The 57,671-nt window shown below is 71.9% G+C and carries 26 protein-coding genes (1 of these 26 running past the window's edge); 14 read left to right on the forward strand and 12 right to left on the reverse strand.

Annotation, left to right across the window (positions count from 1 at the left end):
- Positions 1 to 30: 30 nt before the first annotated feature.
- From ABZU99_RS29990 to ABZU99_RS30015, 6 genes are all read left to right on the forward strand, one after another.
- Positions 31 to 14,625, forward strand: a complete 14,595-nt coding sequence (locus ABZU99_RS29990; RefSeq protein ID WP_356048866.1) for an amino acid adenylation domain-containing protein — start codon at positions 31 to 33, stop codon at positions 14,623 to 14,625.
- A complete protein-coding gene (locus ABZU99_RS29995; protein WP_356048868.1) occupies positions 14,625 to 21,863 on the forward strand; it encodes an amino acid adenylation domain-containing protein in 7,239 nt (2,412 codons plus the stop codon). The genes ABZU99_RS29990 and ABZU99_RS29995 overlap by 1 nt, the downstream gene beginning before the upstream one ends.
- A gap of 158 nt (positions 21,864 to 22,021) precedes the next feature.
- Positions 22,022 to 23,272 carry a cytochrome P450 gene (locus ABZU99_RS30000; protein WP_356048870.1) on the forward strand — a complete coding sequence of 417 codons (1,251 nt, stop codon included), beginning with the start codon at positions 22,022 to 22,024 and terminating at the stop codon, positions 23,270 to 23,272.
- A gap of 75 nt (positions 23,273 to 23,347) precedes the next feature.
- The gene (locus tag ABZU99_RS30005; RefSeq protein WP_355952817.1) at positions 23,348 to 23,575 is read left to right on the forward strand and encodes an MbtH family protein; all 228 of its coding nucleotides are present in this window, start codon (positions 23,348 to 23,350) and stop codon (positions 23,573 to 23,575) included.
- 65 nt (positions 23,576 to 23,640) lie between these two features.
- On the forward strand, positions 23,641 to 26,220 hold the full coding sequence (locus ABZU99_RS30010; protein ID WP_356048872.1) for a penicillin acylase family protein: 2,580 nt from the start codon (positions 23,641 to 23,643) through the stop codon (positions 26,218 to 26,220).
- Positions 26,221 to 26,227: 7 nt separating this feature from the next.
- Positions 26,228 to 27,031, forward strand: a complete 804-nt coding sequence (locus ABZU99_RS30015; RefSeq protein WP_355952823.1) for an alpha/beta hydrolase — start codon at positions 26,228 to 26,230, stop codon at positions 27,029 to 27,031.
- A gap of 85 nt (positions 27,032 to 27,116) precedes the next feature.
- Here the strand turns inward: ABZU99_RS30015 and ABZU99_RS30020 are convergent, their stop codons facing one another.
- The 5 genes from ABZU99_RS30020 to ABZU99_RS30040 all read right to left on the reverse strand — a co-directional run bounded on the left by ABZU99_RS30020 (position 27,117) and on the right by ABZU99_RS30040 (position 35,359).
- A complete protein-coding gene (locus ABZU99_RS30020; RefSeq protein WP_355952826.1) occupies positions 27,117 to 29,249 on the reverse strand; it encodes an aminotransferase class I/II-fold pyridoxal phosphate-dependent enzyme in 2,133 nt (710 codons plus the stop codon).
- A gap of 55 nt (positions 29,250 to 29,304) precedes the next feature.
- Positions 29,305 to 32,055, reverse strand: a complete 2,751-nt coding sequence (locus tag ABZU99_RS30025) for a ferritin-like protein (protein WP_356228064.1) — start codon at positions 32,053 to 32,055, stop codon at positions 29,305 to 29,307.
- Between the two features lie 32 nt (positions 32,056 to 32,087).
- Positions 32,088 to 33,230 carry a cytochrome P450 gene (locus ABZU99_RS30030; RefSeq protein ID WP_355952832.1) on the reverse strand — a complete coding sequence of 381 codons (1,143 nt, stop codon included), beginning with the start codon at positions 33,228 to 33,230 and terminating at the stop codon, positions 32,088 to 32,090.
- A gap of 302 nt (positions 33,231 to 33,532) precedes the next feature.
- Positions 33,533 to 34,252 (reverse strand): hypothetical protein, encoded by a 720-nt coding sequence (locus ABZU99_RS30035; protein ID WP_355952835.1) that lies wholly within the window; start codon positions 34,250 to 34,252, stop codon positions 33,533 to 33,535.
- Positions 34,253 to 34,420: 168 nt separating this feature from the next.
- Positions 34,421 to 35,359, reverse strand: coding sequence for an ABC transporter ATP-binding protein (locus ABZU99_RS30040; protein ID WP_355952838.1), 939 nt, complete (start codon positions 35,357 to 35,359; stop codon positions 34,421 to 34,423).
- Positions 35,360 to 35,910: 551 nt separating this feature from the next.
- Here ABZU99_RS30040 and ABZU99_RS30045 point away from each other — a divergent pair.
- Entirely contained in the window at positions 35,911 to 37,779 is a 1,869-nt protein-coding gene (locus tag ABZU99_RS30045; RefSeq protein WP_355952841.1) for a glycoside hydrolase family 95-like protein, read from the forward strand.
- A gap of 149 nt (positions 37,780 to 37,928) precedes the next feature.
- Here ABZU99_RS30045 and ABZU99_RS30050 read toward each other — a convergent pair whose 3' ends face one another.
- Positions 37,929 to 40,442: an ABC transporter permease gene (locus tag ABZU99_RS30050; protein ID WP_355952843.1), complete on the reverse strand. Its 2,514-nt coding sequence runs from the start codon at positions 40,440 to 40,442 to the stop codon at positions 37,929 to 37,931.
- Positions 40,442 to 41,185: an ABC transporter ATP-binding protein gene (locus tag ABZU99_RS30055; protein WP_355952846.1), complete on the reverse strand. Its 744-nt coding sequence runs from the start codon at positions 41,183 to 41,185 to the stop codon at positions 40,442 to 40,444. Before ABZU99_RS30055 ends, ABZU99_RS30050 begins: the two co-directional genes overlap by 1 nt.
- A 154-nt stretch (positions 41,186 to 41,339) precedes the next feature.
- On the opposite strand from ABZU99_RS30055, the gene ABZU99_RS30060 reads away from it, so the two are divergent.
- Both ABZU99_RS30060 and ABZU99_RS30065 read left to right on the forward strand, forming a co-directional pair.
- Entirely contained in the window at positions 41,340 to 42,566 is a 1,227-nt protein-coding gene (locus ABZU99_RS30060; protein WP_355952849.1) for a histidine kinase, read from the forward strand.
- Positions 42,563 to 43,228 carry a response regulator transcription factor gene (locus ABZU99_RS30065; RefSeq protein WP_355952852.1) on the forward strand — a complete coding sequence of 222 codons (666 nt, stop codon included), beginning with the start codon at positions 42,563 to 42,565 and terminating at the stop codon, positions 43,226 to 43,228. The genes ABZU99_RS30060 and ABZU99_RS30065 overlap by 4 nt, the downstream gene beginning before the upstream one ends.
- 67 nt (positions 43,229 to 43,295) lie before the next feature.
- Here ABZU99_RS30065 and ABZU99_RS30070 read toward each other — a convergent pair whose 3' ends face one another.
- Both ABZU99_RS30070 and ABZU99_RS30075 read right to left on the reverse strand, forming a co-directional pair.
- Entirely contained in the window at positions 43,296 to 45,746 is a 2,451-nt protein-coding gene (locus tag ABZU99_RS30070; protein ID WP_355952855.1) for an ABC transporter permease, read from the reverse strand.
- Positions 45,740 to 46,477 carry an ABC transporter ATP-binding protein gene (locus ABZU99_RS30075; protein ID WP_355952858.1) on the reverse strand — a complete coding sequence of 246 codons (738 nt, stop codon included), beginning with the start codon at positions 46,475 to 46,477 and terminating at the stop codon, positions 45,740 to 45,742. Before ABZU99_RS30075 ends, ABZU99_RS30070 begins: the two co-directional genes overlap by 7 nt.
- 132 nt (positions 46,478 to 46,609) lie before the next feature.
- On the opposite strand from ABZU99_RS30075, the gene ABZU99_RS30080 reads away from it, so the two are divergent.
- From ABZU99_RS30080 to ABZU99_RS30100, 5 genes are all read left to right on the forward strand, one after another.
- Positions 46,610 to 47,905, forward strand: coding sequence for a sensor domain-containing protein (locus tag ABZU99_RS30080; protein ID WP_355952861.1), 1,296 nt, complete (start codon positions 46,610 to 46,612; stop codon positions 47,903 to 47,905).
- Positions 47,905 to 48,537: a response regulator transcription factor gene (locus ABZU99_RS30085; protein WP_355952863.1), complete on the forward strand. Its 633-nt coding sequence runs from the start codon at positions 47,905 to 47,907 to the stop codon at positions 48,535 to 48,537. Before ABZU99_RS30080 ends, ABZU99_RS30085 begins: the two co-directional genes overlap by 1 nt.
- 116 nt (positions 48,538 to 48,653) lie before the next feature.
- Positions 48,654 to 49,022 (forward strand): hypothetical protein, encoded by a 369-nt coding sequence (locus ABZU99_RS30090; protein WP_355952866.1) that lies wholly within the window; start codon positions 48,654 to 48,656, stop codon positions 49,020 to 49,022.
- Between the two features lie 115 nt (positions 49,023 to 49,137).
- Positions 49,138 to 49,317 (forward strand): hypothetical protein, encoded by a 180-nt coding sequence (locus ABZU99_RS30095; RefSeq protein ID WP_355952868.1) that lies wholly within the window; start codon positions 49,138 to 49,140, stop codon positions 49,315 to 49,317.
- Between the two features lie 125 nt (positions 49,318 to 49,442).
- Complete coding sequence (locus ABZU99_RS30100; protein ID WP_356048881.1) at positions 49,443 to 51,299, forward strand: HEXXH motif domain-containing protein; 1,857 nt, start codon at positions 49,443 to 49,445, stop codon at positions 51,297 to 51,299.
- 30 nt (positions 51,300 to 51,329) lie between these two features.
- On the opposite strand, the gene fxsT is transcribed toward ABZU99_RS30100, so the two are convergent.
- The 3 genes in view from fxsT to ABZU99_RS30115 are tightly spaced (at most 38 nt apart) and all read right to left on the reverse strand, a layout consistent with a single transcriptional unit that may run on beyond the window.
- On the reverse strand, positions 51,330 to 55,847 hold the full coding sequence (gene fxsT / locus ABZU99_RS30105) for an FxSxx-COOH system tetratricopeptide repeat protein (protein WP_356048883.1): 4,518 nt from the start codon (positions 55,845 to 55,847) through the stop codon (positions 51,330 to 51,332).
- Positions 55,840 to 56,946 carry a MoxR family ATPase gene (locus ABZU99_RS30110; RefSeq protein WP_355952877.1) on the reverse strand — a complete coding sequence of 369 codons (1,107 nt, stop codon included), beginning with the start codon at positions 56,944 to 56,946 and terminating at the stop codon, positions 55,840 to 55,842. The genes fxsT and ABZU99_RS30110 overlap by 8 nt, the downstream gene beginning before the upstream one ends.
- Before the next feature lie 38 nt (positions 56,947 to 56,984).
- On the reverse strand, positions 56,985 to 57,671 hold the final stretch of the coding sequence (locus ABZU99_RS30115; protein WP_355952880.1) for a hypothetical protein. 939 nt of this gene lie beyond the right edge of the window; only the last 687 of its 1,626 coding nucleotides appear in the window; the start codon falls outside the window, past its right edge; the stop codon is at positions 56,985 to 56,987.

Consider the following 57,671-nt stretch of genomic DNA (forward strand, 5'->3'; position numbering starts at 1 on the left):
CGTACGCCGCGGGAGGAGATTTTGTGCGGGTTGTTCGCTGAGGTCCTGGGGGTGGAGCGGGTCGGGATCGATGACAGCTTCTTCGAGCTCGGCGGCCATTCCCTCCTCGCCACCCGCCTCGCAAGCCGCATCCGGTCCGTCCTCGGGGCGGAATTCGCCATCCGGCAGGTGTTCGAGTCGCCGACCGTCGCCGCCCTGTCCGCGCTGCTCGACGGCGTCGACGGCATGGCATCCGCTCGTACGCCCGTCACCCGCGCCGACCCGCTCCCCAACCGTGTGCCCCTCTCCCTCGCCCAGCAGCGCCTGTGGTTCCTGCATGGCTTCGAGGGCCCCAGCGCGACGTACAACATCCCCATGGCGCTCCGCCTGACGGGGACGCTCGATCAAGAGGCGCTGCGCGCCGCGCTCGCCGATGTCGTCGGCCGCCATGAGCCCCTGCGCACCCGCTTCGCCGAGGACGCGGACGGCGCGTACCAAGTGGTGCAGCCCCCTGCCGGGCCCGAGTTGGAGATCGTCGAGACGACCGAGGACGCGGTGACGGAACGGCTCGCCGAGGCCGCCCGGTACCACTTCGACCTCACCGCCCACGTGCCGTGCCGCTCCTGGCTGTTCACCTTGGCGCCGGACCAGCACGTCCTGCTGCTCCTCGTCCATCACATCGCCGCCGACGGCTGGTCGGCCCGTGTGCTCGCCGAAGACCTCGCCACCGCCTATGCCGCTCGGTGTGCGGGTGGCGGCGCACCCCAGTGGGCGCCACTGCCCGTGCGGTACGCCGACTACGCGCTGTGGCAGCGTACTGCCCTCGGCTCCGAGAACGACCCGGACAGTCTTCTCGCGCGCCAGCTCGCCTACTGGACGGAGGCGCTGCGCGATCTGCCCGAGGAGCTGGCGCTGCCCACCGACCGGCCGCGACCGGCCGTCGCCTCGCACCGGGGCGAGCAGCTCGGGTTCGAGGTGTCCGCCGAACTCCACGCCGGGGTCACCGAGCTCGCCCGTACCCACCGGGCCAGCGTCTTCATGGTCGCGCAGGCCGCTCTCGCCGCCCTGCTGTCCCGGCTCGGCGGCGACAGCGGAGAGGGAATCATCCCGATCGGCACGCCCATCGCCGGCCGCACCGACGACGCCGTGGAACACCTCGCCGGGCTCTTCGTCAACACCCTGGTGCTGCGCACCGACACCTCCGGCAACCCCGCCTTCGCCGATCTGCTGGCCCGGGTACGCGAGACCGACCTGGCGGCGTACGCCCACCAGGACCTGCCGTTCGAGCGCCTCGTCGAGGCCATCAACCCCGAACGGTCCCTCTCCCGGCATCCCCTCTTCCAGGTCATGCTGGCCTCTGCCCACGAGCGGTCGCGGGCGCTGACCCGGCTGCCGGGGCTGACGGCCGAGCCGTTGCGGATCGGTACCCGGACCGCCCAGTTCGACCTTTACCTCACCCTTCAGGAGCGGCATGCCGAGGACGGCACGCCCCAAGGCATCGGCTGGACACTGGAGTTCAGCACCGACCTCTTCGGCCGCTCGACCGCGCGGCGGCTCGCCGAGCGGTTCGTACGTGTCCTCGAGGCGGCGGTCGCCGCCCCCGACACGGCCGTCCAGGACCTCGACCTGCTGGCCCCCGCCGAACGCGAAACCGCCCTGCTGACCTGGAACGACACCGCCGTCGAGCCGCCCAGCGCCTCCGTGGTCCAGCAGTTCGAGCGGCAGGCCGTGGCAACTCCGCACGCGACCGCCGTCGAGTACGACGGGAGGAGTCTGTGCTACGCCGAGCTGAACGCGGCCGCCGGGCGGCTGGCCGGCCTTCTGCACGCCCGTGGCTGCGGCGCCGAACGGTTCGTCGCGCTCGCCCTGCCGCGCACCGAACAGCTCGTCGTCGCGCTGCTCGCCGTCCTCAAGTCCGGTGCGGCCTACCTGCCCGTCGACCTCGACTACCCGGCCGACCGGATCGCGTTGATGCTGGAGGAGGCCGACCCCGTCCTCGTCCTGACCACGACCGAAGCGTCCGCCGCCCTACCCGCGGGCATGCCGGACGACCGGATGGTCCTCCTCGACGGACTCGACGGACTCGACGGAGCCGACTGGCTCGACGGACCCGACGGACCCGACGGACCCGACCGACTCGGCGAGTCCGACGCCCCGGACCCGGCCGTCGGCCAGGAGCGGAGCCCCGATCACGACCCGGCCCACCCGGCGTACGTCATCTACACCTCCGGCTCCACCGGGCGCCCCAAGGGCGTCGTCGTGCCCCATCGCGGCCTGGCCAACTTCCTCGCCGACATGGGTGAGCGCACCGCGCTCACCCCGGACGACCGGCTGCTCGCCGTGACCACCATCGGCTTCGACATCGCCGGGCTCGAGATCCTCGCCCCGCTGCTGCGCGGCGCCACCGTCGTACTCGCGGGCCGCGACACCGTGCGCGACCCCGCCGCGCTGTCGGCCCTCGCCGCCGCCCGTGGTGTCACGGTCCTGCAGGCCACGCCCAGTCTGTGGCACGCGCTGGTCACCGACGGCGATCCGGCCGCCCTGCGTGGCGTCCGCGCCCTGACCGGTGGCGAGCCGCTGCCGGCGGAGCTCGCCCGCACCCTGCGCGCGCACACCGCCTCGGTGACCAACCTCTACGGGCCGACCGAGACCACCATCTGGTCCACGGCCGCCGAGGTGGACGCCGCCACCGTGGACGCGCCCGTCATCGGCCGCCCCCTGGCCAACACCCGCACCTACGTCCTCGACCGCGCCCTGCGCCCGGTCCCCGTCGGTGTCGCGGGGGAGCTGTACATCGCGGGCGCGGGGGTCGTGCGCGGCTACCTCGGGCGGCAGGAGCTGACGGCTGAGCGGTTCGTCGCCGACCCGTACGGCGCGGCGCACGGCGACGCCGGAGGGCGCATGTACCGCACCGGCGACGTGGTGAGCTGGACCGAGGACGGTGATCTGCGGTTCGTGGGCCGCGCTGACGGACAGGTCAAGCTGCGCGGTTTCCGCATCGAACTCGGCGAGATCGAGGCCGTGCTCGCCACCCACCCCGACGTACGGCGGGCCGCCGTCGTGGTCCGCGAGGACCGGCCCGGCGACCGGCGCCTGGTCGCCTACACCGTCATCGGCGAGGGCCGCACCGCTCCGTCCCCGGCACAGCTGCGCGACCACGTGGCCGCCGCGCTGCCCGGGTACATGGTGCCCGCCGCGTTCATGGCCCTGGACGCCCTGCCGCACACCCCCAACGGCAAGCTGGACCGCAAGGCGCTGCCCGCGCCCGAGTACGCCGCCGAGAGCGGCGGCCGCGGCCCGCGCGACGCGCGCGAGGCGGTGCTGTGCGAGCTGTTCGCCGAGGTCCTCGGCGTGCGGCCGGTCACCGTCGACGACGACTTCTTCGCCCTCGGCGGGCACTCCCTGCTCGCCACCCGGCTCGTCGCCGCCATTCGCACCGCCCTCGGCGTCGAACTCGCCATCCGCACCCTGTTCGAGGCGCCCACCGTGGCCGGCCTCTCCGCGCGGCTCGACGGCGCGGCCCGCGCCCGCCGCGGGGTGGGCGCGGGCCCGCGGCCGGAGCGGTTGCCGCTGTCGTACGCGCAGGCGCGGCTGTGGTTCCTGAACCGCTACGAAGGCCCCTCCGCCACCTACAACATGCCGCTGGCGCTGCGTCTGACGGGCCGGCTGGACCGCGCCGTGCTCGCTGCCGCGCTGGCCGACCTCGTCGCCCGCCACGAGCCGTTGCGTACCGTCTTCGCCGAGGACGCCGACGGGCCGTACCAGGTGGTGTGGGAGGCGGCGGCGTCCGCCGGGCTCGCCGAGCCGGAGATCGTGCGGGTCACGTCCGACCAGCTCGACGCGCGGCTGGCCGAGGCCGCCCGGCACGGCTTCGACCTGTCCGCCGAACCGCCCCTGCGCACCTGGCTCTTCACGCTCCCCGAGCCTGAGGACCCGGCCGACCAGGAGCATGTCCTCCTCGTCCTGGTGCATCACATCGCGGCGGACGGACAGTCGCTGCCCGTCCTGGCCCGCGACCTGAGCACCGCCTACGCGGCCCGCCGTGCCGGATCGCGCCCCGACTGGGCGCCGCTGCCCGTGGCGTACGCCGACTACGCCCTGTGGCAGCACGAGATGCTCGGCTCCGACGACGACCCCGCATCGCCGCTGGCCGCCCAGCTCGACTACTGGCGCGGGGCCCTCGCCGGGCTGCCCGAGGAGATCGCCCTGCCCGCCGACCGGCCGCGCCCCGCGGCCCCCTCGTACCGCGGCGACCGCGTCGGCCTCACGGTCCCCGCCGCGCTGCACTCCGCCCTCGCCGAGCTGGCGCGCGCCACCGGCACCAGCCTGTTCATGGTGGTCCAGGCCGCCGTGGCCACGCTGCTCTCCCGGCTGGGCGCCGGTACGGACATCCCGCTGGGCAGTCCGGTCGTCGGCCGCGACGACGAGGCCGTCGAGAACCTCGTGGGCGTCTTCGTCAACACCCTGGTACTGCGCACCGATCTGTCCGGCGACCCCACCTTCACCGAACTGCTGCGGCGGGTACGGGAGACGAACCTGGCCGCCTACGGTCACCAGGACGTGCCGTTCGAGCGGCTGGTCGAGGGGCTCAACCCGGAGCGGTCGCCGGCCCGGCACCCCCTGTTCCAGGTGCTGCTCGTCCACAACAACGCGGTGCCGGACGCCGGTCCGCGCACGCTGCCCGGCCTCACGGCCGCCCCCTACCGCGTGGACACCGGCGTCTCCCGCTTCGACCTGCTGCTGTCCTTCACCGAGCGGCGCGACGAGCGCGGCGCGCCCGCGGGCCTGGAGACGACGCTGGAATTCAGCGCCGACCTGTTCGACCGGGCGACCGCGGACGCGCTGGCCGGCCGGCTGCTGCGGCTCCTGGAGACCGTGACCGACGCCCCGGACCAGCCCGTCCACGCCATCGATCTGCTGCGGTCCGCAGAGCGCGACCAGGTCCTGCGGGAGTGGAACGACACCGCCCGGCCCGTGCCCGGCACCACCCTGCCCGGCCTCTTCGAGCGGCAGGCCGCGCTCGCCCCGGACGCCCCCGCCGTCATCGGCGCGCACACCCTGTCGTACGGGCAGCTCAACGCCCGCGCCAACCGGCTGGCCCGCCGCCTGATCGCCGGGGGCGCCGGCCCCGAACGGTGTGTGGCCATCGCCATGCCGCGCTCCGAACTCTGGCCCGTGGCTCTGCTCGCCGTCCTCAAGACGGGCGCCGCCTGGCTGCCCGTGGACCCGCGGCAGCCCGCCGACCGCGTCGCGTTCATGTTGTCCGACGCCCGCCCCGCGCTCGTCCTCACCGGCGACGAACCCGAACTGGCCGAGCCCGTGAGCCCCGCCGGAGAGCCGGGCCCCGGGAACGTCACCGACGACGAGCGCACCACGCCGCTGCGCCCCGACCACCCGGCGTACGTCATCTACACCTCGGGCTCCACCGGCCGGCCCAAGGCCGTCGTCATGCCGGCCCGCGCCGTACTCAACCTCCTTGCCTGGCACCACAGCGTGCTGCCCGGCGCGGCGGGCACGGTCACCGCGCAGTTCACGGCCGTCAGCTTCGACGTGTCCGCTCAGGAGATGCTGTCCGCGCTGCTCTACGGCAAGACCCTCGCGATCTGCCCCGAGGACACCCGCCGCGACCCCGACGCCCTCGCCGCCTGGCTCGACCACCACGCCGTCCAGGAGCTGTACGCGCCGAACCTCGTCGTGGACGCCGTCTGCCGGGCCGCCGACGACGCGGGGCTGCCGCTCGCCGCCCTCGCTGACATCGCCCAGGCCGGTGAGGCGCTCACCCCGCGCGGCGCCGTGCAGCGGTACCACGCCGCGCGCCCCGGCCACCGGCTGCACAACCACTACGGCCCCACCGAGACCCACGTGGTCACCGCGCACACCCTCCCCCCGCACCCCGAGGAGTGGCCCCAGGCCGCGCCCATCGGCCGGCCGGTCGCCAATATGAGCGCCTACGTGCTCGATGCCCGGCTGCGGCCCGTGCCGCCCGGGGTGCCCGGCGAGCTGTACTTCGCGGGAGCCGGGCTGGCCCGCGGCTACTGGGACCGGCCGCGGCTCACCGCGGAACGGTTCGTGGCCTGCCCGTTCGGGGCGCCGGGCGAGCGGATGTACCGCACCGGCGACCTGGCCCGCTGGAGCACGGACGGCGACCTGCACTACCTGGGCCGCGTCGACGACCAGGTCAAGATCCGCGGCTTCCGCGTCGAACTGGGCGAGGTAGAGGCCGCCGTACGGCAGCACCCCGGCGTCGCCCGCGCCGCCGTCGTCGTCCGCGAGGACAGCCCCGGCGACAAGCGGCTCGTGGCCTACGCCGTCCCCCGGGACGGGCACCGCCTCGACGCCGCCGCCGTGCGCGCACACGCCGCGACCGCGCTGCCGGACTACATGGTGCCCGCCGCCGTGGTCGCCCTCGATGCCCTGCCGCTGACCCTCAACGGCAAGCTCGACCGCCGCGCCCTGCCGGCCCCGGACTACGGCGCCGGCCTCGGCGGCGGCCCCGGCCGCGCCCCGCGCTCCCCACGTGAGGAGATCCTCTGCGCCCTCTTCGCCGAGGTCCTCGACCTGCCGGCGGTCACCGTCGACGACGACTTCTTCGCCCTCGGCGGCCACTCGCTGCTGGCGACCCGGCTCGTCGGCCGCGTCCGCTCGACGCTGTCCGCCGAGATCGCCGTCCGCCAGGTCTTCGAGTCACCGACCGTCGCCGAGTTGTCCGCCGCCCTCGACAGCGCGGAGCGCGCCCGTACCCCGGTCACCGCCGTCACCCCGCGCCCCGAGCGGCTGCCGCTTTCCTTCGCACAGGCGCGCCTGTGGTTCCTGGAGCGGCTGCACGGCCCCAGCGCCACCTACAACATCTCCGCCGGGATCCGGATCACCGGCGCGCTGGACGTCGACGCGCTGCGCGCCGCGCTCGCCGACACCGCCGCCCGCCACGAGACGCTGCGCACGGTCTACGCCGAGGACGCCGACGGCCCGTACCAGGTGCCGCTCGGCGACGGCCCGGCCCCCGAACTGACCGTCACCGAAACCACCGAGGACGAGCTGGCCGGGCAGGTGGCCGGGGCCGCGCGGCGCCCCTTCGACCTCTCCGCCGACCTGCCGCTGCGCGCCCACCTGTTCGACCTCGGCGCCGAGGCGTACGTCCTGGTGCTGGTGATGCATCACATCGCCGGCGACGGCTGGTCCCTGCCGATCCTCGGACGCGACCTCGGCACGGCCTACGCGGCGCGCCGGGCGGGCCACGCACCCGAACAGCCCGCGCCCGCCGTGACCTACACCGACCACACGCTGTGGCAGCGCACGGTCCTCGGCGACGACAGCGACCCGGACAGCCCCCTCGCCCGCCAGCTCGACCACTGGCGCCAGGCCCTCGACGGCCTGCCCGAAGAGCTGCCGCTGCCCACCGACCGGCCCCGCCCGGCGCGCACCGCGCACCGCGGAGACCTCGTCGGCTTCGAGCTGCCCGCCGAGCTGTACGCGCGGCTGCGGGAGGTGGCCCGGCAGACCCGGTCCAGCCTCTTCATGGTCCTCCAAGCGGGGCTCGCCGCCCTGCTGTCCCGGCTCGGCGCGGGCACGGACATTCCCCTCGGCGCTCCCGTCGCGGGCCGTACCGACGACGCGGTGGGCGAGGTCGTCGGCCTCTTCGTCAACACCCTGGTGCTGCGCACCGACACCTCCGGCGACCCCACCTTCGCCGAACTCATCGCCCGCGTCCGGGAGACGGACCTGGCCGCCTACGCGCACCAGGACATCCCCTTCGAGCGGCTTGTCGAGGCGCTCGCGCCCGAGCGGTCCCTCACCCGCCACCCGCTGTTCCAGGTCGCGCTGGCGCTCAACAACACGGCGCAGTCCGCCGCGGCCGGCGCCCTGACCCTGCCGGGCGCGACCACCGCGCCGTACCCGGTCGGCACCTCCACCGCCAAGGTCGACCTGGCCTTCGCCCTGCACGAGCGGCGCGAGCCGGGCCGCGAAGGGCTGACCGGCGTCCTGGAGTTCAGCACCGACCTCTTCGACCGCGCCACCGCCCAGCGCCTCGCGGATCGCCTCGTCATGCTGCTGGACCAGGCCTCCGCCGACCCGGGGCGGAGGCTCGGCCGGGCCGAGATCCTGGATGCGGCCGAACGGCGCCGGGTCCTCACGGAGTGGAACGAGACCGGGCCGGGCCGGCCGCCGCGCACCCTGCCGTTGATGATCGAGGAGCAGGCGGCCCGCCGCCCCGGGCACACCGCCGTCGAGGGCGACGGCGAGGCGCTGACCTACGGAGAGCTGAACGCGGCCGCCAACAGGCTCGCCCGCTACCTGATCTCCCGGGGGGCGGGACCAGAGCGGTTCGTGGCGCTGGTCCTGCCGCGCTCCACCCGGTGGGTCGTGGCGATGCTCGCGGTGCTGAAGTCCGGTGCCGCCTGGGTGCCGGTCGACCCCGGCTATCCCACCGACCGCATCGCGTACATGCTCACCGACGCCGACCCGGTGCTCGTGCTGACCGACGCGGACACCCGCCCCCTCGTCGCGGAGACCGCCGGTGACCGGGCCGTCGACCTGGACGATCCCGCCGTACGGGAGCGGCCGGCCGGCCTCCCCGACAGTGATCCGGCCGACGCCGAGCGCGGCGCCGCCCCGCACACCGCGAACCCCGCGTACGTCATCTACACCTCGGGCTCCACGGGCCGCCCCAAGGGCGTGGCCGTCTCCCACCACGGCCTCAACTCCCTCCTCTTCAGCCACATCGAGAACCTGGCGATGGACCACACCAGCCGCGCGCTGCAGATCATGTCGCTGAGCTTCGACGCCGCCGTGGCCGATGTGACCCAGGCGCTGGTGGCCGGGGCCACACTGGTGCTCGGCCCGGCCGACGGCCGGCTCGCCGGCGAGGACCTCGCCGAGCTGATCACCGCCCGCGCCGCCACCCATGTGCTGCTCCCCCCGCCGGTGCTGGCGACCGTCCCCGAGGACCGGGTGCCGACCCTGCGGGCCGTTATGACCGGCGGCGAGGCGTTCGACGCCGCGCTGGCCCGTCGCTGGACCCGCGGCGGACGGCGCGTTATCGACGCCTACGGGCCGACCGAGGCCACTGTCACCGCCACCATGAGCCGGCCCCTCGCCGAGGGCGAGGCGCCGCACATCGGCCGACCCGTCGCGGGCGTCCGGGCCTACGTCCTGGACGCCGGCCTGCGGCCGGTCGCGCCGGGCGTCGGTGGCGAGCTGTACCTGGCGGGCGGCGGACTCGCGCGCGGCTATGTGCGCCGCGCCGCGCTGACCGCCGAACGGTTCGTGGCCTGCCCGTTCGGCGCGCCGGGCGACCGGATGTACCGCACCGGCGACCTGGTGCGCTGGAACGCGGACGGCCACCTGCAGTTCCTCGGCCGCTCCGACGACCAGGTCAAGCTGCGCGGTTTCCGCATCGAGCTCGGCGAGGTACGGGCGGCCGTCGCCGCCCTGCCCGGCGTGGACCGGGCCGAGGTGCTGGTGCGCGAGGACCGCCCCGGCGACCGCCGCCTCGTCGCCTACGTGGTGCCCGCGGACGGCGCGACCCTCACCCCCCAAGCGCTGCGCGAGGGTCTCGCCGAAACCCTCCCCGGCCACCTGGTGCCCTCGGCCCTCGTGCCGCTCGACGCGCTGCCGCTCACCCCGCACGGCAAGCTCGACCGCAGGGCGCTGCCCGCCCCCGACTACGCCGCGTCCGGCCCCGGCACCGGCCGCGCGCCGCGCACCCCGCACGAGGAGATCCTGTGCGGGCTGTTCGCCGAGATCCTCGGCCTGCCCGAGGTCACCGTCGACGACAGCTTCTTCGATCTCGGCGGCCATTCGCTGCTGGCCACCCGGCTGGTCAGCCGGATCCGCTCCGTCCTCGGCGCGGAGCTCGGCATCCGCACCCTCTTCGAGACGCCCACCGTCGCGGGCCTGGCCACCGCCCTCGGCGGCGGCACCCGGATCCGTGCCCGCCTCACGCCCCGGCCGCGCCCGGCGCGCACCCCGCTGTCGTACGGACAGCGCAGGCTGTGGTTCCTCAACCGCTTCGAAGGACCGAGCGCCGGCTACAACATGCCCCTGTCGCTGCGGCTGACCGGCCCCCTGGACCGCGCCGCCCTCGCCGCCGCGCTCGCCGACGTCGTGGCCCGGCACGAACCCCTGCGGACCGTGTTCGCGGAGGACGCCGACGGCCCGTACCAGCAGGTGCTCGCGCCCGAGGACACCCCCGTCGAACTGCGTGTGGTGCCCGTCACCACCGCCAACCTCGACGAACGGCTCACCGAGGCGGCCGGGCACGCCTTCGACCTGTCCCGTGAACTGCCGCTGCGCGCCCACCTCTTCGCGCTCGCTGACGACGACCACGCCCTGCTGCTGCTGATGCACCACATCACGGCCGACGGCTGGTCCATCCCGCTGCTCGCCCGCGACCTGACGCGCGCCTATACCGCCCGGCGGGCCGGCCAGGCCCCCGACTTCGCCCCGCTGCCCGTCAGCTACACCGACTACACCCTGTGGCAGCGGGACCTGCTCGGCTCCGAGGACGAGGCCGACAGCGAGATCAGCGCACAGCTCGCCTACTGGACCCAGGCCCTCGACGGGCTGCCGGAGGAGCTGGCCCTGCCCACCGACCGGCCCCGTCCCGCCGCCCCGTCGTACCGCGGCGGACGCTTCGACATCGAGGTGCCCGCGGCCCTGCACGGCCGGCTGCGCGAGGTGGCCGACGCGCACGGCGCCAGCGTCTTCATGGTGCTCCAGGCGGCGCTCGCCACGCTGCTGCACCGCATGGGCGCGGGCGACGACATCCCACTCGGCTCACCGGTCGCCGGGCGCACCGACGACGCGGTCGACGACCTCGTGGGCTTCTTCGTCAACACCCTCGTGCTGCGCACCGACGTGTCCGGCAACCCCACGTTCGCCGAACTGCTCGGCCGGGTCCGCGAGACGGTGCTGACCGCCTACGACCACCAGGACGTGCCGTTCGAGCGGCTGGTGGACACCCTCAGCCCCGCCCGCACCCTGGCCCGGCACCCGCTGTTCCAGGTGATGCTATCGCTCAACAACACCGACCGCGCGGTGACCGCCGCTACCGGCGGCAGCCACGGGCTGCGGGTCACGGGCCGGCCCGTCGGGACCGGCACCGCCTCCTTCGACCTGCTCTTCGGATTCGGCGAACTGCCCGCCGGGGCCGGGGGCGCGCCGGGCGGCATGTACTGCTCCGTCGAATACAGTGCCGACCTCTTCGACCGTGCGACCGCCGAAGCCATCGCCGACCGGTACCTCCGGCTGCTCCAGGCCGTCACCGCCGACCCGCCGCGCCGGGTGGACCTCATCGACGTCCTCGCCCCCGCCGAGCGCGACCGCGTCCTCGGCGAGTGGAACGCGACCGGGCACGAACTGCCCCGGCAGACCTGGCCGCGGCTGTTCGAAGCGCAGACCGGGCGCACACCGCACGCCACCGCCGTCGACTTCCAGGGCACGGCCGTCTCGTACGCGGAGCTCAACGAGCGGGCCAACCGGCTCGCACACCACCTCATCGCCGCGGGCGTCGGCCCCGAGCAGTTCGTCGCCGTGGCCCTGCCGCGCACCGACGAGCTCATCGTGGCGCTGGTCGCGCTGCTCAAGGCGGGCGCCGCCTACCTGCCCATCGACCCCAACTACCCGGCCGACCGGATCGCGTTCATGCTCGGCCAGGCCAGGCCCGCGCTGCTGATCACCACGGCCGGGCAGGCGCCGGCCCTGCCGGACTGCGACGCGCCCCGGCTGCTGCTCGACGACCACGCCGTACGGGATGCCGTCGCGGCCCGGCCCGGGCACAACCCGACCGAGCGGGACCGCACCGCGCCGCTGCGGCTCACCAGCGCGGCGTACGCCATCTACACCTCGGGCTCCACCGGGCGGCCCAAGGGCGTCGTCGTGCCGCACACCGGCATCGCCGCGCTCGCCGCCGCACACGCCCACAGCCTCGCCCTGGACGCCGACAGCCGCGTCCTGCAGCTGGTCTCGCCCAACTTCGACGCGGCCATCGGCGACTTCGTGATGACGCTGCTGACCGGGGCGACGATGGTCCTCGGACCGGTCACCGGCCATGTCGGCGGCGATGAACTGGCCGAGCTGGTCACCGGCGACCGGGTGACCCACATGGCGCTGCCGCCCACGCTGCTGGCCACCCTCGACCCGGACCGTGCCCCCACCCTGCGCGGCGTCCTGATGGGCGGCGAGTCCTTCTCCGCCGAACTGGCCGCGCGCTGGTCGCAGGCGGGGGTGCGGGTCATCAACGTGTACGGGGCCACCGAGTCGACCGTCCTGACGACCATGAGCGCTCCGCTGCGCGGCGACGGCGTGCCGGACGCCGGCGGGCCCATACCGGGCGACCGGCTCTACGTCCTGGACGCCGCCCTCCATCCGGTCCCGCCGGGTGTCACCGGCGAGGCCTACCTCGCGGGCGAAGGTGTCGCCCGCGGCTATCTGGGCCGCCCGGGGCTGAGCGCGGAGAGGTTCGTCGCCGACCCGTTCGGCGCGCCGGGGGAGCGCATGTACCGCACCGGCGACCTGGTGCGCTGGACCACCGACGGCCGCCTCGTCTTCGCGGGCCGGGCCGACGAACAGGTCAAGATCCGAGGCTTCCGCGTCGAGCTCGGCGAGATCGAGGCCGTCCTGGCGCGGCACGCCGCCGTCTCCCAGGGCATGGTGATGGTCCGTGAGGACCGCCCCGGCGACCGCCGCCTGGTCGCCTACCTCGTCGGCGCCGGCGGGGCGGCCGAGCGGGAGGACGTACGGGCGCACCTGGCGCGCAACCTGCCCGACTACATGGTCCCGGCAGCCCTCGTGGACCTGCCGGAGTTCCCGCTCACCCCCAACGGCAAGATCGACCGCAAGGCCCTGCCCGCGCCCGACTTCGGTGCCGCACCCCAGGGGCGCGGCCCGCGCGACGAGCGCGAACGCGTCCTGTGCGGCCTCTTCGCCGAGGTCCTCGGGCTCGAACAGGTCGGCACCGAGGACGAGTTCTTCGCCCTCGGAGGCGACAGCATCATGTCCATCCAGCTCGCGAGCCGCGCCCGCCGGCAAGGGCTGGTGATCTCGGCGAAGGACGTCTTCGAGCACAAGACGGTCGCGGCCCTGGCCCGCGTGGCCACCGACGCCGTCGACGCCGTGGCCGAGGAGGAGGGCGCGAACCTCGGCGAGGTGCCGCTCACCCCGATCGTGCACTGGTTCGCCGAACTCGGCGGCCCCGTCGACCGGCTCCACCAGTGGCGGGTGCTGCAGGCCCCGGCCGGCTGCGACCGGGAGCGGCTGGTGGCGACCGTCCAGGCACTGCTCGACCACCATGACGGCCTGCGGCTGCGCCTGGTCACCGGCCCCGGCGGGCCCGGCGAGGGGCCGGGCGCGGGCGACGGCTGGCGGCTGGAGGTCACCGCGCCCGGCAGCGTACCGGCCGGCGACAGCGTGGTGCGCGTCGACGCCGAGGGGCTTTCGGAGGAGGCGTGCCTGGAGCTGATGGCCCGGCACGCCAACGACGCCCGGGACCGGCTTTCCCTGACCGACGGCCGTCTCGTCCAGGCCGTGTGGTTCGACCGCGGCCCGCACTCGCCCGGCCGGATCTTCCTGAGCATCCATCACATCGCCGTGGACGGCGTGTCCTGGCGGATTCTGCTGCCCGATCTCGAAGAGGCGTGGAAGACGGTGGCCGCGGGCCAGCGGCCGGCGCTGCAGCGGGTCGGCAGCTCGCTGCGCGGCTGGGCCCTGCGCCTTGCCGACTGGGCGCTCGACCCGGTACGGGAGGCCGAACTCGGCCACTGGAAGCAGGTGCTGGCTCACTCCGAGCCGCCGCTGGGCCGGCGCCCGCTCGACCCCGGCCGGGACGTGAACGCGACCGCCGCGCTGCTGACCAGCTCCCTCGACCCGGACCTCACCGAAGCCGTGCTGACGAGCGTCCCCGAGACCTTCCACGCCGGCGTCAACGACGTCCTGCTGACGGCCCTGGCCATGGCGGTGGCCGAACTGCGCGGCGGCGGACGGCCCGGCGGGGTCCTCGTCGACCTGGAGGGCCACGGCCGCGAGGAGCATCTGCTGGACGCCGAACTGTCACGGACCGTCGGCTGGTTCACCAACATGTACCCGGTACGGCTGGACCCCGGGGCCTACGACCGCGCCGAGGCCATGTCCGGCGGAGCCGCCGCCGGACAGGTCCTGAAGCGGATCAAGGAGCAGCTGAGCGCCGTCCCGGACAACGGGCTCGGCTACGGCGCGCTGCGCTATCTCAACCCGCGCACCGGCCCGCGCCTCGCTGGATCCGGCGGCGCCCAGATCGGCTTCAACTATCTCGGCCGGTTCACCGAGGCACACACCACCGAGGCGACGACGGACTTCTCCGTCCTCGCCGACCTCAGCGGCGTCGGCGGCCAGGACCCCCGGATGCGCCTGCCGCACGCGCTCGATCTCGCCGCCGTCACCCGCGACGGCGCGCGCGGTCCGGAGCTGACCGCCCACTGGCTGTACGCCCGCGACGTGCTCACCGCCGACGAGGTGGGCCGCCTCGCCGACGCCTGGGTCCGGGCGCTGCGGGCTCTCGTGGAACACACCCGGCGGCCGGCCGTCGGCGGCCACACCCCGTCGGACATGGCTCTGGTGGACATCAGCCAGAGCGAAATCGATCTGCTGGAAGATGAGTGGAGGACGTCCTAATGAGTCAGTCGGGGCTGGAGGAGATCCTGCCGTTGTCCCCCTTGCAGGAGGGGATCTTCTTCCACAGCGTGTACGACGAGACCGCGCCGGACCTGTATGCCGTGCAGCTGGTCGTCGACCTCGAAGGCCCGCTGGACCGCACGGCGCTGCGGGCCGCCGCCGACGGCCTGCTGCGCCGGCATGCCAACCTCCGCGCGAGCTTCCGCTACGAGGGCGTCAACCGCTCCCTGCAGCTCATCCACCGCGAGGTGGCGGTGCCCTTCCACGACGTGGACCTCACCGGGCTGCCCGAAGCCGAGCGGGCCGCCGCCGCGGACCGGGCCGTCGCCGAGGACCGCGCCCGGCGACTGGACCTGAACCGGCCGCCGCTGCTGCGCTTCACGCTGGTGCGGTCCGGCGACGACCGGCACCGGCTGGTCCTGACGTTCCACCACCTGCTGCTCGACGGCTGGTCGCTGCCGGTGCTGTGGCGTGAGCTGTTCGCCCTCTACACGAGCGCCGGCGACGCCTCACGGATGCCTTCCGTACGCCCGTACCGCGACTACCTGGCCTGGCTCAAGGGCCAGGACCGGGCCGCCGCCGAGCACGCCTGGCGGGAGGCGCTCGCCGGGCTCGACGGGCCGACCCTCGTCGCCCCGGAGGCCGGCGAGGTGGCCATGGTCCCCGGCCAGATCAACACCCAGCTGTCGGGCGAGACCACGGCGGCGCTGACCGCGTGGGTCCGCGAGCAGGGCCTGACGATGGGCACCGTGCTGCAGGGCGTGTGGGCCATCGTGCTGTCCCGGCTCACCGGCCGCGCCGACGTGGTGGCCGGCGTCACCGTCTCGGGGCGGCCCTCGGAGATCGACGGCATCGAGTCGATGATCGGCTTGTTCATCAACACCGTGCCGATGCGCGCCCGGTTACGCCCCGCCGAGCCGATGTCCGTGTTCCTCGCGCGTCTGAAGGAGAGCCAGACGCGGCTGCTCGCACACCAGCACATCGGCCTCGCCGACATCCACCGGCTGGCGTCGGTCGGTGGCGGGGCGCGCGGCGCCCTGTTCGACACGCTGACCGTCTTCGAGAACTACCCCAGCGGGGGCGGCGGAGGCGGCGCGTCGCACGCGGCGCTGCGCGTCACCCGGGTCGACAGCCAGGACGCCAACCACTACCCCCTCTCGCTGATCGGCGCACCGGGCGAACGCATCTGGCTGCGCCTGGACTACCGGCCCGACCTGTACGACGAGGCCGCCGCACAGCGGATCGTGGACCGTGTCGTCGGGGCCCTCGAGGCCGTGGCGGCGGCCCCTGACAGCCCCGTCGCCCGCATCGCCGCCGCGGCCGGGCCCGGCGGCGGCGCGCTGCCCAAGGGGTGCGCCGGCGCGCGGACCGCGGTGCCCGAGGGAGGGCTCGCGCGGCTCTTCTCGGACCGGGCCGAGCGCGTCCCCGACCGCCCGGCCGTCGTCTCGGACCATCAGACACTCACCTACGCCGAACTCGACGCCAGTGCCAACCGGCTGGCCCACCGCCTGATCGCGCAGGGCGTACGCGCCGAAACCCCCGTGGTGATGGTGCAGGAACGCTCGGCGCTGGTGCCGGTCACCGTCCTCGCGATCCTCAAGGCGGGCGGCTACTACGTGCCTTTGCACGACACCTACCCCCTGGAACGGATGCGGCAGGCCGTGGCCGAGGTGGGCGCCGAGGTCGTGGTCACCGACCGGGCGACCGCCGCCCGCGCCGGCGAACTGGGCCTGACCACCGTCGTCGTGGACGAGACACCGCCGGGGGAGTGGCCGGACACCGAACCCGAGGTGCCCGTCGCGGCCGGCCGGCTGGCGTACGTCATGTTCACCTCCGGCTCCACCGGCCGCCCCAAGGGCGTCGGCGTCACCCAGCGCGGCGTCGCCGAGCTGGCCTTCGACAGCCGCTGGCACACCGGCGCCCACGAGCGGGTCCTGATGAACGCGACCCAGGCGTTCGACGCCTCGACCTACGAGCTGTGGATACCGCTGCTGTCGGGCGGCCGGATCTGCGTCGTACCGCCCGGCGAGCCCGACGTCGCCACCCTCGAGCGCGTCATCCGGGACCACGAGGTCACCGGCGCGCTGCTGACCACCTCCCTCTTCAACCTGGTGGCCGAGGAGCGGCCCGAGGCGTTCGCCGGCATGAGGGAGATCACCACCGGCGGTGACGCCGCGTCCGCCGAAGCCTTCCGGCGGGTCCTGGCCCACTGCCCGGACATCACGGTCACCAATCTGTACGGGCCCACCGAGATCACCATGAACGCCACCCACCACGCGGTCACCGCGGCCGATCCGCTCGGCCCGCTGGTACCCATCGGCGGGCCCATGGACAACACCCGGCTCTACGTCCTGGACGACAACATGCTGCCGGTCGCCGACGGCGTGCCCGGGGAGCTGTACGTCGCGGGCGCGGGGCTGGCCCGTGGCTACATCGGCCGCGCCGCCCCGACCGCCGAGCGATTCGTCGCCGATCCGTTCGGCCCCGCCGGCTCCCGTATGTACCGCACCGGCGACCTGGTGCGCCGCGACGCCGACGGCGTCCTGGAGTTCGCCGGGCGTGCCGACCACCAGGTGAAGATCCGCGGCTTCCGCATCGAACCGGGCGAGGTGGAGGCCACCATCGCCCGGCACCCCGCGGTCGGACAGGCCGTCGTGCTCGCCCGCGCCGACCAGACCGGCGAGAAGCGGCTGGTCGCCTACCTGGTGCCCGCCGCGGGCGCCGAGGAGGACGAGGCGCCCGGAGCCGAGGAGCTGCGCGCCCACGCCGGTCAGACGCTGCCCGGCTACATGGTGCCCACCGCGTTCGTCACGCTCCAGGCGCTGCCGGTCATGCCGAACGGCAAGGTGGACCGCAAGGTTCTCCCCGAACCCGACTGGGACACCGCCGCCCACGGCCGCGGCCCGCGCAGCCCGCAGGAGGAGATCCTGTGCGGGCTCTTCGCCGAGGTCCTCGGCGTCGCCCGGGTCGGCATCGACGACGACTTCTTCCAACTGGGCGGCAACTCCCTGATGGCGACCCGCCTCGTCAGCCGCGTCCGCTCCACCCTCAAGACCGAACTCGCCATCCGCGAACTGTTCGAGTCCACGACGGTGGCCGCGCTCTCCGCCGTCCTCAACCGTGCCTCCCACGGCCGTGGCGGCATCACCGCCGTCACCCCGCGCCCCGAGCGTGTCCCGCTGTCCTTCGCGCAGGCCCGGCTGTGGTTTTTGAACCGCATCGAGGGCCCCAGCCCCACCTACAACCTCCCCGTGCCGCTGCGGCTGACCGGCCGGCTCGACCACGCCGCCCTGCGCGCCGCGCTCGCCGACCTCGTCGGCCGCCACGAGCCGCTGCGCACCGCCTTCGGCGAGGACGCCACGGGGCCCTACCAGAAGGTGCTGGCGACCTCCCCGTTCCCGCTGGAGACCGTCACCACCACGGAGGGCGAACTGCGCGGCCTGCTGGACGAGGCCGCCGCGTACCGCTTCGACCTCACCTCAGAACCCCCGCTGCGCGGCCGGCTGTTCCAGCTGTCCGAACGGGAACACGTTCTTCTGCTGCTCCTCCACCACATCGCGGCCGACGGCTGGTCCATGCCGCTGCTGCGCCGCGATCTGACCGTCGCGTACGCGGCCCGCAGCGCCGGCCGGGCCCCCGAGTGGCAGCCCCTGCCGGTGAGCTACGCGGACTACGCCATCTGGCAGCGCGACATGCTCGGCTCCGAGGACGACCCCGACTCCCCGATGTCCCGCCAGCTGGCCTACTGGACCAGGCAGTTCGACGGCATGCCCGCGGAGTTGGAGCTGCCCGCCGACCGGGAGCGGCCCAGCGTGGCCTCGGGCCTGGGCGGCATGCTGTTCTTCGACGTTCCCGAGGACACGCACGCCGGGCTCGCCCGGCTCGCCCGTGACACCCGCTCGACGATGTTCATGGTCGTCCAGGCCGGGCTGGCGGCCCTGTTGGGGCGGCTCGGCGCCGGCACCGACATCCCCATCGGCACCCCGGTCGCGGGACGTACCGACGATGCGATCGGCGAGCTCGTCGGCTTCTTCGTCAACACCCTCGTGCTGCGCACCGACGTGTCCGGGAACCCCACATTCAAGGAGCTCGTCGCCCGCGTGCGGGAGGCCGACCTGGCCGCCTACGCGCATCAGGAGGTGCCGTTCGAGCGGGTGGTGGAGGTGGTCAACCCGGAGCGGTCGCTCGCCCGCCACCCGCTGTTCCAGGTGCAGCTCTCCTTCAACAACAACGACCAGCAGGCCGCCGCCGGAGTGCACGGCAGGCTGCCGGAGCTCACGGTGTCCAACGAGCCGGTCACCGTGTCCACGGCCAAGTTCGACCTGCTGTTCTCCTTCGCCGAGCGGCGCGGCCCCCAGGGCGAACCGGCGGGTGTGCAGGCGTCCCTGGAGTACAGCCTCGACCTGTTCGGCGCCGAGACCGCTCAGTCGATCGTCGACGGGTTGCTGGCCCTGCTGGCGCTGGTCGTCCAGAACGCGGACCTCAGGGTCGGACGCATCGACGTCCTGTCACCGGAGCGACGCCGGCAGGTGCTCGACGGATGGAACGACACCACCCGCGCCCTTCCCCGGCGGAGCCTGCCCGAGCTGTTCGAGGAGCGCGCCGCCCGCGCCCCCGACACCACGGCGGTGCTGTACGAGGCCGTGGCCGCCGACGGCACACCCGAGGGTGTGGAGCGGCTGTCGTACGCCGAACTCAACGGCCGGGCCAACCGGCTGGCGCGGCTGCTCCTCGAGCGCGGCGCCGGCCCCGAGTCCCTAGTGGCCATCGCGATGCCCCGCTGCCCGGACCAGGTCACCGCGGTGTGGGCGGTCCTCAAGACCGGCGCCGGCTACGTTCCCGTCGACCCGGCGCACCCGGCCGAGCGCGTCGCCTACCAGCTCACCGACGCCGACCCGGCCCTCGTCCTGACCACCGGGGCGATCGCCGCCGGGCTGCCCGAGGGCGGCGCGCCGCGGCTGCTCCTCGACGACCCCGCCGTTCTCGGCGACCTCGCGGGGCGGTCCGCCGCCGATGTCACCGACGAGGAGCGGACCGGCGTTCCACTGCCCGACCACCCGCTGTACGTCATCTACACCTCCGGCTCGACCGGCCGCCCCAAACCTGTGGTGATGCGGGCCGGCAGCCTGCGCAACCTCATCGGGTGGCAGGAGGACCTCCTGCCGTGCGGTGGGGCCGGTGCGGACGCCGCCGGGGCCACGGTCACCGCCCAGTTCGCGCCCGTCGGCTTCGACGTGTCCGCCCAGGAGATCCTCTCGGCGCACACCGCCGGAAAGACCCTGGCGCAATGCCCGGACGACGTGCGGCGCGACCCGGAGCAGCTGGTGGCCTGGCTCGCCCGGCACGGCGTACAGGAACTGTTCGCCCCCAACCTGGTGATCGAGGCCGTTGCGACCGCCGCCAACGAGGCCGGCGCCGACCTGCCGGCCCTCCGCGAGATCGTGCAGGCCGGGGAGGCCCTGACGACGGGGGAGGCGGTCCGCGCCTTCCATGCCCGCGTCCCCGGACGCCGGCTGCACAACCAGTACGGACCGACGGAGACCCATGTGGTGGGCGGGCGCGTCCTGGAGGGGGACACCTCGGCGTGGCCCGACAAGCCGTCCATGGGCGGCCCCGTCGACAACGCCCGGCTGTACGTCCTCGACGAGGCGCTGCACCCGGTCGCCCCCGGTCGGCCAGGCGAGCTCTACATCGCCGGATCCCCACTCGGCCGCGGCTATCTGCGCCGCCCAGGCATGACCGCCGAACGGTTCGTCGCCGACCCGTTCGGCGCACCGGGGGAGCGGATGTACCGCACGGGGGACCTGGTCCGCTGGACGGCCGAGGGCCGTGTCCGCTACCTCGGCCGGACGGACCACCAGGTCAAGATCCGCGGCTTCCGCATCGAGCCCGGCGAGGTGGAGGCCGTGCTCGCGACCCACCCCACCGTGGCCAAGGCCGCCGTCCTGGCCCGCGAGGACCTGCCCGGCGAGAAGCGTCTGGTGGCGTACGTGGTGCCGGCCGAGGGCGAGAGGGAGCCCTCCGCGCCCGGGGCCGACGGCGAGGCGCTCGCCGCGCACATCGCCCGCAGCCTGCCGGACTACATGGTCCCGGCGGCGTTCGTGACCCTCGAGTCGTTCCCGCTGACCGCCAACGGCAAGCTGGACCGCCGGGCCCTGCCCGCTCCCAGCGGGACCGCCCCGATCACCACCCACCCCCGGACACCCGAGGAGCGGCTGCTGGCCGAGCTGTTCGCCGAGTTGCTGGGCGTACCGGCCGTCGGCGTCCACGACGACTTCTTCCGGCTGGGCGGCCACTCCTTCCTCGCGACCCAGTTGGTGCGCCGCATCCGCACGACCTTCGGGGTGGAGCTGTCCGTGCGCAGCGTCTTCGAGGCCCCGACCGTGGCCCGGCTGGCCGAGGAGCTCGGCTCGGACACCACCGGCGACCCGCTCGCGCCGCTGCTGCCGCTGCGCACCGAGGGGGAACGGCCCGCCCTGTTCTGCGTCCACCCCGGCACCGGTACGACCTGGTCCTTCGCAGGGCTCCTGGCCCATCTCGCCCCGGACCAGCCGCTGTACGGGCTGCAAGCGCGCGGCCTGACGGAGCCCGACCGCATGCCCGCGTCCCTCGCGGAGATGGCAGCCGACTACGTCGCGCGGATGCGCACGGTGCAGCAGTCCGGCCCGTACGCGCTGCTGGGCTGGTCGTTCGGCGGTCTGGTCGCCCACGCCATGGCCGTCCAACTGGAGGAGGAGGGCGAGAAGGTGAGCCTGCTCGGCATCATGGACACCTTTCCGCCGGACCTGGAGGCCATCGCGCCCGACTGGTCCGACCAGGAGATCATCGCCCCGCTGCTGGCCTCCGGATTCGCCTTCGACCCGGACGACCTGGCCACGGACCGCGATGCGGTCCTCGCCCGCTACGCCGCCCATCTGGAGGAGGAGAACAACCGGGCGGCCGGGCTCGGCGAGCACGGCCTGGTGCGCAGCGTCAACGCGTACGTCCACAACAACCGGCTCATGGGCACCTTCGAGCCCGGAGTGTTCAGCGGGGACCTGCTGTTCTTCACCGCCACCCGGCCGACCCCCGGGGTCAGTTACCCCGAGCAGGTCATGCGGAAGCTGGTGCCCGAGGCGTGGAGCCCGTACGTCAAGGGTCGCATCACCAGCGTCGAGGTGGACTCCGACCACGGCGCGATGCTCTCGTCCCCGGAGGCCGCCGCGCGGATCGGCACGGCCTTGCGAGAGGAGCTGTGAGCGGCGCCTTTCGCGGGAGCGGAGCGAGGGCATGAAGGGACATTCAGCCGCCGCTGAAAGACCATGACCCTCGTCGACGGCCGGTGCTAGCGTCGCTGGCGTCGACCGTCGACGGAATATCTGGACCACCACTACGACGAGCGAGGGAATCCCGGGGCATGACCCAGCCAATCGACGGTGTGAACCTGGCCGATCCGCGGACCTTCAACGAGCGTGATCTCACGGATTTCTGGACCCATCTGCGCTCCGAGGAACCCGTTCACTGGCACCCCCCGATGGACGGCAACCCGGGATTCTGGGTGGTCAGCCGGTACGCCGACATCATGTCCGTTTACCGGGACAATGTGAACTTCACGTCCGAGCGGGGAAACCTGCTGGTCACCCTGCTCGCCGGAGGCGACTCCGCGGCGGGCAAGATGCTGGCCGTGACGGACGGGCACCGCCATCGGGAACTGCGGAAGATCGTGCTGAAGGCCTTTTCGCCACGTGCCCTGGAGCGGATATCCGAGCGCGTCCGGGAGAACACCCGCGCGCTGGTCTGCGAGGCGGTCGAGGAGGGCACCTGTGATTTCGCCGAGGACATCGCGAGTCGCATTCCCATGGGTACGATCGCCGATCTCCTGGGCGTGCCCCCCGCCGACCGGGACTTTCTGCTCACCATGACCAAAGCGGCGCTCAGTTCGGACGCGGTCGACGCGGATGACCAGGACGCGCTGATGGCGCGTAATGAAATCCTGTTGTATTTCGGCGAACTGGTCGAGGAGCGGCGCCGGTCACCGGGTGACGACGTCATCAGCGTGCTGGCGGGCGGCCAGATCGACGGGCAGTCGCTGAGCGAGGACGAGATGGTTCTCAACTGCTACAGCCTCATCATCGGCGGCGACGAGACCAGCCGGCTTTCGATGATCGACTCCGTCCACACCCTGGCGCACCACGAGCGGCAGTGGCAGGCGCTGCGCGACGGCGACGTCCCGCTCAGCAGCGCCGTCGAAGAGGTGCTGCGCTGGGCCACGCCCGCCATGCACTTCGGCCGCACCTGCCTGGCCGACACCCGGGTCGGCGGCGTGGACATCGCGGCCGGCGACATCGTCACCCTGTGGCACAGCTCCGGCAACCGCGACGAGGCGGTCTTCGACGACCCGGGCACCTTCGCCCTGGACCGCTCGCCGAACAAGCACATCACCTTCGGTTACGGGCCGCACTTCTGCCTCGGGGCCTATCTGGCTCGGGTGGAGGTGTCCGAACTGCTGTCGGCGCTGCGGACGTTCAGCGACGGGTTCGAGATCAGCGGCCCGCCGCAGCGGATCCACTCCAACTTTCTTACCGGGTTCAGCAGCCTGCCCGTGCGTTTCGAGCCCTGCGCGTCGGGACGCGACCGGTACGAGGCCACCCGCGGCGCGGCTGTCTGACCGCGGCGCCCCGAAGGCACCATCCGAGGACACCACCCACGGCGCCACCGAGGCACCGGAAGAAGAGGAGCAGCCATGAGCACGAACCCGTTCGAGGACGCCGAAGGCACGTACCTGGTGCTCGTCAACGACGAGAACCAGCACTCCCTGTGGCCGTCGTTCGTCGAGGTGCCCGCCGGCTGGCACATCGCCCTGAAGGAGACGGACCGCCAGTCGGCGCTCGACTACGTCAACGAGAACTGGACCGACATGCGGCCCAAGAGCCTGGTGGTCGCCATGGAGGGGGCCGACAAGACGCAGTGATCGAGGACCGCCCCCGCCGAACACCCTGACAGACGGACACGAAGGGTTTTCCCCGCATGGTAGGCATGACCCGGCTGCACGGAACCGCGCGCAAGTCGGCACTGTCGTTGGCGGCCGGAGTCATGCTGGTGGGGCTCGCGGCCGTACCCGCGTCCACGGCCGCGACGGCGGCCCCGGCGGACGGCCGCGCCGTCATCCAGTACACCGAGTACGGCATCCCGCACATCACCGCCTCCGACTACGAGGGCCTCGGCTACGGCTCCGGATACGCCTCGGCCAAGGACAACCTGTGCACCCTTGCCGACGCGTTCATGACCGAAAACGGTGAACGGTCGCTTCATCTGGGCGCCGACGCTCCGGCCGACCCGGGCCTCGGCCAGGCGAGCACCAGCCTCGACAGCGATCTGTACTTCCAGCGGATCAAGGACAGCCACGTCGTCGAGAAGCTCGCCCGCCAGGCCCCGCCGAACGGCCCCGACCCCGAGGCCGCGCAGATGGTCCGCGGCTATGCCAAGGGCTACAACCGCTATCTGCGCCAAGCCCTGGCGGACGGCGGCATCACCGACCCCGCGTGCCGCGGCAAGGCGTGGGTACGCCCCATCACCCCGCTCGACGTCTACCGCCACGTCTACGCGATCAGCACCGGCTCCGGGTCCGGCGTGGTCATGGACGGCATCGCGCGGGCCCAGCCGCCGACGGCGACGGGTGCGACGGCGGCGTCGCGCGGCGCGGACGCCAGGAGCACGAAGAGCACGGACGCGAGGAGCACGGACGCGAGGAGCACGGGGGCGAGGAGCGCGGGGGCGAAGAGCACGGGGGCGAAGAGCACGGGGGCGAGGAGCACGGACGCGAAGAGCACGGGGGCGAAGAACACAGGGGCAAAGCTGAACGCCGCCATCCGCCGTGCCCGCGACGACGGCAGGCTCGGCAGCAACGCGATCGGTGTGGGCGCCGACGGCACCACCTCCGGGCGCGGGGGCGTGCTCCTCGCCAACCCGCACTACCCCTGGCATGGGCCCGCACGCCTCTGGCAGAGCCAGCTGACCATCCCCGGCCGGGTCAACGTCTCGGGCGCCTCGCTGCTCGGCTTCCCCGGCGTGCTCATCGGCCACAACGCGGACGTCGCCTGGAGCCACACCGTCTCCACCGCCGCCACGTACGGGCTGTACGAGGTGGCGCTGATCCCCGGCAAGCCCACCCACTATCTCGTCGACGGCAAGCCCGAGAAGATGACGAGCCACCGCGTCCGGGTGCGCGCCCGCCAGGCCGACGGCAGCACGAAGGTCATCACGCGCACCCTGTGGAACACCCGCTACGGCCCGGTGATCGACACGGGGCCGGGCGGCGTGCCGCTGCCCTGGGCCCGTACCGCGCACACCATCCGTGACGCCAACGCCACCAACCTGCGGGCCATGAACACCTGGCTGGGCCTGGGCCGGGCCAGGACCACCGACGACGTGCTGCGCGCGCAGACCCGTACCCAGGGCCTGCCCTGGGTCAACACCGTGTCGGTCGACAGCCGGGGCAAGACCCTCTACTCCGACATCCAGGTCGTGCCGCACGTCACCGACGACCTCGCCAAGGAGTGCAGCACCGACCTCGGCCGGCAGGTCTTCCCCAACAGCGGCATCTCCGTCCTCGACGGCAGCCGCGGCGCCTGCGCCTGGGGCAGCGACAAGGACGCCGTACAGCCCGGCCTCTTCGGCCCGCACCGGCTGCCCACGCTGACGCGCACCGACTACGTCACCAACTCCAACAACAGCCCCTGGCTGGCCAACCCCGAGGCGCCGCTCACCGGCTATCCGCGCGGCGTGGGCGACATCGGCACTGCCCGCTCGTTCCGCACCCAGGAAGGCATCCTGGCGGTGCAGCGCCGCCTCGCCGGCACCGACGGACTGCCCGGCAAGGGCTTCTCCCGCAGGACGATGGAGCAGACGCTCTTCGGCAACCGGAGCCGGACCGCGGAACTGGCCGCGTCCTCGACCGCCGCCATGTGCGCGCGGTTCCCCGACGGCCGCGCGCCTTCGTCCCATGGCCCCGTCGACGTCTCCCGCGCCTGCGGCGCACTGGCCCGCTGGGACGGCCGCTACACCCTGGACAGCAGGGCATCACTGCTCTTCGCCCGGTTCACCCTTCTGGCCGCCCGGGTCGAGGGCGGACCGTGGCGTCACCCCTTCGACGTCCGCGACCCGCTGCACACGCCCAACACCCTGGCCGTCGACAACCCCGCGGTGCAGCGGGCGTTCGGTGACGCCGCGGCCGAACTGAAGGCCGCCGGGATCCCCCTGGACGCCCCGCTGCGGGACCACCAGTACGTCACCCGCGGGAAGGACCGGATCCCGGTGCACGGCGCCCCGAGCCCGCTCGGCGTGCTCAACGTCATCACCCCCGCGTGGGACCCGAAGGCCGGCCACACAGACGTCATCACCGGCTCCAGCTTCATCCAGGTGACCGAGTTCGGCCGCGGCGCAACACCGCGCACCTCCTCGCTGCTCACCTATGCGCAGTCCAGCGACCCCACATCCCCCCACTTCAGGGACCAGACGAAGCTCTTCTCCCGCGGCGTCTGGATCCGTGAGCGCTTCACCCAGCGCGACATCCTCGACTCGCCGCGGCTGCGCACCCAGGTCCTGACCTGGAGATAGGAGGGCCATGCCCATTGCCACCATCAACGGGATCCGCCTGAGCCACCAGGACACCGGCTCGGGCGATCCCGTCGTCATGATCATGGGATCGGGCAGCGGCGGCCGGGCCTGGCATCTGCACCAGGTGCCGGCCCTGACGGCTGCCGGTCACCGCGTCATCACCTTCGACAACCGCGGCATCCCGCCCACCGACGTCTGCACCGGGGGCATCACCGTGGCCGACATGGTCGGCGACGTCGTCGGGCTGATCGAGACCCTGCGGCTGGGCACCGTGCGCGTCGTCGGTACGTCCATGGGCGCGTACGTCGCCCAGGAACTGGCGCTCGCCCACCCCGGGCTGGTGCGCCAGGCCGTGCTGATCGCCAGCCGGGCGCGCAGCGACGCGCTGCGCCGGGCGCTGGCCCGCGCGGAACAGGAACTGCACGCCTCGGGCACCGAGCTGCCGATCGCCTACCGGGCCGTCGTCCAGGCGATGCAGAGCCTGTCTCCGCGCACCCTTGACGACGAGCAGTCGATCGCCGACTGGCTCGATCTGCTGGAGATGGCACGGGAGGACCGGGCGGGCAGGGGCGCCCAGCTCGCGATGGAGCCGATGCCCGACCGCCGCTCGGCGTACGCGGGCATCACGGTCCCCTGCCACGTCATCTCGTTCGCCGACGATCTGATCACGCCGCCACGGGCCGGGGAGGAACTGGCGAGCGTCATTCCCGGCGCGAGCTTCGAGCTGATTCCGGACGCCGGCCACTACGGGTATCTGGAGAACCCGGAAGCCGTCAACAAGAGCATGCTGGAGTTCTTCCGCGCGGGCTGATACGCGCGCTGCGTGACCCACGACGTGAGAGGCGAAGGGGGCGGGGCGGTTGCCACGGCAACCGCCCCGCCCCCTTCGCGTCCGCTCACTCCGCGGTGAGCATCCACAGCCAGGTGGACGGTGCCCCCAGCGGCTCACGCCGCTCGATGCGCAGCCCCGCGGCGGCGAAGGCGTCCTCGTAGGTGGCGCGGTTCATGATGGGCGTGTCCATGAACGCGTGGACCAGCTCGAAGCCCACCGAGAAGATCGGCAGCCCCGCCCGCTGCTCCTGCCACTCCTGGGCCGTGGTGTCGCCGATCAGGAATTTCCCGGCCTTCGGGAAGACGCGGCGCAGTGTGCGCATGACACCCGCCGGGTCGCCGGTGGCGTCGAAGAGGTCGTGCATCATCAAAAAGCTCGTGACCAGCTCGACGTCCGGGAACGTCTGGTGGGAGAAGGCCAGGACGTCGCCGTGCACGATCTCGATGCGATCGGCGCACCCCTCCTCGGCGACCCGCTTGGTCGCCTGCACACAGGCCGCCTCGTTGATCTCGATCCCGATGCCGCGCCGGGAGGGGTCCTGTCCGCACAGCCGCAGCAGCCGGGTGGCGTCCCCGCAGCCCAGGTCGGCGACGGTGCCGCAGTCCACCGTCGCGAGCAGCTTCTCCTCCAGCGGCAGCATCATCGCGCGGCCCACCTCGCCCGAGCCGACCGCGACCATCCTGCCGTCGCGGTCCACGTCCTGCTCGAAGACGGAGCTGCCCCGCGCGAGGCCGGTCAGGCCGCGCAGCACCTCGTGGTATCCGCCGACGCCCCAGGTGAAGAAGCCCTTGTGGTGCACGAGGTCGCGGCCGGTCTCAGTCAGCGTCACGGTGTACGGGCCGTCGGCCGTACCGGCGGGAATCTCGACGTATCCGAGCAGGGCGGCCGCGCGCACCAGGGCGAGCAGCCTGGTCGGCTCCGAGCCCGACTCGGCGGCTAGGGAGTCCAGCGTGCGGGGTGTCTCCAGCAGCCGCTCCCATACGCCCAGTTGGTTGAGCGCGAACACGACGTGCGAGCCGATGTACCCGTTGAACAGCGTCTGCGGCGACACCGCGGGGTGCGTCGGCACGGTGAGCGCGTCCCTCGCCCCGCCGAGGCCGTGGCCGAGCGTGGCGCGGGCGCCCGGTCCGGCCAGCAGCGTGGCGACCACGGCGCAGAACCGGTCCATGGCCTCGGGCGTGGCCACGGTCACCCGGACGTAGCCGGGGAGCCCGAACAGCGTCAGATCCCGCACCAGGATCCCGTGCTCCTCGGCGAGACGGCCGGCGAACTCGTCGCTCGGCCCCGGAGTCTTGACCATCACGAAGTTCGTCACCGACGGCACGAAGCTCACGCCGAGCCCGGCCAGCCCCTGGCACAGGCGCTCCCGCGCCTGCGCGGTGCGCTCACGGACCTCGTCGAGGTGGTCACGGCTGTCCAGCGCCGCCACCGCCGCCTGCTGCGCCAGCCGGTTCATGTTGAACGGCAGCGCCTGCCGGGCCCGCTGGAGCTCGGCGATCAGCTCCGCCGGGCCGAGGGCATAGGCCGCGCGCAGCGAGGCCAGCCCCCACGCCTTGGAGAAGGTCCGCAGCACGATCAGCCGACGGCCCTCGCGCACCGCGTCCAGGGCGCGCTCGTGACCGTCGCCGGCGAACTCCATGTACGCCTCGTCGAAGACGGGCACGACACCGGCCTGCTCGGCGGCCGTGAGGATGTCCTCGACGGCGGCGGGGGAGAGCACGCTGCCCGTCGGGTTGTGCGGATTGCAGACGAAGACCACACGGGCGCCGTCCCCCAGCGCCGCCTGCAACTCGGCGGCCGGGATCCGGAAGTCGGCCAGCCCGACGGTTCGGACCGTCGCACCGGCCACCGCCGCCGAGGTGGCGTACCCGGGGAAGGTGGACTCCGTGGTGACGACGACGTCCCCGGCCGACACCAGCGCCAGCGTTGTCAGCAGCACCAGTTCATCGGCGCCGTTGCCCACCGCCACCATGTCGTCGGTGACGCCGAAGCGCGCCGCAAGGCGTGCCCGCAGCACGGAGGCGTTGCTGTCCGGGTAGGCCGTGCACCGGCCCTCCAGCTCCTTGGTGACCGCGGCGATCACGCCGGGCGGCGGACCGTAGGGGTTCTCATTGCAGTGCAGCCGGACCATGTCGTCGCCCCTCGCATGCTCTTGGTGGAGGGGCTGCACTGATGGCGGGCGAGTCACGGTGCTCACGGTGTCTCCTTCGACTGGTGACGGGAAAGTGCCTGGACGCGCCTCGCTCGCCGCGCTACTGGCCGAGGTCCACGCCGGGTGACTGGAAGGCAGGGCCGAGGACGGTCCTGGCGCCCTCCGCTGAAGGCATGTCCAGCAACTTCCGTGCCTCCACCTGCACTTGGAACATGAGGCCGACCGTGTTGTCCAACTCCGCGGGATGGCCGTCGAAGACCCGGTGCAGGCCCTTGAGGAGGTTGGTGTACGAGGTGTCGCAGCGCAGCGAATCCCTTCGGCCGGCGGAGCCCGCGGGGAGCCGGTAGGTGTCGGGGTCGTCGACCATCGGGTACACGCCGTCCGGGTCGAACGGGATCTCCGGGCCTTCGTAGCCCCAGCTTCCGTCGGCCTTCCGCTTCAGCTGCCGCCCCTCGACGATCTCCTTGAACATGTAGTAGTGGCCGAGCTCCCCCGGGTCGCCCAGGCCGTCGTCGTTCAGGTCGTGCGGGCTGCCCTCTCCCTGCTCGATGATCTGGTAGATGCCCAGCAGCGCCGACTCCTTGTCGGTGACCTTGTAGAGCGTCTTCGGCGCGTCGGGCCAGCCGACCTGGCGCGCGGGATCGCCGCTGAAGAGCTTGCCGCCGTCGTCGAACCGGATAATGGCCCGGGCGATGCGGTTGTAGAGCCAGCCGATGGTCTGAGGCTCGTACTCGGCCTTGGTGAACCAGCCCTCCAGCTTGGCCATCGCGGCGCCGTCCGCCGCCAGCACCTTGCCGTGCCGGTCGGTCCTCACGCTCTTGGGATCCACCACATGGCCCTTGAACGGCTTGCCGTCCACCATCGGATGCTGGGGTTGCTCGATGGCCATGAAGACGTCCTTGACGTGCTCCAGGGACAGCTTGCGCAGCCTGACCTCCAGATCGGGCAGGACGGAGGCGGGCAGCTTGCCCGGGTAGGTGGGCACGAGACCGGGCCGGCCGATCTGCGGCTTGCCGCCCACCGCGTTGAGCACATTGCACACCTGCGCCATGTGCTGCATCTCCTCCAGCACCACCGCGCGGATCAGCTTGCCGATCTTCACATTGCGGTCGGGTTTGATCGACAGCAGCGCCGTCAGATACGGCGGTATGGTCGCCAGCTCCACGAGCATCGCCTGCTGGAGCACGTCCCTGAGCTCATCGGGCGTGGTGATGTCGAGGATCAGCGGTTCGGGACCCGCGTCCAGCCAACTCACGATCATGTCTCGCTTTCCTGGGGAGAGGTCCCTGGTGACCGGCATGTGATTGGGGGAGTCCCGGGGCGCCAGCAGCGTCCGCCTGATGTAGGTGCGGTGCCGCACGACATGGCGGTAGTTGCCGAGGTCCAGCACGTCCCGCATGACGGGGAAGAGATTCGCGTACTGCTGGAAGATGGGCCGCACATCGCGCATCCAGGTGGGCTTCGCGGGCGCCCGGTAGGCATCGAAGACCCGGACGCTGAGCGTGCCGTCCGGCTCGCCCGGCCGGTGCAGCGGCCCGTACGAGATCTGGGCGGTCGCACCGTCCATCACCTTGCGCGGATTGCCGGGGTCGGTGCCGGTGAAGCCGACCTTGGCCCGGCCCTTGGCGTCGGTGACCGCCTCGGCGGCGACGGAGACCGGCTGAGGCGGCTTGCCGGCGTTCAGGAACAGCCGCAGCCCCGCCGCCGGCTTCCCGAACCGGGTGGCGTACAGCGTCGTCGAGCCCGTCGCCTCGGAACTCTCCGGGTAGAGCCGGAACACGAACCCGTCCGCGTGCACCCAGGTCCCCTCGCCGTTCTCGGCGAGCAGCACCCCGGGGTCCTTGGCGTCGTCGACCACGGCGAGCCGGCGGTCGGCGATGAGCCGCAGCCGCTCGCGGTCCAGGCGCGCGGTGGCGATGCCCGCGCTGCGCTCGTAGAAGCCGCTGTCCATGCCGGTGAGCGGGGCGAGCGGCTTCGGTTTGCCGTCCGCGTCGAGCACGGCCAGCCGCAGTGTGCCCACGTCCTCCAGCGGGCCACCGCGCTTGGTGGCCCGGATACTGTTGGCCAGATCCACGAAGACGGTCCCCGACGCCTCGTCCACCCGGCACGGGGCGTGGTTGAGCGGACTCTTCGCCCCGGCCTTGCGCAGCCGGCGACCGGCGAGGAAGCGCTTGGGCTCTCCCGCGTAGTACGGGCCGATGGACCCGACGACCCGCCCGAAGGTGATGTTGTCCGGCCAGTGCTCGACGCCGTCCTCGACCGCGTCCATGGTGAGCTTGACCGACAGCAGACCCTTCTCGCTGCGCGCGCGCAGGGCTTGCAGAAAGGGGGAGCCGCCAGTCTCCGCCCACTCCAGGCCGGACAGCACCGACTGATAGGTGCCGGCCATGTCCGGTCGTCCCGAGGGCAGCGTGGCCCGGGGCCACAGGTCCTCCACGGCCGACGGCAGGAAGTCGCCGCGCAGGAGCTCACGTCCGTCCTTGTCCAGCAGCCGGGGCCGCCACCCGTAGATCTCGGGAACCATCTGGTTGGACGGGTCGAGGTCGACCATCTTGCCGTTGGTCCGCAGGTCGTCGTCGACGAGCCGGCCGCCGACGACCGGATCCTCACGGCCGCTGGTGACCTGCCTGCCGTCGGGGAAGCAGACACTGGTCACCGACACATCGGCCAGTCGTACCGTGCCCGGCCCGCGGGGATTCCACAGCCCGTTGACATCGGGCAGGTTCATCCGCCACTGGAAGCGGGGCTCGAAGAGGTTGTTGTCGAAGTACGGCGCCGCGTTGTTGGCCGTGGCCACGTCCGTCTGGATGGTGCCCGCGAAGTTCAGCCGGGGATACCCGAGATAGGACACGTCTTACGTCCTCCGTGCTCAGTGAACGGGCGTCAGGCCCAGCGGACATCGACCGGCAGCCTGGCGGGCGCGAGATTGACCCGCGGCGCCTGGTACTCCAACGGTGTCTCCCGGGACACGCTGATGCCGGTACACCGGTCGAGCAGCAGGGACATGGCCGTCTCCGCCACCACCCGTGCGAGCGGCGCGCCGAGACAGAAGTGCATGCCATGGCCGAAACCGAGGTGGCGGTTGGGGGAGCGGCGGATGTCAAAGCGGTCGGGGTGGGCGAACTGGGTCTCGTCCCAGTTGGCGGCCGCCGTCCACACCGCTACCGGCTGCCCCGCCTCCACCGTGTGCTCGCCGATCCGGGATTCCTGCGTCGTCAGCCGCAGCGACCGCGGCAGCGGGCCCCGGTAGCGGAACACCTCCTCGATGGCCGTGGGGATCAGGCCCCGGTCGGCCCTGATCTCCGCCGCCGCATCGGGATTCTCGTCGAGGCAGACCACGAGGTTGGCGAGCAGCATGGTCGTGGTGTTGTGGCCCGCGAGCAGCATCACCGCGGCAAGGGAGACCACTTCCTCATCCGCCAGCCGGTCGCCATCGATGTCCACCGTCACCAGCCGGCTCAGCAGATCGGCCGCCGGTTCCCGGCGCCGCCGGGCGACGAGCTCGTGGAGGTAGACCTCCAGCTCCTCCAGCGCGCCCCCGAGCTGCTCGCCACCGCTGGGCGTCGCGGCCTGGCCGCTCGGGTCGATCAGCACGGCGGCCCAACTCTGGAAGGCGCGCCGGTCGTCGTGCGGCACCCCGAGCAGCTCACACAGCACGATCATCGGCAGCGGGTACGCGAGCCGCTCCAGCAGATCGAACCGCTCAAGACCGGACAGCTCGTCCAGGATGCCCTCCGCCGTCTCGGCGACCCTCGGCGCGAGACGGTTCACCAGCCGCCGGGAGAACGCCTGGTTGACCAGGCCGCGGAACTTCCGGTGCGTGGGTGGGTCCATCGTGAAAAAATTCATCCGGGTGAGCCGCTCGAGGACCGGTGGCACCGTGGTGTCCACCCCGGCCGCTCGTCCCGCCGCCCGCAGGTCCGCCGAAAACGTCGGGTCGGCGAGCACCCTCTGCGCGTCGTCGTATCCGAATACCTGCCAGACCTTCAGGGACTCGTCGTAGCCCACGGGATTGGTCTTCCGCATATGGTTCAGCCACGAGTAGAGTTCCGCAACCTCCTTGTCCAGAAGTCGGGCCGTATTGTCGGAATGTACTGGCCCAGAAGGCAGCATGAGTCCCCACCCAGAGGCAATTGTCGGCTAACGGCAACGAGAGGCTAACTCAGCTCCGATGCCCTGTCAGGGCCCGACTTCTGCCGCGCGCCCGAGCTTCCGGCCCGAGCGAGAAGGGAAACCCGGCCCCGCCAGTTTCTTTTCGCCACGACTTAATGAGCGAAATTCCGACGGGACCGGGCCGGGGAAACCACGAGAGATTAAGACGGGCGTGCTCAGGCGTCGCGGGAGCGCAGCACCCACCATCCGGCCGCGTTGGCCGCCACGGCCCAGAAGGCCAGCAGGGCTATCGCGACGGGCGTCCCGTACACCGGGTCCTCGGAGACCCCCATGAGGGTCATCCCAGCCGGCCCTGGGAGGTAGTTGGCGGCCTTGGACAGTATCTCCACCGACGTCGACTGCATGATCATCGGCAGTACCAGCATCACGAGGAAGGCCACGGTCAGCGTGCCCGCCACACTCCGCACGGCCGCCCCGACCCCTATGACGATCACCCCTGCCGTGCCGAGGTAACCCCCCACGGCCAGCGCCCGGCCCACCGTGTCGCTCGCGGTCACCGGATCCGCGGCATCGCCGAGCGCCAGCAGCCCCGAGCCCAGCCCCAGCGGGGTGAGCACCATGCCCATGACGAACAGCACCGGGAAGACCACGATGCTCTTGGCCAGCAGCATGCGATAACGCACCGGCACCCACTGCAGCGTCGACCGGATGCTGCCCGTCGCGTACTCGGTCGCTATGACCATCGTTGCCAGAGCCAGAACCGCGAACTGTGCCATGAAGACGACACCGGTGCCGACATTGTCCAGCGGCTCGGTCGGCAGCCCCGCACCGGAGCTGCCCCCCGAAGGCTCGGAGCGGGCGGCCACGCCCGCGATGACGGTGTAGGCGACGAGCAACGCCGCCGTGGCGGCCAGGCACACCCACGTCGAGCGCACCGACCACAACTTCGTCCACTCCGCCGCGCTCGCTCCGAAGAGCCCGCCGCGGCCCCCCGGCCTGGCGCCGGAGCGAGCGCGCAGGGGAGGGGAAGAGGCAGTGGGAGAAGAGGAGGGGGCGGGAGAGACGGCGGAAGCCGTGGAAGTGGCGGTCTTGTCGGTCATGGCTCAGCCCTGCCCTGTCTGGTTCTGGCCCGAAGGCGCACCGTATTCGACGCTGTCCGAGGTCAGCTCCATGTAGGCCTCCTCCAACGAAGGCTCTTGGACGCTGAGTTCATGCAGCCGGGTGCCGGCCTTGTGGGCGAGGTCACCGACCTGCTCCACGGTCGCGCCACGGACCGTCAGCGCGTCCGCGCCCGAGCGCTCCGACCTGAAGCCGGCCTTGGCGAGCAGCGACTCCAGCTCTTCGAGATCGTGTGGTTCCGGGGCCCGGACCCGGACCGTGCCCAGCGCACTGCGCTCGATGATCTCCTCCATCGGCGCGTCCGCGATGAGCCGTCCCTTGCCGATCACAACGAGTTGGTCGGCGGTCTGCTGCATCTCGCTCATCAGATGGCTGGAGATGAAGACCGTCCGGCCCTCGGCGGCGAGAGCGCGGGCGATCTGCCGCACCCAGCGCACCCCGTCCGGGTCCAGACCGTTGACCGGCTCGTCGAAGATCAGCACCCCCGGGTCGCCGAGCAGCGCCCCGGCGATGCCCAGCCGCTGACCCATGCCGAGGGAGAACAGCCCGACGCGCCTCTTGGCCACCGACGTCAGCCCGACCTCCTCCAGCACGTCCTCGACCCGGCTGACCGGTATGCCGTTGCTGCGTGCCATGGCCCGCAGATGGCTGCGAGCGGTACGCCCGGGATGGAGCGCCTTGGCGTCGAGTAGCGCGCCGACCTCCCTGATGGGGTGGCGCAGCTCCTCGTACCGCTTGCCGTTGACCAGAGCCTTGCCGGCCGTCGGGTGGTCCAGGCCCATGATCATGCGCATGGTGGTGGACTTCCCGGAGCCGTTGGGGCCGAGAAAGCCGGTGACGCGACCGGGCTCGATCGCCAGGCTCAGGTCATGGACCGCGGTGACATCGACGTAGCGCTTGGTCAGTCCGCTGAGGGTAATCATGGACAGCTCCCCTGCTGGCGCTGCTCCCGGTTGGCGCGCCGATACGAACCACAGTAGAAACCGAGACAGGGCGGGCACATCCGACTATGGGATTCAGCCATCTATCACTTTCGTAAGGGGGGGACTCTGGCGTCGCGCAGGGGGTGGAGAGCGTCTTTCAGCCCGGGCTTAAGGACGGTGACCTCCTTGCTCCGCCGTCGCTAGGCTCTCTTTCGGCGGACTTTCGGCTCGGTGGAGCAGAGCCGCTCGCTGCGAATGCGCGTCCTCAGGAACTCAGCACAACCTGCGAAGCGCGTGCGTTTCCGGAGAGAAATCCGTGCCGCTCACCGGTGTGCGTGCCATGGCCCCGGAGCCGAGTGTCAAGGAAATCCGTCGTCATCGGCATGTCTGTGGACCGGGAGGCCGCCAACGTGAATACCGGATTCGGTAGACGGTCGTTTGTCCTCACCGCCGCGGGTACAGGCCTCGCGACCGTGCCCGGCCGGGCATGGGCGACGACAGCGCCTCCCACCCGCTCCACATCCGCCGGCCCCAGCCCACATGAACGCGCGGTGCACGACGCGCGCATGCAGTGGTCGCGGCTGCCCGAGGACTGGCGCACCGCGCCCTTCCTGGGCAACGGCCCGCTCACGGTTCAGGTCCACGGCGCCCCCGGCGGTTCCGCGCTGCGGTTCTCCCTCGCCGGAGCCGGTCTCGCCGCGTCCGTCGCGCCTCACCTCGACCTGGTGCCGACCGGCGCGATCACCGGCCTGCGGTGTGAACTCGATCTGTGGAACGCCGAGTTGACCGGGACCCTCACGACGACCCGGGGGCAGATCGCCTTCGCGGCGCTTGTGCCGCACCACCGCGAGGTGCTCCTCCTCCGCACGCTGGCCGAGGAGGGCGAACGGGGCGCGTCCTTCACCCCCCTCCCCGCCAACCGCATCGACGCGAGCGTGACCTGGGTCCAGGGCAGGAAAGACCGCGGAGGCGCATGGCTCGCGGCCGCCCTGGGCACGACGGACAGCGGTGAGCTGCGCAGGATCCTCGCCGACGGTGCGCGTGAGGTGATCGCTGAGCACCGGTGCTGGTGGCACGGCTTCTATCCGAGCAGCTATGTGTCCCTGCCGGACAAGACCCTCCAGCGCTTCCACTGGATTCAGATGTACGCCCTCGGCTCCCTCACCGACCCCACGGCGAGGGCGGTGCGGCACACTCCGGCGCCGCTGGGCACGGCCAACCACCTCGCCCTCGGCCCGGTCGCCGCCGCGCTGACGGACGGCCTGGAGCCGTCCCACGATCATCTGGTGGGCGCCCTGCCCGGAGTGGGATCGAAGGGCGGGCGCGCGGAGAACCCGGTACTCGCCGCAGGCGCCCCCGCACTGTGGGACGCCTACCGCCGCATCGGCGACGAGCGCATCCTGCGTGAACTCCTCCACCCGGCACTGCGCAGCGCGGTGACCTTCCACGCGGGCTTCCTCGTCGAGGGAGCCGATGGACTGTTGCATATGCCCCTGACACACGCGACCGGTCATGGCGACATGACGGACTGCACCCATGACCTCTCGCTGCTGCGGTGGGCCACGACACATCTCATCGCCGCCACCCGGCGACTCGGGCTCCACGAACCGCACCTGCCGCGCTGGCAGGACATCGCCGCCCGGCTCACCCCCTATCACCACGACGCCGGCGGCGTCCTGATCGGAGCGGGGGTCAGAGCGGCGCGCTCCGATCCCCGGCCGGGACACCTGCTGTGGATGTTGCCCCTGCGCGAGAAGGTATGGAGCCGGCCCGACGATCGCCCGCTCATGCGGAGCAGTTTCGACCACTGGGCAAGCATGCGGGATGCCTGGGACAGCGGCTCCTATGTCGCCGCGGCCGGCCTGGCCGCCGCGCTGCGCGACGCCGCACAGGCTCATGACTTCCTCACACGGCTGACCGCATCGCATACCGCCGACGACAGCGCGCTGCTGGGGAACACGCTGCACCGCCACGCTTCCACCCTGCGCGCCGCCGCCCCGTTCGACGGCGAGCAGGCACTCCTCGACCTCCTGGTGGGCGGGGACGACGGCGTGGTCGAGGCGTTTCCCGCCGTGCCCGACAGCTGGCGTGACATCTCCGTGGCGGGACTGCGCGTGCCCGGCGCCTTCGTCCTCGACGCATCGCGCCGCCAGGGACGCACCGAATGGGTGCGCGTACACAGTGAATCCGGCGGGTCGCTCACACTGCGGCACGGCATGGACGCCGACACCGAGGTCCGGATCAGCGGTCCCGGGGACGAGGGCCCGGGCCGCCTCGCACGAGCCCGTCGCACGGCGCCAGGCGTCTGCGCCGTGCCCCTCCGAGCCGGAGAGTCCGCCACCTTCGTCCGGCGCGGCCTGGATCCCGCCGTCGAGCCGCGCGAGGTGCCCGGGAACGGTGGGGCCCGCCGCTGGGGGTGACCAGGGCTCCGCGGCACCCGGGCACGCACGCCGCGGTTCGCTGGGCGCCCATGGCTCGGGGGAGACCGATGCGACGGCCGCGCGGCCGCCGGGTCGACAGACTGTGTCCATCGGCCCGGCGGCCGCGCCGAGTTGTGCGCGCATGGCCGTCACTCGCCGGCGATCGCCGCGAGCATGTTGGTGCTTGCCGCCCGCCGCGCCGGCCACATGGCCGCCAGCACCGCCGCCACGGCGATACCGAGGAACGACAGGACGATGACATTGAACGGCAGGGTGAAGTCCCACAGCCGCTGGCCGAACATGGCGTGCTGCATGACCGCCCCCGTCGGGATGCCGACCACCACTCCGAGCAGGGCGCCGAACAGGGAGATCACGATGGACTCCACCCTGATCGTCCTGCGGACCAGAAGCTGCCTGGCTCCCACCGCTCGGATCACCCCGATCTCCCGCGTACGCTCCATGACCGACAGCACCAGCGTGTTGATGACGCCGAACACGGCGATCAGGATCGCCACCCCGAACATCGCATACATCAGGGTGAAGGCGAACTGCTGTTGATCCACGCCCTGCTTGACCAGCCCGTCCCGGTCCGTGATGGCGACATCGGGGCGGTCGCGGAAGGCCTTCTCGATGCTCTGCCGGGCCTTGTCCGGATCCGGCCCGGAGGCGTAGAGGGTGGTGATCTGGCCGCGCAGTGTCTCCGGTGCCTTCGTCACGTCGAGGAAGATGCTGGCCTGCAGCTCGGTCGCGTCATAGACGCCCACCACCGTCTGCGTGACCGATGTCTTGTCGTCCAGCTTCAGCGTGACCTTGTCGTCCATGCCCAGGCCCAGCATGTCCGCCTGGTTCTTCGAGATCACCACACCACGCGTCAGGTCGGCGCTGCCCTCGATGATCTTCGGGGTCAGGACCGTCTTCAGCCCCCTTGGCTCGATCGCCGAGATCCGCCGCTCGGTCTTCCCACCCGGATAGGTCAGCCCCACCAGCACATCGCGGCTGCCCGCCACCTGGGACACGCCGGGCAGGCCGGCGACCGTGCCGGCCTCGGCGGGGGTGAGTGTCGATTCGCCACCGGCCGCCGACTGCAGGACGGTGGTCGTGGCCGGAACGTTGGCCCGCGTCGTCGACGCGATCAGCGACGAGAAGGATGCGCTGAGAGTCGCGAACGCGCACACCAGGCCGAGACCCACGGTGATCGCGGTCGCCGTCCCCGAGGTACGCCGCGGGTCGCCCGCCGCGTTGCGCAGCCCCAGCCGCGCCGCGGGACCGCCGCGCCGTCCGAAGAACCGCGTCACGGGACGCAGGATCACCTCCGCGAGAAGCGGAGCCAGAAGGATGACGCCTACCACCCCGAGGACCGCCCCCACCAGCCCGATCACCCGGGCTATGTTGGAGGAGCTCGGGTCCGCGGTCGTCAGGACCATGACCGCTGCCACGACCAGGAAGGCCAGCCCCAGCATGATCCGGCGGCGCTTGGTCTCCTGCGGTACGACCGCGTCGGTGCGCAGCGCCGCGACCGGCGGAACCGCCGCGGCACGCCGCGCGGAGTTGTACGCGGCGAGCACCGTCACCAGCACGGCGATCCCGTAGCCGAGCAGGATGGCGATGGGGCTGACACTGAAGTCCACGTCGTCATCCGGACGCATCACGGAAATGAGCAGGGGACCGACCGCCACGCCCGCCACCGTCCCCACGGTGCCGCCGGCCAGGCCCAGCACAGCGGCTTCGGCCACGATCCCGGTCCGCACCTGCCGCCGACGGGCACCGACGGCCCGCAGCAGCGCGTACTGCCGGGTGCGCTGGCTGACCAGCATCGTGAAGGTGTTGGCGATGACGAACATCCCGACCAGCAGGGCCACGGCCGCGAACGGCAACATGGTCAACCGGAGTTCCAGTGCCTGGCTCTCCGACTGGTCGGCCGAGGCGTCGGCCAACTCCTTTCCCGTCGCGACATGGAAGTCATCGGCAACGGTCTTCCGCACGGCCGCCGCCATGGCCGTCGTGTCAGCACCCGGCGCCGCGACCAGCTCCACACGCTGGAAGCGAGTGCCGAACAACTTCTGAGCGACCTCCGTGTCGTAGGCCACGGCCGGCACGGCGTCGGACGAGTCGTTCGAGTCCTGCTCCGTCTCCGGACCGAGACGGTTGTAGGTGAACAGCGCGGTCACCTCGGCCTCCTCCGTCCGCCCGCCGGACAGCTGGACGCGGACGGTGTCCCCGACCTTGATGCCGGCGGTTTCGGCGTCGGTCGTATTGAGCGCGACCTGACCGGAGCCGTGGGGCTTCGTGCCCCGGTCGACGGAGAAGCGCTTGTCGTTGCTCCAGTTCGTGCCGGCCCGGTCGAGGACCGTGCTCGTCTTGACGAGTTTGCCGTCATGGCCGACGATTCCGGCCCGGCCGACGATCACACCCTCGGCCCGGGCGACTCCGGACACCTTGGCCAGCCGCTGCGCGTCCGCGGTGGTGAGCTCGGGGGCCTTCCCGGGGCTCTGCACCGAGACCCCGACGTCCTTGCGTCCCTCCTGGGCGGCGAGCGTGTTGGCGATGGAGTCGCTGACCACCCAGCTGCCGACGGTCGCGGTGACCCCCAGCGCGATGGCCACGAGCGTCATGATCGCCCGGCCCTTGTGCGCGAGCAGGTCGCGCAGCATGGTCTTGAACATCAGGAGACTGCCTTCTCGAAGGACTTCATGCGCTCCAGCACGCTGTCCGCCGTCGGCGCGAAGATCTCGTCGACGATGTCGCCGTCCTTGAGGAAGAGCACTCTGTCGGCATAGGCGGCCGCGCTCGGCTCGTGCGTCACCATCACTACGGTCTGGCCGAGTTCGTCGACGCTGCGCCGTAAGAACTGCAGCAACTCCGCGGAGGCGGTGGAGTCCAGCGCTCCGGTCGGCTCGTCGGCGAAGACCACATCCGGCTCGGTGACCAGGGCACGGGCGCAGGCAACGCGCTGCTGCTGACCGCCGGAGAGCTGGCTCGGCCGGTGATCCAGCCTGTTCTGCAGGTTCACCGCCGTGATCACCTTGTCCAGCACGGCCTGGTCGGGCTTACGGCCGGAGAGGTCGAACGGAAGAGTGATGTTCTCCAAGGCTGTGAGGGTGGGCAGGAGATTGAAAGCCTGGAACACGAAGCCCACCCGCTCACGCCGCAGGTCCGTGAGCGCGTTGTCGCTCAGATCGGTCAGCTCGGTGTCCCCGATCCAGATCCTGCCCTCATCGGCCTGGTCGAGGCCGGCGACGCAGTGCATCAGCGTCGACTTCCCGGAGCCGGAGGGACCCATGATCGCGGTGAACTCCTGGCGCGGGAACTCCACGTCGACCCCGGCAAGGGCGACCACCCGGGCGTCGTCCGAGCCGTACCGCTTGGCAAGCCCGGTGGCGCGGACGGCAGCTGTTGTCTGTTTCATGGCATCGAGTCTGCGAGCGAGGGCCCTCCGGGCGCGTCGCCAAAAAGACCACGGAGATGTGCGACTTAGGTTTGGCCCGTACTGAACCTTCGTAGGGGTGAGAGAGATCCGTACGGTGGACGCCGGACGAGCCGTCAGCGCCTACGCTCGGGCTGTGACACAACGTACGGAGATGGTGCACAGATCGCGCATGCGGCGCTGGTCGGACCGCTGGGGGACCACGCTGCTCGCCGGCGTGCTCGTCGCCGGCACACTCCTGCCCACCGATGGCGAGCCCGTCCCCTACGTACAGGCGGAGTTGGGCATCACGCCGACGTCCGGCCTCGTCCTCGTGATCGTGATCGCCGCGGCGTCCCTGGCCGCCGCCCTGTTGCTGCCCCGCATGCGGTGGCCGGTGATCGCCGTCGGATTCGCGGCCTGGATCCTGCTGTCGGTCTGGGTCGCCCTGTGCGCCGCGTCGTATGTCGCCGCGGTCACGCTGCGCAGACGGCTGCTGCTCGCCTGCTACCTGGCGGGAGCGACCGGTGTCACGCTGCTCCCGACGACGACGGGCATGGCCATCGGCCTCCCCGGCATGGCATGGAGCGACCTGCTCCCCTCGATCGGCGGCGCGGGACTCTTCGTCTGGCTGCCGTTCGCCCTCGGGCTGTGGAGCCGGGCCCGCCGCGAGGTGGTCCAGAGCCTGCACGAGCGGGCGGAGCAGCTGGAGCGGGAGCAGGCCGCCCGCACGCAGCAGGCCCGCATGCAGGAGCGGGCCCGGATCGCCCGGGACATGCACGATGTGGTCGCCCACCGGGTGTCCCTGATGGTCCTGCACGCGGGAGGGCTGGAGGTCAACGCCAAGGACGAGCAGACCGCGGCCGCGGCCGAGCTCATCCGCCTCACCGGCCGGGAAGCCCTCTCCCAGCTCAGGGACGTCATCGGCCTGCTGAAGGCCACCGGCGAGGCCGAGGACATGACCGGGCTCGGCCCGCAGCCGACCCTCGAGGACCTCGACCGGCTGCTCGATCAGTCGCGGGCGGCCGGGATGTCCGTGGTCCGCTGCGACGAGGGAACGCCGCAGCGGTTGCCGACCCTGCTCGAGCACGCCGCGTACCGCGTCGTCCAGGAATCCCTGACCAATGTGCACAAGCACGCCGGTGCGGCCCACACCCAGGTCCTCGTCCGGTACCACCACTCCGACCTGGAGGTCGTCATCACCAACGACGCCCCGGTCCGGCCCGTCGAGCCGCTTCCCGGCAGCGGCATGGGGCTCGTCGGCCTGCGCGAGCGGGTCGAGCTGCTGCACGGCGAGTTCACCGCTGAGCCGCGCACACAAGGCGGCTTCGCCGTCAGCGCGCGGTTTCCTCTCACCGCACACCCTACGGAGGCACACGTTTGAATGGAGTAACGCGCACGATCCGCGTCCTGGTGGTGGACGACGAGGCGCTCGTCCGGGCCGGTCTGCGCATGATTCTGGAGCCCGCCGAGGACATCGACGTGGTGGCCGAGGCCGGCGACGGGAAAGAGGCCATGACCGCCTTGGCCGCACACCGTCCGGACGTCGTCCTGATGGATGTCCGGATGCCCGGCATGGACGGGCTCGCCGCGCTCAAGGAACTACGGCGCTCGCCGGACGCCCCCAGAGTGATCATGCTGACCACCTTCGACCTCGACGACTATGTGCACACCGCCCTGCGCAGCGGAGCATCGGGGTTCCTGCTCAAGGACACTTCTCCGAGGGACCTCGTCGCCGCCGTCCGCACGGTCGCCGAAGGCAGCGCCATGCTCAATCCGAAGGTCACCCAGCGGTTGATCGACAACTTCGCCGAGATGGACTCGGCGGACGCCGCCGCAGCTCGCGAGCGGCTGTCGGTGCTGACCAAGCGGGAGGAGGACGTGGTTCGCGCGGTCGCCCGAGGACTGTCGAACGCCGAGATCGGCCGCGAGTTGTTCATGAGCGAGGGCACGGTGAAGGCCCACGTCAGCCGCGCACTCGCCAAGCTGGGCCTGTCGAACCGCGTCCAAGTGGCGCTCCTGGCCCGGGATGCGGGAATGAGTTAAAGGAAACCGCGGTCTCCTGAGAGCCCCGCCCGGCCGCGACAGCCAGGCGGGCTCTCCTCTTCCCTGTCTATTCGCGCATACCGGCCAGTTCCACCGGCCGAGTCCGCAGCGCCAGCCGTGCGGGAAGTACGGCGGACACCACCGCCAGCACCGCACACACGGCCACCGCGGTGCCGACGGTCTCCCACGGGACCACGATCGAGGAGTGCACCGACACCCTCCCGAGTGCGGCCCGGATGGCCAGCAGATTCCCCCCGGCCACGACCGCACCCAACACCGCGCCCACCCCCACGGCCATCAGCGCCTCTGCCGCGACGATGCGCAGCACCTGCTGGTTCGTGGCGCCGACCAGCCGCAGCACCGCCAGCTCGCGCACCCGGTCGGAGACCGCCATGACCTGGGTGTTGGCGAGCGCGATACCGGCGTAGAGCAAGGCGATGCCGAGCACCACCAGGAAGCCGAGGCGGGTCTGCCGGCTGGTCCGCGGATGACTGGCCGCCACCCATTGTTCCCTGCTGTGCACATGGCCGTCCGAAGGCCGCACGGTCTCGCGGAGTGCCGCGGCGACGGTTGCCGGATCCGCTCCGGGGCGCAGCCTGACGTCGATCCGGTCGGGTGCCGCTCCGGCGGCGTTGCGCGGGGTCACATAGACGCCGTTGTTGCCGGTACCGGCGCGCATGACGGCGGCGATGCGAAGACGGGCCTTGCGACCGTCGCCCAGCCAGACGCCGACGGTCTCCCCGACGGTGTGCCGTGCCCACCCCTCATTGACGATGATGCTCCGGTCGTCGAGGTCGGTGACCCTGCCCGACACGACCGGCGGCTTCTCCACCGCGGCCAGTGCCGCCGCTTCGACGGCCAGCGCCTGATCCTGCACCAGCGCGACCCCGTCCTCCATGGTGGAGACGGCGGTGGGGGCCAAAGGCGCGGCGATCGTGCCGGGTACGCGCTCGACCCGTGCCACGGCCCGGCGGCCCAACCCAGAGGGATCGCTCGCTGTCACAACGAAGTCGGCGGCGGTCCGGGTACGGATTTCGCTGGCCTTGGCGTCGTTGATCGTCGCGCTCGCGCCGAGCAGCGATCCGGTCAGCGCGACGGTGATCAGTACCGGGGCGCCGATCGCCGCCGTGCGCCGCACCCCGGCGGCCGCGTTCTCCCGCGCCAGCATTCCGGTCGCGCCCGGCAGCCGGGCGGGAAGCCAGGCCAGCACGCGGGTCAGCGGACGGACAAGGACCGGGGCGAGCAACGCGCAAGCGGTGATCAGCACCATCGGCTGGATCGTGTACGTCTTTCGGTGGAGGATCTCGCCGGGGTCGGTGGCCAACCGCCACACCACCAACCCGATACCCATGCACAGCAGTATCGCGCCGGCCACCCACCGGCCGGGTGTCATCGTCCGGCGGTCCACCGCGGCCTCGCGGAGCGCCTCGGCCGGTCCCACCTTCCCCGCGCGCCGGGACGCCGCCCACACACCGGCCATGGCCACGAGCACTCCGGCCGAGAAGGCCACGTAATACGGCCAGTTCCCTTCGCCGACGGTGAACCATGCCGGCGCGACCTCAGCGTCCACCAGCCAGGACGCCAGCCGTGGAGCTCCGGAGGCGCCGAGTACACACCCCGCGGCCGAGGCCAGTGCCCCCACGGCCGCGGCTTCGGCGAACACCAACCGGCGCACCTGGCGGGGCGTCGCCCCAGCGGCACGCAGCAGCCCGAATTCACGCCGCCGCTGGGCCACGGCGAAGGCGAAGGTGGACGCCACGACGAACACGGACACGAATCCGGTGACCCCGGCCGCCGTTCCGAGCAGGGCGTTCACCGAGACCAGGGCCTCATGGTCCCGGTCCGGATCGGGGTCGGCCAGCCGCCGGTCATTGCCGGTGAGCACCTGGACGCCGGCCGACCCTGGCGCCCCCTTCAGAGCCTTGCGTACGGCGGCGGCCGGGGCCTCCACCACGAGGTTGTCGATCCGCGGGGCCAGCCGGGCCGCCTCGGCGTCACCGAAGAACACCGCTTGCTCGACGCCGGGCCCGGTGACGGTACCGACCACCGTCCGAGTCGCTCCGGCCAGCGTCAGCCGGCGGCTCGGCTCCGCCCGGTCGCCCATGACGACGACCTCTCCGGCCGTCGCAGGGGCCCGTCCCGAGGTGAGCCGGTACGGAGCGAAGGCGGCCGTCGACCAGGGACGGCCGACCTTGCCGCCTCCCAGACCGAAGCCTCGGTCGGGAACCGTCTTCCCCACACGGGCGAGCCGATCGGCCAGTTCGACGCTCACTGGCCGGGGCTGAGCGAGGGGCTTGACGCGTACGCCGACCGGCGACGGCACCCTCAGCGTGTCCGCGCCGCGCACCACCACCGGGGCGCGCGCGAACCGCTCCGGGCCGCGCTCGGGCGCGCTCAGGGTGGACGCGAGGGCCAGCCCCATTGTGGCGATCAGCCCCACGCCCAGGGCGAGGGCGACAAAGGAGCCCACGAAGGTCACCCAGCGGGTGCGCAGGGTGCACACAGCCACGCTCAGCACGTGACGGCCTCCAGCTTCGTCATGCGGGCGGCGACCGACTCGACGGTGGGCGAGCTCAGTTCTCCGCTCAGCCGTCCGTCGGCGAGGAAGACCACGCGGTCCGCGTATGCGGCGGCGACCGGGTCATGAGTGACCAAGATGACCGTCTGCCCGTCGTCATCGACCATGCCGCGGAGCATGCGCAGCACCTCGCCGCCCGTCGCCGAGTCCAGCGCCCCGGTCGGCTCGTCCCCGAACAGCACCTCCGGCCTGGTGATCAGGGCTCGGGCCAGCGCCACCCGCTGTTGCTGCCCGCCGGACATCTGCGCGGGCCGGTGCCGGGCGCGGCCGCTCAGACCCATCCGGTCCAGCACGTCCCGAATCTGCGACCTGGAGGGCCGTCGGCCGGCGAGCCGCAGCGGCAGCGCCACATTCTGCTCGGCGGTGAGCGAGGGCAGCAGATTGAATGCCTGGAAGACGAAGCCGATCCGTTCCCTGCGCAATAGCGTCAGTTTCGTCTCGCTCAGTCCGGTCAGCTCCGTGCCGCCCACAGCGACCGACCCGGCTGTCGGCCGGTCCAGCCCCGCCGCACACTGCAGCAGAGTGGACTTGCCCGAGCCGGAGGGGCCCATGACGGCGGTGAAGGTCCCGGCCGGGAAGGCGAGGGAGAACCGGTCCAGAGCGGTGACGGCGCCCTCGCCGGACCCGTAGGTCTTGGTCACCGCGCTCAGCTGAATTGCGTTGCTCATCATGGTTCCACTCCATCGGCGTTGCCCACCGGAAGCAGCGGGGGCCGGTGGAGTGTTCGGGGTAGGGCAGGACCTACCCCCGGTGGTAGGGCGGGGAGGATGTTCCCGGCGGCCCCCGGCTTCTACCGTCAGGACATGCACACGCGAAACCTGTGGCAGGCACTGGCCAGGCCGGGCTTCCTGCTTTCCTCCTGGCCCTGGCGGTCGGTGGCGTACATGCTGAGCAGCGCGCCCGTCGGGATCGCCACCCTGGCCGGGATCGCGGTGACAGCCGTCGTCGGGGGCGTACTGGCCGTCGCCGTGGTGGGTCTTCCGCTGCTTGCCGCACTGTGTTTCGCGGGACTGCCGGTCGGGGCGGTGGAACGCCGTCGGCTGCGGTTGATCGACGACGAACCGGCAGCCGGCCCCCACATCGCCCCACCCCGGGCCGGCCTGTGGAACTGGGCGCGGACCCGGTTCCGCGAGCAGGTCACCTGGCGTGAACTTGCGTATGCCATGCTCTTCGCGGTCGTCCTGTGGCCGCTGGATCTGCTGGCGGTAGCGACGGCGCTGGCCGTGCCACTGGACCTGCTGGCCACCCCCGCGCTGCTGGCCACGATCGGCGAGGGCACGGAGATACGGGTGCTGAAGCTGTGGGTGGTCACCTCGTGGACGCAGGCATTCGGGGCCGCCCTGCTCGGCGTGGTGCTGCTCGCTGTCTGCGGGTACGTCCTGACGGCGGCAGCCGGAGCCCGAGCCGCGTTCACCAGGGCCCTGATCGCTCCCCGGGACGCTGAACTCGGCTCGTACATCACCGAACTGACGCGGTCCAGGGTCAGGTTGGTGGACGCCTTCGAGGCGGAGCGCCGCCGGATCGAAAGAGACCTGCACGACGGTGCGCAGCAGCGGCTGGTCGCGCTCACCATGACGCTGGGCCTGGCCCGGCTCGACGCCCCGCCGGGACCGGTTGCCGAGCTGATCGCCAAGGCCCAGGCAGAGGCCGGACATGCCTTGGTGGAGTTGCGGGAGCTGATCCACGGCATTCACCCCAAGGTGCTCGCGGACTTGGGGCTGGAAGCCGCCATCGCCGACGCGGCGGACCGTTCGCCGGTTCCGGTGCGCCTCGAATCGGAACTGTCCGCGCGGCGGCTGCCGGAATCGGTGGAGTCCGCGGCCTACTTCGTGGTGCGAGAGGCGTTGGCGAATATCGCCAAGCACAGCGGCGCCACCTCTGTCCGGATAACCGGCCGGCACCACGACGGGCGGCTCGTTGTCGAGGTCCACGACAACGGGCGGGGCGGGGCGACCGCCGATAACGGCACCGGCCTGATGGGACTTGCCGACCGGGTGTCGGCGCTCGATGGCAGACTTGTCCTGTCCAGCCCTTCCGGCGGGCCGACCCTGCTGCGTGTGGAGATTCCTTGCGAGGCGAAGAACGAAGTCTTCGGGTAGTGCTCGCCGAAGACAGCGTGCTCTTACGGGAGGGGCTGATCGGGCTGCTCGACCGCTTCCGTCACCAGGTCGTCACGGCGGTCGGCGACGCCGACGCCTTGCGGGCGGCAGTTGCAGAGCATGACCCTGACATTGTCGTCACCGACGTACGGATGCCCCCCAGGTTCTCCGACGAGGGCCTGCGCACGGCTGTTGCGCTGCGGGCACAGCGGCCCGGGCTGCCCGTGCTCGTTCTCAGCCAGTACATTCAGCGGAATTACGCGACGGAGTTGCTCGACGCCGGTGACGGCCGTGGCATCGGCTACCTGCTGAAGGACCGCGTCGGTCACGTCGGGGAGTTCATGGACGCCCTCCGCCGGGTCGCCGACGGTGGCACGGTCATCGACCCCGAAGTCGTACGGCAGTTGCTGCGCCGGCGCCGTGATCCCCTCGACCGGCTCACCCCGAGGGAACGCGAGGTACTGGCCTTGGTCGCGGAGGGCAGGTCGAACGGTGCCATCGTGCGCGAGCTGGTCGTCACGGAAGCTGCCGTCAGCAAGCACATCGGTAACATCCTCCACAAGCTGGACCTGCCGCCCACCGACGAGACCCACCGAAGGGTGATGGCGGTCCTGGCCTTTCTGCGTGGTTGAGCCTGCCGTTGCCGGACGCCGGCGATGTGCACGGCAGGCGCCGTGGTCGAGAACAGCACGAAAGCGGCACGAAGCGGCGGCGTACAATCCAGCTCTCGGCGTCGGAGGGGGTACGGATGCCTGAGTGGAGTCACGGACATGACCAGCGGCAGCGGCAGGGCCCGAAGCCGCCCGTCACGGCGGGCGCCCGGCCGGGGCTCGACCAGCGCAAGCGGCTGGTCCTGGCGCTGGAGGCGGTCCCGGTGATGGCCGACCCGGCCGCGCGGGGGCAGGTCCTCGGGCTCCTCCCGTCCGAGATTCACGGCAGCCTGCCCCGATCGCCGATCACCCGTGTGGACTTGGTGGGCGTGGTGGAGACCTGTCTGGCCTTTCCCGACGGTCTCAGCCAGCTGTGGCAGGCCGTGAATGTGGTGGACCCCGGGTCGTACGCGCTGCGCGAGCTGGCCGAGATTCTGGCCGAGATGCCCGGGTTCGACGGTGGTTGAACGCCGATGAGGTTGAAAAGGTGTCCGAGACGCGGACTACCCGTCGCTCCTGCGCTGGGACATGATGGGGGAAACGGGAGGAGTCAAGGCCCGGAATCGGGGAGGTCATCGCGGGATGGATCGGCATGGGACCGTCATCGAGTCGGAACTGCTCGATCTGACGGGCGTCAGTTTTGAGAACCTGCGCGCACGGTGTGGTCTTGAGTGGGATCAGATAGAACAGCGGCTGCTGGCACAGCTCTGCGGCCCGGCCACTGTCCTCGCCGGTGACACCAACAACAGTTGGACCATGTGACATCTGGTGACAGGGGCGGCGAGGAGCTTTTCGGGCGGGACCGTCATCCGTCTTCGGCACGTGCTCCGCGGCATGGGCTTCCCCCGCGCCATTTCGACGCACTGGCCGCCGGTGGTGGCGGGGCGGTGGTCATCGCCCACCTCTGGGACGCGGAGCGCAGCCATCGGCTGCTTCTTCTGGGACTCCTGATGACCATGGCGGCTGATCGCCCGGATGCCGTCGGCCCCTTGGCGCCCCTCGATCACGCATGGGATCTGCTCAGCGCGGCCGAGCGGCAGAGCCGCGCGGTGACCGACGACATCCTGCTGGTTCCCGAAACCGGCGTCTGGCTCCAGCACACGCTGCGCCGATTACACGGGGGCCGTGCTCCACTGGACGAGGATCCACCCCTGTGGGTGGACACCGGGCATCTGCACCTCATCGCCGCGGCGTGTGCGGTACGGACCGGCCTGCCCTTCTCCCTCCGCCTCCCCTCGCGCGCGGGGGCGGTCTGGCTTCCCTCGCTGGGACGCGCAACCCTGCCCGGCGTGCCGGGCCCGGGGGCCGCGCCCGCGCGGGCGGAGTTCGACGGGCACGTGCTGACTCTGCACCATGGCGGCGAAGCGCTCGAGGTCCCCTTTCACTCACGGCGGGCCGTCCCCGGATGGCAGCCTCCGGCCAGGCTCGCACTCGAACTCCCGGAAGGGCCCAGGGAGATCCACCTCAGTAACCTCAGCCCCTATCGCATCCTTCCCGCGGACGCCGCCGGACAGCGCTCACCGTCGTCGGAGGAGCCTGCCGATCACTGGGCTGATCTGCTGGAGAGCGCCTGGCCCCTGTTGCGGCGCGCCGATCCGCAGGCGGCCGAGGATGTCGCCGCCTGCGTGCGCTCCATCGAGCCGCTGCCCCCGGCGACACCCTTCCGCTGGCACAGCGCCACGATGGGTGACGGCATGGGAGGGCTGGCCGCTTCGGCGCCGACAGGGTCGCAGCCCGCGGCCGCCGCCCAGTTCGCGGCGATCCTCACCCATGAGGTCCAGCACAGTAAGCTCAGCGCCCTGATGCACATGTACTCCCTGCACACGCAGGAGAGCAGGCCGCGCCTGTACGCGCCATGGCGGGACGATCCGCGGCCGCTGCGCGGGATGGTGCACGGGGTCTACGCCTTCGCCGCCGTGGCCCGGTTCTGGCGCGGATATGTGCTCGGCGGTGGTGCGCCCCCGGACGAGGCGGCGCTGGCCCACTTCGAATTCGCCCTGCGCAGAGGCCAGTTACTACGGGTGCTGCCCTCGCTGTGCAAGGACCCGGAGCTGACCCCGCTCGGCCGCCGGCTGCTGGGACAGCTGGCCGAGACCGTGGCGGACTGGACGGACGCCTCTGTTCCGGACGGGCTTGTCCTCGAGGCGGGGCAGATCGTCGACGATCACGCCGTGAGCTGGCGTCTGTACCACCTCGTACCGGACGCGTCGCTGGTGGCGGAGATGGCCCGGGGCTGGCTGGCGGGTGACCGTAGCGGTCGTCCATATCCGCACACCGCTCCCTGGTGTGGATGCCCGGCGCCCAGTCTGGTGCCGGACCCCACCGGCCGGAACCTGGACGCCCGGGCCGTACTGCTGCGGATGCGGCTGATGGAACCCGAGCTCGCGAAACTCCGAGAGGCTCCCGAACGCCTCGGCGCGACAGTCGAGGGCGCCAGGCCCGCCGACCTCCTTCTCGTCTCCGGGGACAACGCCGCCGCGCGGGAGCTGTACGTGCGGGAGATCAGCGCCGGGCCGGGCCCGGCGCCCGGCGGTGGCGCGGCCTTCCGCTCCACCGCCGGTGCCTGGGCGGGTCTTCGCCTCGCCCTGGATGCCTCCGGCGGGCACGAGGCGGCTGGCCGGGCGCTGCTTCGGTGCCCGGAACTGGTCCGTGCGGTGCACCGGGCGATCGGCGAGGCCACGGGAGAGCCCGTGGATGCCGTCGCCGTCGCCGCATTCATCGGTCGTACCGCGGCGCCGGCCTGAGACCGGCGCCGCCGGCCCGCCCTCGGCGGGTCAGAGCGGCATGGGGTCGGCATCGCAGTTGGCACGCCGCCAGGCCGCCGCGTCGGCGCAGGCGGGGTGGCCTTCGCCGAGTGTGGTCTGGAGCTGCTTGACCGCCATGGTGTGCAGCCTCTCGGCCTCCTCGTTCCGGCGCAGCGCCCTGAGATCACAGGCCAGGTTGCCCATCACGACCAGCGCCGTCGGATGCATCTCGCCCAAGGTGCTCTTGATCACTTCAAGGTTGCTGCGGTCGAGTTCGGCGGCTGCGGCGGCGTCGCCCTGCACGAACATGTCACTGGCCAGGTTGGCGGAGGCGATCAGCACATAGGGGTGGGTGTCGCCGACGGCCTCCCGGGCCCGCCTGAGCGCCGACTCGTTGACGGTGCGGGCCGTGTCCACCTTGTTGACCAGCCGCAGGGTGATGGCAAGGTCCATGTCGGCGGCGGTGGTGTCCGGGTGGCCCTCGCCGAACACTTCCTCGTACAGATCCCGGGTCGACTGCCCCAACTGCATGGCCTCCTCCAGCGACCCCATCTGCCGTAGATCCACTGACAGGTTGAGGGAGGCGATCAAGGAGTCCGGACTCCGCTCGCCGTAGCGCTCGGTGAGCGCCGTACGGACGGGCCTGCTGAGCTCGATCGCCCCGGGATGGTTTCCCGCCTTGCGCCGGGAGACCGCCAGCCGTCCCACCGCCCGCAGCGTGTTCGGGTTCGTCTCGCCGAAGACTCTGCGGAACCCTCCCACCAGATCCTCGAACATCCGTGCGGCCAGGTCGTAATCGCCCGTCTCGCGCCGGTCGAGGGCCAGGCCCATCTCGGAGAGCAGGCTGTCGAACGCCTCCTCGCCGTACAGCAGGACGTTGCGCCGATGAGTCTCCTGGTCCAGCTCCAACGCCCGGTTGAACTGGCCGGAGGTCCGGAGGGCGACGGCCATGTTGTGGGAGTGGATCAGCGTCAGCGGGTCCTCGTCGCCGTACGCACGCACGGCCCGCTCGTACACCTCCTCGGCGATCTCCACGGATCCCCGGAAGTCGCCCTGGGCACGGCGGTCGGCGGCCACCTGACCGAGGGTGGAGAGCAGCTCCTCCTCCGCGTCGGAGCCGAGCTCCCGCACCTCTCCCAGCATGCGCTCGCTCAGCTCCGCGGCCTCCTCGTAGCGGCCCATCCGCCACAGCACGTACCACAGATCGCGGCAGAGCAGCAGGGTGTGCTGATCGCCTTCCCCGTACTTCTCCTTCCAGGCGTCGTACGCCTGCTGGCCGAAGTCCCGCGCGGCCTCGTGGTCGCCCCAGTAGTAGAGGTACTGGGCGACGTTGATGATCATCTGCCGCGCGTTGCGGGAGTCCGACTCCACGGCCCTGGAGACCACCACGTGCGGGTACAGGTCGGCGAACCGCCCCCAGTGCTCGGGGTCGCGGGGCTGGCGCGGGGCGTTGGCGGCCAGCAGCATATGCGCGCCGCGCCGCATGCGCTCGCGCTGCTCCTCGGTCATCCGGGCGATCAGTACGGCCTGCACCAGACGGTGCATCTGGATGGAGTTGTTGCGGTGGTCGATCTTGGCCAGGGAGTAGCGGTTGATTTCCCGGACGGCACGGCCCAGCCGCAGTGGGTCGGTCAGCGCCCGGTCCAGGTCGGGGGCGATGGGCTCGACGGCGGCGCCGGAGAACAGTGACCTGGCCACCGGCTCGGACGCGAAGTACGCGCAGATCTGGAGCAGTTGCAGAGCCGCCGGGTTCTTGTTCGCGAGATGGTCCAGCGAGACGTTCCAGGCGGTGGCCACCGTCTGCTCGTACTGGGTCGGCGGGGACACCGACATCAGCTCGGCCCGCTTCTCCTCGAAGAGCCGTAGATATTCCGCCGCGGGCATTCCGGTCTCGGCGCGCCAGGCCGATGCCTGCTCGACCGCCAGCGGCAGATCGCCGAGGACATCCGCGAGCTGGTCCGCCTCCTCGTCAGGGAGGTCGGGGTTGCGCCGCTGCAGGAGCTGGATGCTCTCGGAGCGTTCGAACACATCCACCTCCAGCGGATGGGCCAGCGTGTTCCACTGCGGATTGCGGGAGGTGACCAGGATGGATCCGGAGGGACCGCCCTCCGGGCTGCTCGGGAAGAACTCCTGCACCGATTCCGGGCTCTCCGCATTGTCGAATACCAGCAGCCAGTTGCCGTACGGGTTCCCGGTGCGCAGTGCCTCCAGGACGGCAGGCACCGCGGTGATGGCCTCGCCGGTCACCGGCAGACGCAGCCGCTGGGCGAGTTCCACCAGCGCCTGGGCGATCTGAGTGGGCCGCTCCGCCGGGATCCACCAGACGATGTCGTAGCGGGAAGCATGTCGATAAACGTATTCCAGGGCGAGCTGGGACTTGCCGACACCACCCATGCCGTGCAGCGCATGCGGAAGTACCGCGGTCGGGCCGTCGCTGAGATCATGCTCCAGGCGCTCCAGCAGATCCTCGCGCCCGGTGAAGACGAGGTTCCGCGGCGGCATGTTTCCCCAGATGGCGGGGCGCGTCGATGGCCCGGAGGAGCCTCGGTCGAGCGGCGCGCCCGATTCCGGCGTCGTCGCGCCCTGGGAACCCGCGGTCAAAGTCGTACCTCCTCGATGTGCACCGTCGCCGCCTACACCTCCCTGCTGCGAGAGGGCAGGCGTCTCGGGCGTTCCTGGAATATTCACTGTGACAGGGCCTTCGTTGTGTTCGGCAGGGTTGCTCTCTCCGCGCGCCGTTGGGCCAATCTGCTGATCCGATGAGGCGCAGGCAGTGCGGATGACGCGCTGAATGCGACGAGCGCGGCGCAAATGGGTCCCGGACAAGGCATCCAGGACAACATGCTCGATTTCTCGGAAATGCAGGTTCTCCCCGGTGACCTCGGGCTCTCCCGGGACGTCCTCGCCACTGAGGTGGATGAGCAGCTCGCGGGCGGCACCGCTGTGCGGCGCCAGGATCTCGGCGGCGATCCTCGACGCCATCTCGGTCGCCTGCCGGGTGCTGGAAGCGAGCAATTCCTCACGCACTCCCTCGCCGAAGAGAAAGGAGTCCCCGCCGCTCCCCGGCATGGGCTCGACCAGACCACTCATAAAGAATTCAGCCAGATGGGCCGGGCCCGTCCGGGGGAGCGTGCGGCACTGTACGGCGTACATGACGGGGAGGTCGAGTGGGACCGCGGCCAGCCGGGTGGCCAGGGAGAAGGCCTCCGGGGAGGCCCACACCCGGAAGCGGGCGACGCGCTCCGCGGCGCCTGCGGGGGTCCTGGCGTACTCGGGCCGTACGGAGGGGGGTTCGGGCCGGTGCGGAGGCACGAGGAGGGCGGCCACCTCGGTCCAGCGGGGGCCTTCCCCGGCGATGAAGCGGGCCCAGGGGGCGATCCACTCGTCGGCGATCTCCAGGACGGGCACGGGCACCGGGCGCCGGCCGCCGAGCGCTTCCGGTGGGGGCGTCGCGATGGGGGGTTCGGTGAACTCCCAGTCCATCGGGGCGCTGGCGCCCCAGGGACCGGAGGCACGCAGCCGGACCCGCCGCGGGTCGAGGGCGGTGCGGTGCCACAACCGCTGCGGCAGGGTGTGGAGTACGGCCACGGGCTGATGGCGGCCCCACACGGCCAGCACGTCCTGCACGGCGCCCGCGCGCCAGGCGGGAGCGAGGCCGTCGGTGAGGACGAGGATGATCCGGCGCCCGGTGGGGTCGACCAGGCTCCTCGGCGGCTGGGCTCTCGACCGGCGGTCCGGCCCCCGCAGGACAATCCCGCCCGGGTGGTCGGAGCGGGTGTCCAAAAAACGCAGCCGCAGATCGCGGAAGCCGCCGTGGCGGCGCAGCGCCGCCGCGAACCGCCGGGCGAGGGCGGCCCAGAGCATCATGTGCGGGCCCGCGTCGACCACCAGGGCCGCGTCCCAGCGGGGCTCACTGCCCGGCCCCATCACCGGGGGCAGACCGGGAGCTTCGGCCAGCCGCTCGGCGGTCGCCTCCTCGTCCAGCTCTTGATGGAGCACCGAACGGACGCACTGCCGCAGGGGGCGTAACGCGTCCCCGACCCGGATCATGTGGACGCCGTCGGTCACCCTGGCTCGCGGCCCGGACCCGTGCCAGGCCCGGCCTCCGGGCGCGGGGCCATCGACGCGAGGGGGCGGCGGCGCTTGCGAAGGCCCCGTTGGTGGCGGGCGGTGGGCCAAGGAGTGGAGGAGCGGATCGGTGTCCTCGCCCGTCGGCGGTGGGGCATCGGGCGCCGGACGTTCGTCGGTGGGTGGCGGCTCGTGATCCGTCCCGTCCGATGGCCGAGCGCCCGGCCGCGGAAGCTCGGGCTCAGAATCGGGCTCGGGTTCCGGTACGGCGGGCTCCGGCTCCCCGGGGGCAGGTGGCCCATCGGGGTCTGACGGCCCGGCCAGCTCCGGGTGGTGACGGGCCAGCCACAGCGCGTCCGCCACCTCCCACCACCGCAGCCCGCCGACGGGCAGGCGTCCGTGGTCCGGGGAGGAGGTGGCCGGGGCTTCCGCCGCACCACCCGTCCCGGTCCGCTCGGGTACCGACGGGCGTTCAGGCACTCGGTTCCGCCCCGTCGGCGCGTACGTCGGGACTCAGGGGATGCCAGATCGCGCTGAGGACGGCCCGCCACTCGGCGTCGTCGCCCTCGGCATGCGTGTACGCGCCGGAGGTCGCCAGGTGGGCGGCGTTGAGCAGCTGATCGGCCGCCAGGCCGTTCACCTGCTCGCTGCGCGTCATGAAGTCCTGGACCAGCCTGTCGTGCATGTGCCCCAACTGGTCGGCGAAGTGCGCGGCGACCAGCTCGCCCAGTGCCTCCGGGCCGGGGTCCGGTATATCGAATCGGAGGCAGCGGCGCATAAACGCCTCAGGGAACTCCCGCTCCCCATTGGAGGTCATGATGACAATGGGAAATGAACGAGTTGTGACGAGGCCCTCTGTAATGGGAGCGGTTCTGCCCGGATCCGCGGTGTGGACGATCACTTCGGGGAACTGGCGCTTCACTCGTACGAGTGGTGGCACGGCGTACCAGCCGTCCTCGAAGAGCGTGAGCAGATCGTTCGGGAGATCGGCGTCGCCCTTGTCGAGCTCATCGATGAGCAGGATCCTCGGTAAGCGATGCGGGAGCAGCGCGGTGCCCAGCGGACCGAGCTGAATGAACTCACCGATGTCCACGCGGGCTTCGTCGTCGCGGAAAGCCGTGTCGCCGGAGTCGGGGCCGTCCGCCGCGCCGCACCGCTGCCGCGCCGCGTACCATGCCTGGCCCGCCTGCGCGCGCCCGATCACGTCGTATTCGAAGAGCCCCGAGGCCAGGGTCGACCGCGAGGTGATGGGCCACTGGAGCACCCTGCCCAGCCGCAGCTCACGGGCGATGCGATAGGCGAGGGTCGACTTGCCCACGCCGGGGCGGCCGGTGACCAGCAGCGGGCGCCGCAGCAGGATCGCGGCGTTGACCAGGCGGACTTCCTCCGCCGAGGGCCTGCGCGCCGCACCGACCGGGCCGAGCCGCCGGTCGGCCTCGTCGTCGTCGGGCGGCTGCGGCAGACAGGGTCCGCCCTGGAAGGTCCGCCAGCGCGGCCCCTCCGGCCACCGGCGCTCCTCGTACGGGACCTCGGGCAGCACCGCGCCCGTCCCGTGGTACAGGAGCTCGCTCGTTGCCACGGGAGCACCAGCCGCCTCTCCGCTCCTCTCCGGCGTGTTCAATCGATCCCCCCTACGAAAGTGGCGGGAGCACATGGCCCGCCGTCGAGGAGCAGTTCGGGGTTGTCCCAGATCACGCTGAGGTCCCTGACCGGGTCTTCCCGCGAACCATTTCCACCAGCGGCACAGTCGCTCTTCCACTGTCTCGCACGCTCGGGAAGCTTCGCCAGACCGTCCTCGGCCAGTCCTTCGCGCACCACACTGCGGAAGGCCTCCGACGCGCTGTCCTCGCGATGGTGGATCAGCACGGGGACCCCCAGGTCCAGTGCCAGCCGCAGCTCCCGCAGGCCCAGACCGCTTCTCGGTTGCGGGGGCTCGCTGAGCACCATCGCCACCACCTCATCTCGTCTCCCGACCCGCGCGTCCAACAACGCGAGGTGCTCGTCCGTGGAGCGGCCTTCGGCGTCACACCAGTGGACGTCCGCCTGCTCGGGCCGGCTCTTCCAGCGGGCCCAGCGCATGCGCCAGGCGTGGTGGAGCTCGCGTCGCTGAACCCGCTCCAGGCTGTGAATGAATATTTCGTGGTACTTGCTCAAAATCGGGTTGGCGTAGCCCAGCTGGGGGTTGCGATTCCACCACTCAACGGGCTCGTTCAGCAGCTCGGTCGGCAAGAAGAACTCCAGCACCACTTCTTCGGCGCGCGACTGCCACAGCTCCGCCATCCGGGTCAGCAGCTCCGCGACGGC

The organism is Streptomyces sp. NPDC005266 (assembly GCF_040607655.1).
GTDB lineage: Bacteria > Actinomycetota > Actinomycetes > Streptomycetales > Streptomycetaceae > Streptomyces.

Bases quoted from the DNA above. Each gene is read 5' to 3' on its own strand.
- ABZU99_RS30010 (WP_356048872.1), top strand. From the start codon at position 23,641: ATGACCCGGCTGCACGGAACCGCGCGCAAGTCGGCACTGTCGTTGGCG.
- ABZU99_RS30050 (WP_355952843.1), bottom strand. From the start codon at position 40,442: ATGTTCAAGACCATGCTGCGCGACCTGCTCGCGCACAAGGGCCGGGCG.
- ABZU99_RS30040 (WP_355952838.1), bottom strand. From the start codon at position 35,359: ATGATTACCCTCAGCGGACTGACCAAGCGCTACGTCGATGTCACCGCG.
- ABZU99_RS30055 (WP_355952846.1), bottom strand. From the start codon at position 41,185: ATGAAACAGACAACAGCTGCCGTCCGCGCCACCGGGCTTGCCAAGCGG.
- ABZU99_RS30005 (WP_355952817.1), top strand. From the start codon at position 23,348: ATGAGCACGAACCCGTTCGAGGACGCCGAAGGCACGTACCTGGTGCTC.
- ABZU99_RS30095 (WP_355952868.1), top strand. From the start codon at position 49,138: ATGGATCGGCATGGGACCGTCATCGAGTCGGAACTGCTCGATCTGACG.
- ABZU99_RS30090 (WP_355952866.1), top strand. From the start codon at position 48,654: ATGCCTGAGTGGAGTCACGGACATGACCAGCGGCAGCGGCAGGGCCCG.
- ABZU99_RS30015 (WP_355952823.1), top strand. From the start codon at position 26,228: ATGCCCATTGCCACCATCAACGGGATCCGCCTGAGCCACCAGGACACC.
- ABZU99_RS30000 (WP_356048870.1), top strand. From the start codon at position 22,022: ATGACCCAGCCAATCGACGGTGTGAACCTGGCCGATCCGCGGACCTTC.
- ABZU99_RS30075 (WP_355952858.1), bottom strand. From the start codon at position 46,477: ATGATGAGCAACGCAATTCAGCTGAGCGCGGTGACCAAGACCTACGGG.
- ABZU99_RS30080 (WP_355952861.1), top strand. From the start codon at position 46,610: ATGCACACGCGAAACCTGTGGCAGGCACTGGCCAGGCCGGGCTTCCTG.
- ABZU99_RS30030 (WP_355952832.1), bottom strand. From the start codon at position 33,230: ATGCGGAAGACCAATCCCGTGGGCTACGACGAGTCCCTGAAGGTCTGG.
- ABZU99_RS29995 (WP_356048868.1), top strand. From the start codon at position 14,625: ATGAGTCAGTCGGGGCTGGAGGAGATCCTGCCGTTGTCCCCCTTGCAG.